Below are 57,671 nucleotides of genomic sequence, written 5' to 3'. Positions count from 1 at the left end.
CAGCGTTTTCGCCAGAACCATCAAAGACACGTGTGTATACCGCATCACCCTCTTTCAAATTCATGGTCGGAATTATCTGGCCTGCATTTCCCCAGCCCGGTAATTGAGAGTCATCGCCATCAAACACAACATCAATCGCGTTATAGAAAGCCTTATCTGTATCACCAACATCCCAAACCGCCAGAATCACATGATAGCCTTCTCTCTCCGGTACGTTACAAGTGTGAGTAGCCGTATCTTGTGTCATCTCTCCATGACCATCAACTTCACAGAAAGGTGCAAGGTTGAATGCAGCACGTGTCAGTGGTGAGTTTTGGTCCCATCCATCTTTCGTGATGTAATACTTGAAACCAGCTGCAACGTGGTTAGCCTTAAATGTCCACTCAAACTCTTGGGAACCCGCTTCTATTGGGCGTTTCTGCCAGCGCTCTGAAGTTTGTTCATCTAGATTTCTTGCAATTGATATCTCAGCACTAGCAATGTAACCATCATCAGGCCCGCCTTCAGGGAAACCGTCATCACCTTCCACACTTTGTGGTTCGTACTGTATGTTGCCGCAGTCCATGTTCTTAGGCTGACCTTCAGAATCTTCTAGGTGACACAGAGCGACACGACTTATTATGTTGCCTTCATCATTTAGTGACACAAAACCATGTGCCATAGCACCACCACAAACGGTAGACAACGCAATCGCTAGAGCCGTTTTCTGTATTCTTATTCTCATAACATTTCCATTTAAAGACTTCATTATTCCAATTAACAGACCTCAATAATTTGGCCCGTCGACCTATCCAATATTGTGGATTGATCTGATATTGCAATTCGCTATTAACGGGTTACTTGGCTTGAATATAGTTATTTAGCTCGAACATTAATAAAGAGAATGCATATCAGTCGATTTGAGCATGGTTTATGAAGACGGGATTATTTAATCAATAAGACTGATTGATACTCAGCAAAGCTGATAAGGTAAAAAAGCCAGTTCATACATCTGAAAAATATGAGGTTTATTCAAAATTTAATGAGACAGAGCATTAACTATTTGAATGGAAAAGGCATAGGCTGGTTTAGAAAAGATTGGATGAAAACGGAAAGAGTCGAGTTTCTCGTCAAAATAACGATTTTGACGAGTCATCATAAATAGCGGGTTCGATTAGATCAGGAGAGGAATAAAATTGCTTACTAGTTTATTGCCTCAGAAGCTTAATAACGGCTGTTCATACCAAAGCGATGTGACATGTCATCGTCCATACGACCGCCCTTCCAGCCGCCGCCACCCAAAAGATTGAGCACATCGCGCGCGGTGTAATTCTCGCCGCCGAAGAAGTCATTAGACACATCATTACGTAACAGCTGGATAATGGGAACCAATTCAACATCTAAATCTTGTGGATCAGCAAATAAAGCCAATGCGATTTGCTGTTGGCGTTTACTCAATTCACGAGAACTCGTTTCGACTTGACCGATCGAGAAAAAGTCACGGCTTCCGTAACTCTGTACCATCTTTGCAGACAGTAACTTAATCACCTTTTTGATTCTTCGTCGTTGAATATATCTAAACACTCTAGTTCCTCTTTCAATTTACAAATATCACATCAAATGTTGTTCAGATTTGAGCAACACTTAGAATGTCACTCTTTATGACGATGCTCAATATATAACGTCAGTAATATACTGATTAACAATGCAAAAAGGCAGTTTCGAGACAAATACTCTTTGCACCGCTTCTCATTGAAACGGATCAATAAGTAAATTTTTAGGTAAACCATGATTCAGAACACTAAGTACTTTCTGACGTAACCATAGCGTACCTTGATCACGTTGATGGCGCACATGCCAAGACATCGAAATGGGTCCCGGCTGCATGGTGAATGGCGTTTTCTTAATCACCAGTTCTCCCTTGCTCACGCTCTCCGATATTATCGGTAATGGAATCGTCGTGATCATGTCAGTATTGATTAACAACTTAGGTATGGAGTAACAGTGGTTCACCGTCATGGCGATGCGCCGCTTCATCCCCTTCTGTCCTAGTAGCATGTCTACCCCGCCCGTCGCTTCACCTGATAACGAGAGCAACAAATGATCAGCACTAGCAAACGCACTTAGCGATAGCTCTTCACTGGCTAACGGGTGATCGGCACGCATTGTGCACACAAAGTGATTATCAAACAGATGTTGAGTTTGAACTTGAGCTGAGTTGCCTTCGAAATAATCCAAAACCATATCGACATCGGCACTGAGCAATAACTTTTCTCCATTGACGTTGTAAGGTACGGCGTGAATATTAACGTCAGGCGCTTCTAACTCTATTCGTTGCTTTAACGGCAACCAAAACAGATCTGCCATCCAATCTGTGGTCGCGATTCTAAACGTGCGCTTTAACGTCGCAGGATTAAACTCATCACGCTCAGTTGCAATCCGTATTGATTCTAACGGCTCACCAATCGTTTTCCACAACTCGACGGCGTAAGGGGTTGGGCGAATCCCTCTTCCTTGTTTCACGAATAAAGGATCTTTCCAAGCGTGACGCATTCGAGAGACTGCGTTCGATACCGACGGTTGCGTCATCGACAATCGGTCTGCAGCCACAGTAATCGAGCTTTCCTGCATGATTGCATCAAAAATAACCATTAAATTCAGATCGACATTCGCCATCTTACTTGCCTAATTACACGAGGAGTTAGATGCATGAGTATCGACAAACTCATCATATTAATCAATGCATATTATACCAATCATCAATTAGACGATAAGTATCAAGTTGGGCAAAGTGAGTTCGACAAGCAGATTAAACCGCTGTTAGAAAAACAAATCAGATGACTCACTTATAAGGAAATACGATGAAAGCCGTGTATTTAGAAGAGTATGGGAGTGCGCAGAACTTAACCTTCGGCGATATAGCCAAGCCCAGCATCACACCAAATCAAGTGCTGATCAAAGTACAAGGCGCGGGGGTAAACCCTGTCGACTGGATGGTAAGAGAGGGATTCTTAGAGTCTACTGGTCAACATGAAATGCCACTCATTGTTGGCTGGGATGCAGCAGGACAAGTTGTCGAAAAAGGTAACAATGTAAGCAACCTTAAACTTGGGGAACAAGTCTATGTATATGCGCCCATTTCTGAACAAGGTGCCTACGCCGAATACCTTGCTGTCGATAGTGATTTAGTAGCAAGTGCGCCTAAGTCTCTCGACATGGTGACTGCTGCGGCTGTGCCATTGGCCGCAACAACAGCATGGCAAGCACTTGTTGAAGGCTGCCAACTCAAAGCAGGTCAACGTGTCCTTATTCACAATGCATCCGGAGGTGTTGGTAGCTTTGCAGTTCAAATAGCGAAATCACTCGGCGCTTATGTTATCGGAACAGCGTCAGCCAGCAACAAAGCCTACTTAACGGCTTTAGGGGTCGATCAATTCATTGATTATCAAACTCAACGCTTTGAAGATCTGGTTGATGAGTTAGATGCTGTACTCGTCGCTGTAGGAGGTGATGGCATCGTGGAACGCTCACTCGAAGTGGTACGAAAAGGTGGCAACGTAGTCTCACTGTTAGATGACATCGAAAGCGCATTACCATTGCAACTAGGCGTAAACTTTCAACGTTGGTGGGTTTCACCCAATGCCAGAGATCTACAACGTATTGCCGCTTTAATTGATGATGGCGTAGTTAAAGTGAACATCGATAAGGTGTTCCCACTATCTAAAGCCGCTCAAGCACACGAGTTAAGTCAGTCGAAACGTGCTCGTGGCAAAATCGTATTGGAAGTTTCGTTGTAAACACTATCAAGGAAAGAGGATATAAAATGGCCATTAAACAAGCTTTTCGTAATAAGAACCTACCCGATATGAGCAATGCGTTTAGTTGGGGACTAAAACTAAGTGAATTCAGCGAAGTATTCTTTGTCACAGGTCATGCTGACTGTAACCCGGATTTTATTACTCAATACCCTAATGATCCTGTTGCTCAAACACGATTAATTCTAGGCCAAATGAGGGCATTCTTAGAAGACGCTGGCTTTAGTGTTAACGACATTGTCAGGACGGATTGGACATTTACCAACGAAGTAAACTCTGCACAATTCGAAGGCATTGCTCATGTCTGGGAAGAGTTTTTAGGTGATGTTGAAGTAAAACCAGCGACAGGCACGTTGCGCTATGTTCAACGTTTAGGGATGCCAGATATGATGGTTGAATATGAGATGATGTTGGCCCGATAACTGGGAAGTTTTCCAATCCTAAGATTCAACCGTCTTACCCAAACGATAAAGGCTCAACCAAACAACAGATAGGTTTGATTATCGACTGAGATGCTTTTGACTTCAGTGTTGAACACGGACTCTAGCTGTTCAGGGGTGAGCACTTGTTCTGCACTACCTGATGCTTGAAGTACGCCTTTGTCGAGCAGCAACACTTGGTCTGCGTGTCTTAGGGTTCTGTTCAGGTCGTGGTTAGCCATAATAACCGCAATGCCCTTCTTTGCCACTCGTTCGATGAGCTTGTATAACAAGGCTTCTTGAGCAATATCCAACGGAGCTGCGGGTTCATCGAGGATCAGCAGCTTTGCGTAAGGATTAAGCGTCGGCCAAATTTGCAGGCACATTCCCGCCAAACGAACGCGTTGCCATTCACCACCAGACAAGGTTTGAATGGAACGATGAAGTTTGTCTGTGATGTCCAACATCTGGCTTATCTCTTCCAAGGCTGCGTTAATTTCAGTATCAAGGCCGTGTGAGGAGCTTGGTAGCGACAATGCAAGGTATTGAAACACGTCTAAGTTGAAGGCTGGCCTTGCGCTTTGACACAGATAAGCACGGTGTAATGATAAGTCTTGTAACGACAACACAGATAAGTCTTGTCCATTGAGCTTGATATCGCCTTTATAGCCATCACCAATACCAGATATCGCTTCGAGTAAGGTACTTTTACCGCTGCCATTGGGGCCGATAACGTGAGTCACCTGCCCTTGCTTGAGCTCAAATGATAGTGGTAATAAACGAGCGCCGACGCTCAGGCTCTTAATTTGAATCATGATTTTTAATTAACATCCAAATGAAGATAGGCGCACCGATACTGGTGGTCATCACACCCAAAGGTAATTCTGCAGAATCGAGTAATGTACGCGCGCAAATATCAGCAAACACCAGTAACGCGGCACCTGCAACGGCAGACAAAGGAAGAAGGTATCGGTTGTCGGTACCAATCGCTAAACGTAATAAGTGTGGCACAACCAAGCCAACAAAGCTGATCACGCCGCCCAATGCCACCGCGCAACCTACCAAAATAGACACAGCGAAGATTAGACGCCAACGTAATCTCGGAACGTTCACGCCTAACTGTGCTGCATGTGTCTCGCCAATCATTAACTTATCTAGCTTACTACCTTGCAGACACAACCAAATAATCACGGGGATCATCACTAACGTGAGCGAGTGTTGATACCAAGTCACGCCACCTAAGCTGCCCATCAGCCAATACATCAGTAAACGAAGACTAAGGTCATCACTAAAGTAGAAAGCCCACGTAACCATCGCGCCAGAAAGAATACCTAGCGCCACGCCCACCAACAATAATTTGGCCGTAGTCAGTCGCATCGTTTTGACCATGCTCACCAGAATAACGGTAAAACAGAGTGAACCTAAAACGGCAGCGACCATGAAGAGTTCTGGTGTAGGAGCAAACGGCAAGAAGAACAGCACGATCACCATCGCCAAGCTTGCACCGCCAGAAATACCAAGCACACCTGGCTCTGCCAATACGTTACCCAATAAGACTTGTAAGCTTGCGCCAGATACAGCTAAACCTGCCCCGATGGCAATAGCCGCCAATAATCGAGGTAAGCGTAAATCAATCAGTAGTTTTTGTTCTAACGTGGACAAGGTGCCCAGAGGGGAAATGAAAAGATCGCCAACCATTAGATAAATCGCACTCAGCGCAACAAGCAGTGCTGCCATCAGATAAATGGCTCGCGTCCATTTACGCTGTTTTTGGTGAAGAAGTTGTTGGAAATCCATATCAAGCTACTTTGAAATTGTTCGCGTAACCTTACCTGTATCCCCAAATAAACTCAAGGCTCACACCGTAATGTGAACCTTGATATTTCAACCAGTTGAGCGGTTGTTTCCGTCGCTTAAACCCAGCTAGTTATTAATCGTACACAAGCTGACCGTGGTCGAATCGTGTTTCAACTTCGCACACCATTAAGGCAGCTCGTTGACCAATGGCCACGTTGCGATTTGGGAATACCACGGCTTCGTTTTCATTCTTCGCCATCAATGGCTTATCGCCATCATGACCAAATACTTCACCGTGCTTGAACGCGGTAAAGTTCTCTACAGAATCAGAGAACATGAAATCAAAGTCATCGTGCAAGCGTACAATAGTGCGGCTCACACGATACATGATGGTTCGCTTAGGCAGATGCTCAGGCTCAGCTTCAGCAATCAAGTTACGCATTGCCAAATCAAAAGCAGTGAGCTTATCAAGTTGGTTCTCACCAATTCTTGCGACCTGACCCAATTCCATTGTCAGAGCTTGCGCTTCAAAGTTTTCAGCGCTGTACCAACTGAAGGTGCTCGTTGGTGCATTAGACAGCAAAACAGCTTCAACGTGGGCACTGTTAATGAAATCGAAAAGCTCCTTGTTGCGTACTTCGTGGCGAACCTTAGGGCTCACTGCGAACGAGTAATGCTTAGATAAACGGATTGCGCAGTGCAGATCTAGATGCCAACGAGTGGCAGGTTCCGTTTCTTTGTAAAACTCAGTAACCAAGAACTTCAAGTTCTTCGCGATATCCACTTCTCGATTGCTTTCATGCTGCTTTTCATCAAACAGACGATTCATATTCACATCGAGAAAACGCGTATGCGCATTGGTCGCTTCTGGATGAGCGATGATAAACAGGCAACGAGCATTTACTACTTGGAAGCCTGTCTCAATATCCTCAACTAATTTATCTACTAGCTCCATCGGTGAGGTTTCATCACCATGAACACCTGTTGAGAAGATGATGTTCTTAGTTTCAGAATTATAATCCGCGGGAATTACTTCCAATACACCACGTTGATGAAGCTTAATTTCAACACCGTTACTCAGTACGGTCTGTCCTGCAAACACTTCTTGCTCAAGATCTAGGCTGTCAAAAAGAAATGATTGGCGAAAGAGGGTCTTCGTCATGCGCTACTCCTTAATTGCACGGCCGTATGTTAATAAATTGTACATAGAAATTGTGTCGCTAGGATCGCACTTATCAACAGAAACTCCGTTATCAATCACAAATACTACCCATATATTTTTATATTACCTGCTGGCTTCACTAACCGACATCTGTTCCAAATAACTTTCTCTAATTAAAGTAACTTTGGGTCGTCTCAGCTTTTCTCAAGTCATGTCAGCAAGATAAGAGCCACGTAAGCTAACACAGCTCTGACCTGCTATGAACAGATTGAGATCAATTAATCTTCCTGATTCAGCAATCTTTCGAATTCATCGATTTGAACTTTGACCATGTCGATACTTTGTTGCCAAAAATCAGCTTGAGTCAGATCCATTCCGAGATGCTTTTGCACCACTTCTTCCGCCATCATGCTGCCTGTATCACGAAGCAATGAGACATAATCACCGTAGAATTGTTCGCCCTTAGCGTCACGTTGTGCGTAAACGCCTTTACTGAACAAGTAACCGAACAGGTATGGATAGTTGTAGAAGCTCACTTGAGAGATGCTGAAGTGCAACTTGCTCGCCCAGAAATAAGGGTCGGCTTCTGTCATTGCATCGCCGTACCAATCTTTCCAAGTGGTTTCCATCAAGTCGCACAGCTGTTTAGCCGTCAGTTCGCCTTTTTCACGCTGCTCGTAGAACGCTTTTTCAAACTCGAAACGTACTGGAATGTTTACCATCAAAGCGAGTGAAGAAGAAAGCTCTTCCCACAGCATTTCAAGTTTCTCATTGCGTGTTTGTGCTTGCTTTAACAAGTGGTCACGAACGATGTTCTCTGCAAAAATAGAAGCGGTTTCTGCCAGCGTCATTGGGTAACGAGTTTGACACAATGGCATGTCTTTCATTACCCAGTTGTGGAACGCGTGGCCCAGTTCGTGTGCCAGTGTCATTAAGTCAGAGCGGCTACCGCTCCACGTCATGAATACAAGCGGTGTGCGTGTCGCAGCAAACTTAGTGCAGTAAGCACCTAAACGTTTGTTGGCGGCAGGCGCGGCATCAATCCAACCGTTCTCAACCATTAAGGCGACAAAATCAGCCATCTCTGGGTTTACTTCAGCGAAGGCCGTTTTGATCACTTCGAGCGCTTCATCAAATGGATAAACCTTAGACTCACTGTCACCCAGCGGCGGCATAGCGGCTAAATGGTTCCATGGCTTCATTTCATCTAAGCCGTGAACTCTAGCCATCAACAGACCCGCCTTTTGGCCTACTGCTCGATTGGCTTTCGCTACCGACATCATAGTGTCTAGGGTTTCTGGAACAATTCGGCTGCCATGTAGGCTTGGATCTAAGAAATGTACGTCGCTTATTTTTGAGCGTTTTTTGTTTTCAGTCAGTCGCCATCCAGCCAATGCGTTTAGGATCGAAGCAAAAGACTCTTGATGCGTTTTCATCGCACCTTGAACCGCGCGCCATGCAGGCTCTTGTTTGTCGAATTCACTGCCGTACAACAAGCTCGCTGCTTGTGAAAAACCTAGGGCTTCGTCTTCACCGTCTAGCTTTAGCGATAGTTTCAAAGAACCGGTTAAGTTATCGTACAAACGTCCCCATCCATCACGCCCATCAACCTTCATCGCAGCTAATAACTGCTCTTCAGCAACACTAAGGCGGCTGCTCGATAGTTTGCGTGAGCTTTCAATAACAAAGCGTTGCCCTGCTACATCGGCACTATCATGCTCTAATACGGCATTCACAAATTCAGGTTCTGCGTGAATTAAGGTGTCTTCATAAGGGCTGAATGCTTGAGACATTTCAGAGTTCAGCTTAGCTACACGGCCAAGCAGTGCTTTTGCTTCTGTGTGTGTCGCGTCGACCGATGCGTGACAGTTAGCAAAGGTATTGATTGTGCTGAGTAACGTGCCTGCCGCTTCTGAGGTCTGGATTGCGTTTTGCATTGCCAGAATTATGTGACGCTTTTCAACATGCAGGTACAACAGTTCAATGCACTGTTGAATCAGTTCGATGTCTTGTTCGATTTTTGCATCATCAAGATCGCGATAAGCAATGCTTAAATCCCAACTTGGAGTTGTCATGACTAAATTCCTTTCACGTAGGTAGTAATACCAATCTGGTAGAGCGACTGTTAGCGCTGCTTTATACTTTTAATACTTCTAATATTTTTAGTAGATTGTTAGTTCTTAAACTGTGTTTTTGAACACTCAGAGAACAGGTAGCCCTATCGCTTTAACGCTGATAAAGCTCTGCGCAAACTGAGTGACTTGAATATGGGTTATCGACGCATTCTCAATCGACAGCTTCGAGTACAAGCTCGGGTTTTTCCAATCAATATCAAGGCAATGCGCTAATAACATTCGAATTACGCCACCATGAGTAACCAGCAATAGATTGTCACTTGGATCATTCAAAAGTTGCGACCAAGCTTGAGTTACTCTGTTATGGAAGCTCTGTAAACTTTCCGCGCCAGTCAGTTGATGGTTTGCGGGATCTTGCCAGAAGGTGTCTAACATCGCCCACTTGTCTTCAAGTTCATCAAATGCGATGCCGTCCACTTCACCAAAGTTCATTTCTTGGAAATCTGGTGCAACAGACAAAGGCACCGACATGCGTTGTGCATATAGGTTTGCCAAGTCACTGCATCGTCTTAATGGTGAGGTAATAACACCATCGAAAGCGACATCGCACTGAGCCAACGCATCACAAATCCGCTGTTGAAGATTTGGGTTAACCAACACGTCAGATAAACCATTCAGTGCCGCTTTACCTTCAACCTTGCCATGTCTCAGCAAATAGATGTTTTTGGTTGTTCCATTGACCATGTGCGCGACCTAACCCTGAGTATCAAGCGATTGATTAGATGGTTTTAAGTGCAGTGGCAATCCTGCGGCGATCAACGTAACTCGTTCGACAACGCGAGCCAATGCTTGGTTCATTCGCCCTGCATTGTCGACAAATAAGCGCGACACTTTACCCAGTGGCACCACGCCCAAACCGACTTCGTTAGACACCATGATAATTTGCGCAGGGCTTTGCTCAACGCTTTGCACTAAAGCCTCAACCACGGCTTCAACCTGTTCATTGTTTGCGTCATCACCCAGTTCAAAGATGATGTTGTTCAGCCACAAGGTTAGGCAATCAATCAACACCACATCTTCTTTCTCAAAAGACTGCAGTTTTTTGGCTAACTCGACGGGCACTTCATGCTCAATCCACTGCTCACCACGACGTTGTTGATGGTGCGCGATTCGTTCTCGCATTTCATCATCAAGATATGTCGCTGTCGCAATATAATTGAGGCGTCCATTTGAACATGCTTCAAGCGCACATAATGCTTGTCGCTCTGCAAAACTAGACTTACCAGAACGAGCTCCGCCCAATACCAGATGGCTATTTCGCTGACTTGCTTGATTAATTTGATTAGCTCGAAAAGTTTGATTCGTGTTTGTCATAGGACGCCGTTATAGAAAGCCATTGTAAAAAGCAGTTATGAATACAAGGTAAGTCAGCAACTCCATCAACTGTTGAGCCGCACCCAAGCAGTCACCAGTAAAGCCGCCAATTCGAGCCATTAACCACTTTTTGAAACCTGTTCTGAACAGATAGGCTACGACAGATAAAACCAAAGCGAACTCAAGGCCAAACCACAAGCTTGGCAACACACCAATAATTAGCAGAAAGACCAGCTCGCCCTTGGTTTGTTTGTTGGCCAATGGCTTACTTTTACTGGTGTCCAAATCGCTGACATAAGGCATGTCGTAGATAAGGGAAGCCGCAATCGCACGGCTAAAGGTATAACTCGCGACGATAACCATAAACAGTCCAGTCATGCTCACGAGTTCATTCAATAAAACCCACTTACCCAGCAGAGCCATAACCAGAGCAGACGCGCCATAAGTACCAATTCGGCTGTCTTTCATGATGGTTAATCGGCGTTCCAATGTCATACCGCCACCAATGCCATCGGCCATATCGGTTAAGCCGTCTTCATGGAAAGCACCCGTCAGCATTAAGCTGAAACTCATCATCAAAAAGATCGCAATCGTACTCGGCAATACCGCATCGAGCAGTAAGAACAGACCGCCACACAATACGCCAAGCAACAAACCGACCGTAGAGAAATAACGACCCGAACGGTTCATTCGCTCTGATGAATAGGGCGTGTTCTTCGGCATTGGTAAACGAGAAAAGAAGCCCATCGCCAGCGTAAACAGCTCCCACTGATAAGTGACTCGACCTTTCAATGATCCTTCTGGCACATCACTCATTAAACCGTGACTCCAGCACTTTCGAAGCTTGCCATGTTGTTATAGAACTCGGCTGCCGCACGAATAATTGGCATAGCGAGAGCTGCACCAGTGCCCTCGCCCAATCTCAATCCAAGATCGAGCAATGGCTCAGCGTCTAGCAGCTCTAATAGAATTTTGTGACCAGACTCTTCTGAGCGATGAGCGAAGATCATGTAGTCATGGCAACTCGGTTCAATTAAGGTTGCGACATAAGCCGCAACTGACACGATAAAACCATCGACCAATACAGGGGTTTTGTTTTGATAAGCGCCAAGGAAAGCACCGACCATTTGAACGATTTCATAGCCGCCGACTTGTGCTAGTACCTCTTTAATATCTTTAACTTCTTTCGCATCTATGCCTTTGCAGCGAGCTACACCTTGCTCAACCACAGCCACTTTACGTACAAACTGCTCGTTATTGATACCTGTGCCTAGGCCAACACACTCATCTGCAGACCGATTTGATAATGCACTTAAAATCGCTGATGCGCTGCTGGTATTACCGATACCCATTTCACCAAACATGATGATATTCGTGCCATTCGAAATGGTTCTAGATACAAGCTCTGTGCCTAATTCAATCCCACGTTCAACCGTTTCTAAACTCATTGCCGCTTCGTTGGCAAAGTTATTGGTTCGCTTACCTAAGCGCTGAGAAATCAACATGTCACTGTCAGATTCAACAGGCAACAAAATCCCAGTGTCCACGACTGTAATATCGACGTTGTTTACTGCACAAAAGCAATTAATCGCTGCGCCGCCGCTTAAGAAATTCAACACCATCTGCTGTGTGACGGCACTTGGGGCAATACTCACGCCTTCATCAGCAATACCATGATCACCTGCAAAAATGATGATGCTCGGCTTGTTCAATTCGATGTGTTCAACCGCAGCTTCTTTGCCTTGGCTCTGAATCAATGCCAGTTGATGTGCGACTTTTTCTAGTAGGCCAAGCGCACCGAGTGGCTTGGTTTTTTGGTCAATGCGATGTTGAATGGACTGCGAGTATTGGGTATCTAACATAGTTTTTAAAAACGCTTATTCTGGGTACGTTGATTTAGGGGCTGCTACTTAGGGCGTGCGACAGAGAACACATTGGAAAGCGTCGCGTATTCACCGCCACCAAGTCGAGACAAAGGGTTCAATGCCAGCGCATCAACCTTAAGACGCTCACTCTCTTTATCAATCACATCTTCGGAGATGTACACGGTTTCGACTTGAGCAAAGATGAGGCTTTGTGGCACCTCTCCAACTTCTTTTACTTCGTACAAGGTGCAGCCAAAAGCAACCGCGCACTCTTTTACTCTCGGTAAAGAAAAGCCCTCAAATTCAACCAGCTCAATATTATTAGCGGTTACTTCAGAATCACCGTGATCGAGTGTGGCTGCTGTCGCCGTCATTGTTTCTGCAGAACTTGAAGAAGCAATGTGAATCACCAGCTTACCCGTTTCAAGGGCATTGCGGGTGGTATCTTTGATTTCGCCTGATGGCTTCTTTCCGACCGATAACATCAGTAGCGGCGGATTGCTGGAAACAGGCGTGAAATAAGAGAAAGGCGCTAAGTTGTACTCTTGATCAGAAGATTCCGTCAATGCCCACGCAATAGGGCGAGGAACAACGGTTTGTGTCATCAGGTGATAAATCTGAGTGGGAGCAAGAGTATCAAGCTTGAGGTTCATAGCACGTCCTTGGTCTATGTGAATTACGACTCAGTTTACGTGTTAAGCAATGCCGTATCTATGCCTAATCAACAGAAACCATAGAGAGTGTTCTTAATTTAAACAGATCCCACTGGTTTTTTCTCAAATTGACATTCAAATTGACGAACCCTAAAACACCAACAATACTGATAATAGATTTATCAATAAGTTACATTTTGGCATCGTTTATGCTTTATATAAAACAACTTATTAAACCCTCTCCGTTGATAAGTTAAGTAAGCAACTTGTCGGTCTCTCTCCATCGAGAAGTTAGCAACAAAGCAAGTTCAGTAAGACGGTAATAAAAAGTGACTCCCCTCACTTAGTAACAAACAGTAGATTAGTAAAAAACAAAGATTTAGGAGGTGAAATGTTCGCAAACCAAAGCAAAAGGAAACCAATTAAATCGAGTAAAAAAGCAAGTAAGAAAGTGAAGAAAATCCCACTATCCTTCACATGATTATGACAAGCCCGTTGCCCAGCGGGCTTTGTTATATCTGACACTAATTAATATTGAACATTAGATTTTAGACCACCAGCCCCGTTTTAACTTATTGTTAGACTTCCATCCTATCAACCTATCAGCCACGCAACTGACCACTCGTTGTTCAAAAGTTTTATTCGCTTAAAATTCAAACACTGTTTATATTAAACAAGCACTTGCAAAGGGTTAAGGATAGCTATGAGTATTTCAGGAGACAAAGCATCGGTCATTGTTGCAGGAGCAACAGGCCTGATAGGTTCACACGTTTTGGATTTACTCATAGACGAACCCGCGGTCGAGCATATCTACGCTTTGTCCCGAAGAGCACTTGATTCTCAGTTTAACTCCAGCAAACTCCACACGCTCATTCATGGTGATCTACAAATAACAAGCTGGGACGATACCAAAGCGACGCCCAACTTAGGCATCATCTGCCTAGGCACGACCAAGAAAAAAGCGGGTTCCAAAGAAGCATTGCGTAAAGTCGATGTTGAATTGGTCAGCCAAGTGGCTCAGTCGATGAAGTTTATCGGAGTAGAAAGACTTGCTGTGGTTTCAAGCTATGGTGCATCACCAACATCCTATTCTCATTACCTAAAATGCAAAGGTCAGATGGAACAGAATTTGATGCGTATCGGCTTCAAACAGCTATTTATTGCTCGTCCTGGCCCTCTTGTTGGCGAAAGAGCTCAGCCACGAGCCGACGAAAAACTCCTACAAAGTATCTTCCCTTTGTTGTCACCATTTATGATTGGTAAATATAAAAACCTTCGCCCTATTCAGTCAAAAGACGTGGCACAAACCATGCTGTTCCGATTATTCGAAAATAATTTCCAAAATGTAGAAATTTACTCGTCAAGTGACATGCTCAATTTATTGGCAAAATATCGCTAAAAAGCTCATCTATTCACCAAAATGTTGGATATCCATTCATCCCATTGAGTGGATATTACTAATTGTTCTAATCAATTACTTTTCTTTATTTTACGTTTTGTAACAGAACGTTATCTTAGCTAACAGTACTTAAGCCTATATATCTAGGCCACCCATCAATCTGAAGTAATTCATAAGGACATTAAATGTCATTCCCAACTATCGCTGCCTTAGCGGTATTCATTGGTATTCTATTTTTTCTCTACGGACAGCAGAAAAAAGAAAACACACTTTCTCGCCTTGTTCTATTAGGTTTAGTTTTTGGTAGCGCATTCGGCCTAGGCTTACAGCTGCTATTTGGCGAAGGCAACCCGGTCATCAAAGAAACGTTGGATTGGGTAAATGTTGTTGGCAGTGGCTATGTTGGCCTACTAAAAATGGTGATCATGCCATTAGTATTGGTTTCAATGATTGCTGCCGTGGTGAAGCTTGAGAAAGGCGGTTCACTGGGCAAAATTTCTGGCATCACTATTTCAGTATTACTGGCAACAACGGCGATCTCTGCGATTGTTGGTATTGCAGTAGCTCAAGCATTCGGTCTTTCGGCAGAAGGCTTAACAGAAGGTGCTCGTGAAACGGCTCGTATCGCAACACTAGAAAGCCGCATGGGAAGCGTATCTGACCTAACAATTCCACAAATGCTGGTTAGCTTCATTCCAACTAACCCGTTTGCAGATCTAACCGGTGCTCGTTCTACTTCCATCATCGCGGTGGTTATCTTCGGTGTGCTTACAGGTATTGCTGCTCGTAAAGTAATGGCTGAAAAAGAAGAGCTAGAGTCACCAATTCGCACTTTCGTTGAAGCGGCTCAATCTATCGTAATGCGCTTAGTTAAGATGATTATGGCACTAACGCCATACGGCATCGCTGCGTTAATGGCGAAAGTTGTCGCAACATCAAGTGCATCAGACATCCTAAGTCTATTAGGTTTCATTGTTGCTTCTTACGTCGCAATCATCCTGATGTTTGTTGTTCACGGTGTGTTGGTCTCTTTTGTTGGCGTAAACCCAAAAGAATATTTCCAAAAAATCTGGCCTGTACTGACATTTGCTTTCACTTCACGCAGTTCTGCAGCAACGATTCCACTGAACGTCGAAGCTCAAATTACTAAGCTAAACGTGCCACCAGCGATTGCTAACCTGTCTGCAACTTTCGGTGCGACAATTGGCCAGAACGGCTGTGCGGGTATCTACCCTGCAATGCTAGCAGTCATGGTTGCGCCAACCGTGGGCATCGACCCAATGGACATCAACTTCATTCTGTCTTTGATTGCTATTATCACAGTGAGCTCATTCGGTATCGCGGGTGTGGGTGGCGGTGCAACTTTCGCAGCGCTTATCGTACTGCCAGCTATGGGTCTTCCAGTGACTATCGCAGCTCTGCTTATCTCTATCGAACCACTTATCGATATGGCACGTACTGCGCTTAACGTATCAGGTGCAATGACAGCCGGTACAATTACAAGTCGTATACTGGGTAAGAAAGAACAAAAAGAGTTGGAACAAGCGAACGCTTAGTTCGACTTCCGTATCCAAGAGCGATTAAAGCTCTTGGTATGAGTAAGCAAAAAAACCGATGCAAATGCATCGGTTTTTTATTATCTGTCTTTTATCAGAGTGACTTTGTAAACGGCAGAACTTAAAGCACCAGCTGAATTACTTTTTCAGCTAATACTTCATCGTCGTCTTCGCTCAACCCACTGATACCAATCGCCCCAATCACCTGCCCTTGATGTTGAATAGGTACACCACCTTTAAAACCGGTGATTTTCGGATCTGTCCAATAGCTTAAGTCTTTACCTGTCGCCCTCGCCCATACGCCCAAGTTACCACTCGGTTGTCTATCTCGTGCTGAGGTATAGGCTTTGTTTTGAGCTAACAAACCGGCTTGCACGCTGACGTTATCCATTCGTGAAAACGCAAGCAGTTCACCATGTGTATCACACACGCTCACCGCAATTGCTTGGTTGTTATGCCCTGCAATATCGAGCGCACTGTACACGAGTTGCTGTACTATTTTTTGATTCAACATATCCATCCCTTATGGCAATGCCTGACCACGTGAATACACGTATAAGTTGTACCACTCTTCGCGACTTAAGGTGATTTGCGTCGCAGCTGCAGAAGCTTTGATTCGATGTAGATTAGTCGTGCCAATAACAGGCTGAATACTTGCAGGGTGACGAAGTAAAAACGCCAGCACAATCGCTTCACTTTCAACACCATATTGACTTGCTAACTGAGCCACGTAGTGCGCGGTCTTTTTCACGTTTTCATGTTCTGAATACAAACCTTGCTCAGCAAACCGACCTTGCGCCAAGCAGCCCCACGCTTGCAGTTGGATCCCCTTCATTTGGCAATGCTCTAGTGTGCCTGCAGAAAAATCAGATTGATGGTGACCTTGTGAGTTAATCATCACCCCATCATTCAACCAATCAAGCTTTGCCAAGCTCATTTCAATTTGATTCGCGACAATAGGCTGACCTAACGCAGATTGCAGATACTGGATTTGCTGACTGTTCATATTCGACACACCAAAGAAATCGACCTTACCTTGTGCTTTCAGGTTCTCTAGCGTTCTTGCCAGTTCATCGAGCTCCATTAGCGGATCAGGACGGTGCAGAAGTAACACGTCGAGCTTTTCCGTATTCAAACGATTCAGAATGCCCTCTACCGATTGACCAACCCAATCTGCCGAGAAATCATAACGACCAACATTGCCCTCGCCTTCAAAACGAATCCCACACTTAGATTGAATGAACATCTGTTCACGCAACTCAGGCGCTTGTTGTAATGCTTGACCAAAGGCTTGCTCGGCTTTGCTGAAGGTATAAATGTCAGCATGGTCGAACAGATTGATTCCTGATTCTAGTGCAGTGTCAATTACGCTGCGTGTTTGCGCTACATCAGCCACCGTTACTGGATTGTCGTTCCAACCACCACCCAACCCCATACATCCATAGGCGACTTGCCCAACATTCTTTAGATAGGTTGATAATGGAATGTTCTTTTTATTATCTGCTTTGCTCGTTGAATCAATGCTGTTCGTCATATCTGATCTCGCTTAGAAGGTTTGATGCCAATAAATATGCCTCTATCATATTGTTCTTTTTAGAAAACAGAATATGCTAGTTACGAATTGATTGTTTGATATGGCGAACAATAGAATTAACCCGTTTTAAAGGAACACGCACATGAACGAGCACAAGAGAATAGAACGACTGATCCTATTTGTAGAGCTTGCTCAGCAACTTAACTTTACCAAGGCAGCAGAGAAACTTGGCATATCGAAGAGTTATCTTTCAGAGCAAATCAAACGACTAGAGAGCGATTTACAGTGCCCTCTTCTTGTAAGAACGACACGCAGCGTTCGATTAACCCAAGAAGGCGAACGAGCCTTACAACAAGGCTTAACCATTCGATCTCAAGTATTGCAACTTGAACGCAGTGTTTCAGAACAACACGACATCGTTAAAGGCACATTACGGCTGACAGCACCAAAGATGTTTACCGAGGTCTTCCTATTTGATATCTGCCAACAATTTAGAGAGCAATACCCAGAGGTTCGCTTCGAGATAAACAGCAGTTACACCAACTTCAATCTTAACCAAGATGATATTGATATCGCCTTTCGTGCCACTAACACTCCGCCTGAAAACATGATCGCCAAGCGTTTGATTACCTATCAGCACGACTTAGTCGCGACGCCGAGTTACCTTGATCGGTTCGGTCGCCCAAGCAATGCAAATGAGCTTAAACATCACCAATGCTTAGCGACGTTACATCAAACCGAATGGCCGTTACGATCAGCAAACATTGAGGTATCTGGCTGGCTCTCGAGTAATGATAACCACTTACTCAAACAGCAAGCGATGAAAGGCAATGGCATCATTCGAATCGCGAGTTATTACGTAGAAAAAGAGGTTGAACGTGGAGAGTTAGAACGAGTGCTTACCAATGAATGCTTGCAACAAGATAACTGTATTTATCTGTTCTACCCTCAAGTCATATATCCAGCAAAGAAACATCAGATGTTCATTAAGTTTGTTCAGGATTACTTTGATAACTTAAGTAAAGGTTCGAATGACTAGAATTTGATGAACAAAAATAGATTCAATAGCATTGAGTAAGGTTTAAATAACCCTCCTGATTTATATACCTATATTTTAAGAGGGATTAATCGAACAATAATAAAGCGTTTTAGTTACTACTATCGCGAGCATTAATAATTAATAGAAAGAAATCGTGCATTTGTTCAATAATACAATGAGTTAGCTATGAAGTATCAACATGATTGATATATGATGCAACGCTTCAACATGCGACACCACCTTGGCACCAGTTCGATAACGGGATCCTCATGAGCTTTATTATACTTTTACTTTTTCTGCTATTCGTTGGCATTACACGTTTACTTCAATGGCGAGCAACTTCTAATTTTTTATCTCTTCTTCTTATATCGTCATTTGTATTGATTGGTTCAGGTTTGATCCCTCGTTATTTATTAGACGACCTACAAGCGAATTATGAAAGTAAGCCTGATATTCAATGGTCTGACAATAACGCCATTGTTCTTCTGGGTGCGGGAACGCAGTTAATTGAAAGAACACAAGAGTTCGAGCCAGCTTTTTTCTCTTTTGGCCGAATCAGCGAAACCGCAAGCCAATATAAAGATTGTGCAAAAGCGCAAACCATATGCAAAGTGGTCATCAGTGGGGGTGATGCTCAGAATAACGGCGTCACAGAGGCTGAGATTTATGAACAGCAACTGCTTAGGCTTGGCGTTCCAATGGCCGACATCATCCAAGAACCAAATAGCGTGAACACTTGGAAAAATGCGCAATTGACGAGCGACCTAATGAAGCATCATCAATTCGACAACGTTGTTTTGGTGTCATCAGGCCTGCACATTCGCCGTAGCGAGCTCTACTTCAACCACTTCGGATTGAACGTAATTCCGGTAAGAGCAGATTATATGGCGGCTCAGATTTCATGGCTGCCACTGTGGTACAACTTTGCAGTGACAGACTTTGCCCTGCACGAGCAAATAGGTTTCGCTCGATACAATGTCTACAACTTCATGGGTTGGAACAGTAAGCGAGAAAAGCCAGGCGATGCTTAATCGCTTGCTTGGAAGCTCAGAAGATTATCAGCAGCTAAGTTAGCTCCAGTTTACAAACAAAATGCAGCAGCAATCGAACGGTTGTTTGTTGCATTTTTTAGTTCAAAGCAACCGCAAAATACTCCTATCTTACCCTCTCACCGCCCTTCATTTTTTATCTCCAACCGCTTATCTATTTAGGGTTTAAGTCAGCCTTTAAGCAGAATGACCACCTACATAGATATCCATCAATAAAATAATAAAACCATTACCGTAACTAGCTGATAATAAAAAGAAAATTATTTCAATTTAATTCAGTATTTTTGGCATTGTTTTATATGACAGAGTACACACCGCTAGGGGCCCTCGGCTTCAAAATAATATAAATATAATCTAACAATCGCTTCTAATAAAAATAGCCAGAAAATGGCATTTAGGAAATTATTCATGCTTAACGTCAGTAAAACAATACTATTCAGCGCTGCCCTCTCTTTAATAACTTTTACAGCTCATTCAAAGATTTACTCAGACCAGATCGTCTTAGATAAACTCGGTGATGATAGTTGTCGTTCAGACTATCGCCCACTTAATAAGTTTGAAGCTCAAGAACATAAAACGGCTCTTATCTCTCGCATGAACGTGTGGGACATTGTAGGCCTTCAGGACGATTGGGAGATTATGGGCTCGGGCTATCACGGACTCATCAAACAAGGGCAAGCAAACGACAACACTTGGTGCTATCCAAACTCGCCAGATGCGGGCCTCCCTTATTACGATGAACAAGCGATTCAAGAGAGCGACAACCTTGATGTTCAAAGCGCTTTAGTCAACGACAACGGAAACTTTATCAGACCACTAAGTTACTTGGCTCACAATCTTGGTTTTGCATGGGTGGGTGGTAACAATGCCCGCTATGTCGGTCAAGACATGTCAATCAAACAGCTCAACGATGGTTGGGAGATAAAAGGGAATAACGACGGGAGCTGCAGTGGCATGCGTTGTAATGAGAAGACGACAATCACAGTCGATAATTTCTCTTACACCTTAGACAGCGAAGCATTTTCGCACGGCACGATTTTAGAGCCAGCTCAGGAACTGATTAAAACCGTATCAGCCTACGCAATCAACGAAAGCAACGAGCCTAAGCAAATCATCGTTGACCTTCAATTTGAACAATCGACTCGTTGGCACAAAACCAATAGATTTGACCTTGCTGATTCGGTGATCATCTCTGATAACTTTAAATGGCCACAAGTTGGTAAAACGGACGTACGAGTACTTTTAGAGGAAGAACAGCGCTTTTCTGATACCAATAATGGATCTCGTTCTGAACTGAGCGAACTGCAAGCTATCATTACGGTTCCCGCAAATTCAGTACTGCCCTTTCAAGTCGAGTTCTTACGCTCTACCATCTCTTATCCTTACCGCATCAAGGCCAACATAAGTTACAACGTTAACTTTACTGGTTTCCTTCGTCATAGCGGAAACGCGCTCAGCAGTCATCCGACAAATCGTCCGACGATTTCTCACACCTTCACAATGGGAACCAACACTGAAGAACAAGCGAATATCCGTTACCAATGGGATCACCGTTATATTCCTGGAGAAATGAAATGGTGGGATTGGAGTTGGGCAATCAACACCAATGGTTTGAGCAGCATGCAATATGCCGCTGGCGCGAGTGTTCGCCCCTTCTACTCTTATGTTTCTGGTCAGTTTAGTGCCGAGTCACAATACTCCGGGATGATCGATATCGGTGCGGAGCAGTCTGTCGATTCATTTGATGTCGTGAACATATTAACCAACCACAAAACCTACCATGCGGGCGATATAACCGTCGTTACCGATTTCGACCCTAACGCGCTAAATCGACTCGGTTATCACGATGCTCAGCTAATGATTACTCCAACACAACACTAAAAATACAACTGTACTCCAACACTAAGCTCATCACTCCAGTGGTGAGCTTAGTGTTACTTCCATATCCACAAGTAAACCAAAACACTTAATCAACAACTGTTCTGGGCAGGTTCCCTCTGTCGTCCGTGAACACTGTTCGAGAAGTGCTTTTCCTCCCAACCACCAAAGAAAGCCACTACCTAAATATGACCAAGAAAATCCATTTATGGCGGTTCGCTGCCATTGTGTATAGCCCCTTATCCGTCGCATTTTGTCTTAGTGACGACGTCCAAGATATTCAATCATTAAACGCGATTAACCAGAATCGAATAACGTCATGGGCTCGAAACGAAGTTTATTCAGAGCCACAGTTTGGCATTGCACTAGGCGAACTTGAACACGATGCTCATACAAACTCTTTTTCGGCAGCTTGGCCACAAACAGAACAAGCACTCGCGAGCGTCCCGCAAACTTTTGAAAGCACACTAAGCGAACAAAGTCTATTCAACCGCCTCGGTAAAGTAGGCTCTTCTACGCTGGAAGTTTTAGGGCCAGTTGGAGATGCGGTCGCTGTGGGCTTTTGGCTAGACAACATGGTAAGTACATTTTCTCAGGAATCCTCTACCCGTCTTGATGAAGCCGCTTCTGTTTTTTCCATCATTCCTCTCGTTGGTGACGAGTTAAACCTATTGTCGAATGATATTAAGTACTTCGCAGCGAAAGAAAAAATTGAAGAGTTTGAAAGCCAATCACATTACGTGTTTAGTGACCACTCGCCAGATTTTTATCGCTTCCATCACAAAAAAGAGGACGCAATTACTCTACTTAACAGATACGACAATCACGTATTACAGAGTGCCGAAATGTATGTCGACCACTTACTTCTTGAAGCTGACACAGAATATCGCCGACTGACCGCTGCATACGATAGGCAACTTTCTAAGCAAATGGCACGCATTGATTTAGAAATGTTGAAATCTATCGCTCATGTATCGCCTGAATCAAATCTGCACCAACCTCTATGCCAAAACGTTCACTCCTCTTTAACAGAACTAGAACGCTGTATTCGCACTGAAGGGCCCTCACGCATTGACAATTTAGTTAATAACCTAAACGAAGATGACTACCACGCGCTCGCTTTAAAATTACATAGCAAGAAAAGAGAGCTCGTTGAAATCGCTTTACGCCGACTATCCACGCACAGAATGAACATAGTTAAAAGGCTAATAGAAAGGTCAAAACCTCACGTCGCATCGATCATAACACACAGCAAAATCAACCGAAGTACATTGGAATTTCAAGTCAGGCAAAGTGGACTGAGAGAGTATGCAAACGAAGTTTGGGGACTTGATTATCTCAGTGAAGAGCAACTTAAAACTGCTACCTTACTGATACGCCCAGCCAGAGAATGTTGGGGAGTTCCTGCCATTGTACCAGGAGGCATTAAAGCCTCTGTCGATGCGTGTAAAGACTCTGGTGCATTATACGATACTTACCACCCTAAAAAGGACCCAGAGTTATCAGAAGTGTTGCTAAAAAAGGTTGAACTTAATGTCGAAGAGCATATTGCATCAAGAGTTATTGATGGTTGGCCAGCTGGCTTATTTAAAACTCACTTAATCAATACTGCTAATGCCTACATATCTGGCCAGCTCTCTAATCAGGTGTTTGAGCAGCAATTATCCCTGCTAACTGACATAGAGATTCTTAGCTACCAAACGTCTTTAGTGGATTATCTAGAAAGCAAAGGAATCGACGGTTCAAACCCCGACAATCGTACAAATTGGTATCAGATTAGCCGTTGGTACGAGCTGCTGCTAACAGAACGACCAAGTGGTGGGGTATTAGATCAAATCAAACAATATGAAATTTTTAAATACTTTATTCAGCCGCAATTCAAACTGGCTATTTCAATGTCTTACATACGCTCTCTCAATTACTCGATACCGTTTCCTAGCGTTTACTCTGCAGCAAACCTTAGGTTTTATGCCCCTCAAATGGCAGACATACTCGATAACATGATGTCGCAACCTAGCGCTCACTTTGAGCGAAACTTTCAAAGCGCTATTGACAGCATAACGGAAAAGGCTATGAAGGCGACAAGTGCCAACCAACTTCAGTATTTATTGGGCGATCTTTCTCTCTATCTTCAAATCGCACAGCATCAGCAGTCAGAATCAAATATATCAACCAACAGTAAACATCAACTGTTCAACAGCACGCTATCACCTCTGCATTTGAGCTATCTATCACAAGACCATCAAGACACCATTGCGTTTCAAGTTGGCGAAATCTCAACCCACCAGATTTGGTCACACCTTGCTGATATCAAGAACACGTTAAGCCAAGGAGATATTCAAACAGCAGTAACGCAACTAGGAGCCATCGTTAAGGAGGATGACTTTACCATGCTTCCACACATCAACCATATGTTGCTTAGAGAGCTAGAAGATTGGATTGAAGTTCAATTGGCATTAGAGGAATAAGTCTATGACACACAACATTACACGAACCTTTTTGACCTTATTGCTGCTCATTAATTCAAGCCATACATTTGCTGGAAAAGGATCTGAATTTGGACTCTTTTATGATGTTCCAGACGGCGTAAAAGTCATCGAAGGATACAATTCCACGGCTTATGGAAACCTCTATCGCATGTCCAGAAATCTATACGTGCAAACCAAGAGTGACGCCTACCTTGCAGACATGAGCGTGTTAATTCGCAACCTGCAACTATCGCCAACAGGGCGTGAGATTTTGCGACAAATCGCGACCTACGAACCAGTAAATGCACCCGATGATGCTGTTGAACCGTTAGTTGAACATACGGTTGGAGTCGATCAATCAAAGGCCACTGTTGTCACTGTTATCAGGGAGCCTGAAGGCCCAGGCCGACTATTCGAGACAGTACCTTCGATATTCGAAGATCAACAAAAAGCTTCACTGGCATGGCAACGACAATTCAATGGTAAAGGTGTATCGAATACAATACTCTTCTCCACCACAGAAATGGTTAACATTCCAGGAAAGAACACACCATTTGATCAAACTGTCGCTTTAGGACATGAGCTCATCCACGCTCGAGACTTTGCTTCTGGCGCTGTTCCACAAGGCAGTACACCTTTGTCTCATCGACATCCCGACACCAACCAAATCACAGAATATGTCATTCCGAATTATGAGTACCAAACGACAGGAATTACACACTACAACAATGCTGAAAATGGGCGAGATCCTGTAACGGAAATCAGTAGTGCCAGACAATCAATGATCAACCTTCGCGAAGATATGTATTTCCATTGGAAAGCACTGGAACAAGAAAAGGCTAAGGCGTATTTAAAAAATGAAAAAGTAGTGAGCGAGTTTCATTTGGCTGATGATCTAGGAAAAGCGAAGCGCAATACTTATTGGCCAAAAGAGCACTACGACTATCAACCCTATGCCCTTGAAACTAGACCATCTGCAACACCTCAGCATGCCCCTAAATGGGATACCGTAGAAGGAAAGCAAGCTCATATAGAAGTTAAACAAGCACTCCAAAAGTCATTAAGTGAAGGGAACAAGCCAGCGATTGTTATCGTTGACGCTACCGAACAGCGTCTTTCTCAAAGCCTGCAAAACTCGCCAGCGCTTACACGAAGAGGCCTTAGTAACCAAAGTTCCATTTTAAAATACGCAGCTCAGAACGACATTAAAGTGGTCAACCTATACAGTGCCGCGAATGAAACGCCACTGGGCTCGCTAAAGAAACGGAAAAAGAACCTGCTGTATCGAGCAATTTCCGGTCAAAGAACAGGCGAGACACAAGGTTATCGAGATGTTCAGTACAACGAAGGCAACCAAACAGCCCTAACCTCGGCACTGGAAGACAATGACGAAGTGTTAGTGATGGCCTACTCTGACGGCAAAGTAACAACCAATATTATCGACAATCTTTCAGAAAACATGCAAAAACAAGTAGTGGTATCGCGATACGCTAACTTGGATTACCAACCATCAAACCTCAGCGCAGAAGAAAGCACGGCCTGGAAATCGCTAGGAAGAAAAGACAATGTAAGAATGCTTGGAGGTGGCAGTCGCTCTCGCTTCAATATATGTAGCATCCAATAAAAAAGGCTCAAAAAGCCAGTTTGCAATCAATAAACGTCGTATACAACTGGCCCTTTGTTAGTGATTAACCACAATAGCAAAGGGCTGGTTTATGACAAATAAACCCGTTGCGTAACTTAAAAATGAAATCACAACGAAACAAAAGTTTGAGTTAATGGGGCCGGTTATACACTGGGATTCCATCAGGAGGATCTATGAAACACTGCCCATCTTGTTCAACTGAACTGGTCGCAAGAGACGATGTACAAATTTGCCCACGCAATGAAATCGGCGACTGCTATTTTGATGGCTATGAGCAATATCAGCTCGAATATCATCAACTTAAAAACAACCAACAAGACTCAACGTTCGACATCGCAGACATTGTTGCCGATTAGCTGGCCAAAGCCTTAGTCGGTAACTTACTTGCTTGCTTACCTACTTACTTACCTATCAGTAAAGCGGTCGTAAGTGAGACACCGGCAATGAATTGTTTCTCAAATATAGAGACACGACCGGTTCAGATGAGCCCGTAAATAATTCTATGCAGTTGCCAACATTGAAAAAGCCCCGATGTAAGACACATCGGGGCTTTTAATACTTCTTCAACGCCACAAGTAATTGACGAATTAGATAGTGGTTTAGTCGAGGACTACCACATTAGATCATCTGGGATCACGAAGTCTTTGTACGGGTCATCTTCGTCTACTTCATCTGAGCTTGAAGCTTGAGTATCAACGATAGATTCTTCGTCACGCATCGCGATCTTGTTCGCTACCGCAGTAGGGATAACTACATAGCTTTCGCCTTGACGCGCGATACTTAGGATACCTTTACTGAGTTGCTTTTGAGTCAGATCTTCTACGTAAAGATATTTAACTAGCGTACCATCGGTGAAGTTGTATTTGATCTCACCATTCTTCTGTTCGATCTTATTCATCTCAATCAGTTGCTTCACTTGAGCTTTAATTTCTTTGCTCAACTGTTGTTCTTTCAACTGTTGGTTTAACTCTTTGTCTTTCGCTTGCTGCGCCAGTTTAGTTTCTTCTGCTGCCGCTTTTGCTTCACGAGACTGAACGCGAGACTTTTTAGAGCCCTTCTTCGCCTTCTTTAATTTTTTCTCATTTACCAAGCCAGCTTTAAGCATTTGCTCTTGGAGTGTTAACTTTGCCATGACTTTCCCAGTTCAGGATTAAAAACGACACTATCATACCTGTTTTTGAGGAATCTGTTTACTGAACAATGGCAAAATTTATGCTGATAGAGCAAGGCGGTTAGCGTTATCCCTTATCGTGATTCACAGCATCCATTTCTGGTTATTTCCCGACCTATGATTTCCACGAAAACACACCACTAGTGACTTAGCCTCAAATCCAAATCGTTCCTCTGTTTGTTAGCGTGCGCGCGTATCACTTATCATTCCGACAAAGCAATATGTTAATTATCAATGAGTAATCGAATTTATAAAACCATGGCGTATATCTAATATTTGGATAATTCTGATAGAGTTATAACTCCAATGTCATAACTCTTTACTACGTTATTCTTTAAACCAATCAGTAAGGATAACGTGAAAATGAAAACTCAATGGACTTGCCTGAGTGCATTACTTGCATCAGCTTCATTCATTTCAACCTCGGCTATTGCAGATACCGATGTGTATCTGACCAACAACACCAACCAAGTGATGACGATTCAAACCAATCATACCGGTACCGACTTACTGCAACTTGGCGATGAGTGGCAACAACATGTTGAACAAATTGGTCCGTGGGAAACGAAAAAACTGATCAGTTTCAACCGCTGGACAGGCGTGAAGTCCGGTAAGACATACGAGTTTGACACAGTAGTCTCAAATTCTATTGGGGAGAGCGTCACACTTAATCAAACCATGGAAGGACATTGGTACAACTCAACACTGCAACACGGTTTGAGCGCAGCAGACGTCGACTTAACACTGCATGATGATCGTAATATTCACCGTAGTTCAACCGATGCTTTTGATGTGAATACGGAACTTGCATTCAAAGCTGATAACACCGCTCGCTACGATGATATTTACTACACCATCACCCCACAAAAAGTGGATGAGCAACCAGAGCCAGATGCCAACACATTGAAAGTGATGACCTACAACATTTGGGCTCTACCCGCTATCGCTTCGCACATCGGTGATCGTTACGACCTCATCCCTCAATACGTTAAGGGCTACGACGTATTGGCGCTTCAAGAAGTGTTTGCCAACGGACGAGATGAGTTCTTGCGTGAACTAGCGAAAGAGTATCCTTACCAAACCAAGATGCTCGATAAAGATGGCTTCAACATCTATGACGGCGGCGTGATCATTGTGAGCCGTTACCCAATCGTCAACGAAGCACAGTACGTTTTTCCTGATTGCACCGGAACGGACTGCTTCGCAGACAAAGGCGTGAATTACGCTGAAGTCATCAAAAACGGCCAGGCTTACCACGTGTTTGGTACTCACACGGCATCATTTGATACCGATACCGCTCGTGACTACCGACAGCGCCAATTTAAACAGATGCGTCAGCTTGCTCAATCACTGGAAATACCAACCTCAGAGACGGTTATTTACAGCGGCGACTTCAACGTGAACAAGCTGAAGTTCCCAGACGACTACCAACAGATGTTCGCTAACCTGCAAGCCGCTGAGCCGGAGTATTCAGGTTATACCGCTTCCACCTTTGACCCACGCATCAACAACTTTGCGGGTGAACCTATGTCGGGTGGTGAGAACGTTGAGTATCTCGATTATGTGGTAGTGAGCTCGGAATATGCAGCTAAAGCTCATAACGACAATCGCGTGGATGTCCCAAGATCAACCAGCAGTGAGTTATGGAAACACTACAACCTTTCAGATCACTTCCCTGTTAGTGCTGTTATCAAGTAGCGCGGTGAACGGATAATGCATCGAGTTATATTAATCCTAATGCTCGTCGCGGTGACGAGCATTGTTGGCTATTCATGGTCATCAAAATCGATTGGAACACCGCAATCCTCTGTCCAACACACAGAAGCAAAAAAGCACGTTTCTAAAACGACTGATGACAATGGTCCCACATCAAAGACGGCAGGCTTTTCAGACAATCGCGTTTCGCAAGGTAAACAAGTCCAAACTGAAAACCTGCACGGAAAAGCGTATGCAGAAAACCTAACTGAACTTGAAGGTAAGACGCTGCTGGATGAACTCGATGAGTTTTGGACGCTTTGCCAACAGGTGGGTAATTGCACTGAACAACTCGCGCAGTTGAAAACTGAGTTACCAATAGAATGGTTTGAACTATTAAGTGATTACCCGAAGCTCTCTGCTGATTGGCAACTAAGGGAAAGCACAATTCCACTTGAGTCCGTTGACTCTTTGGAAGCGCGTGTTGAGCTGTTTAAGCAGTCTGCACAAGAGGTTTGGGGAGAGTTCGCCCACCAGCTATTTGCCGATCAATTTGCGCATCTGGACTTTACGCTCAGAGCAAAAACGCTTGAGGAAGTTGAGCCCACTGAGTTTGTCTTGCACTACCAAGATTTGATCTCGGAATGGGAAAGTAAAACAGGAACATTAAACGCAGAGACTCCGGCTCAAAAATACGAGCTTGCTGTTTCATTACTGCCAAACAGCTACAGCTCTGTTGAGTTAGCGACGATCAAGGCTGAACTTCAAGATGCATATTTAGATGCCGAACAGGCCGATAATATCGCTGTGCGTAAACAACAAGTGGCTCAACAGCAGCAGACGGTGATGACTTATCACGACCAACTTGATCAATTAAAATCAAGCTTAGATTCTCAACGCTCTGCAAGTCATGCCAATTGGGATACTCAGGAATGGAACAGTTACTATCAACAACAAGTAACTGAATTTCGTGAGCAGTTCTTCATGAAATAAAGAGAGACAATAGTTATAACCAGATTAAGTGAGACCGTCGCGAAACTGCGCCGGTGTTTTATTTAGCCAGCTTTTGAAGGCTCGTCTGAAATTGGCGGGGTCGCTATACCCTAGCCTTTCGCCAATGTCATCGATGCTCATTGCTGTGCCGAGTAACAACTCTTTGGCTAACTCGACGCGAACCTCGGTAAGTAATGTTTGATAACTCGAACCTTGAGTAGTTAGGTCTCGTCTTAATGTTCGAGAGCTACAGCCGAACTCGTAAGCAAGTTGTTCAATACTGGGGACACTAGCCGCGGTTTGATAGAAGATTGTTTTGATCTGATTTGTCAGTAGATGCTCAGAATCCAATGTCTCAACTATCGACTGACAAGAAGCAAGGTAGCGTTTTAACGTCGTCGCATCGTGAGTCAGCAAAGGTTGCGATAAAACGGAAGCATCAAAGCGCAGCTCACACATCCTTTGCTTGAAATGCACAGGGCAATCGAAACGGCTTTGATATCGCTCTGCGTAATTGGGTGGCGCATAAGGTAACGACAATTGGTTTATTGAAAGTGGCTCTCCGGTCAGTTCTTTAAACAGAGACACAACAGAGCTGAGAAAATACTCACTACAAAAAGGCAGCAAGTCGCCCACCTCTAACGTATTTTCAATTTGAATCGCCGCCAGATCCGAATCTACAAGCAACTTGACGGAAAATATCGGCCCATTTAAACGCAGATATTTGAAGCCTGATTTAATGGCCTCTGCTACATCTTGACTGGTCGACAGCGCATAGCCCAACACACCAAAGTGGCTCAAGCTTGCATACTCTCCGAGCCATAAGCCCAACCCGTCATCAGGAAAGTGTTGATTGGCAATGCTGAACAGTGAGAGTTTGTCAGCGTAGGTCAACTTTCCATTCGGATCTCGTAAGTCCAAACCTGATAAGCCCGCACCAATCAACAGTTGCTCAATACCAACACCTCTTCGTTCTAAGGTGTTCAACAACAGTGCGACATCCAAAGTACCCAATTGATGTCGATGCTCTGTTGGCATGTACTCAGCGAGAATGTCCACCCCACGCTCCCTATGTGACTTTCACTTTGTGTTCACTAATCATAACTAACCGACATGCACAAAACCGTGATGGAAGATTCACCTTTGTCCGGAAATGACCTCCCAATTAAATCGTTCTAACGACACAATAGCACCAATTGTTAACGTTATGTAAACGAGCGAGCCATGATACAGACTCAACCCGCCCCAGATAGCATTATTGAAACAAACGGTCAGCCCATTATTGGGCACTTTGACGGCATTCCTCACGCTCTTAACATTGAACATTTCGACTACCGAAACTCCATGGATGCCAAAGCCAACGCATGGCAAAGGCACTTCCACTATAAACAATTTCAGTTTGTCAGTATCGTTACACTTACTCATATCATTGGTGTCGCCATTGCAGATATTCGTTATCTAGGCTCAGCCTTTGTTTATCTATACGACATCGAAAACAACCAACTTGAAGAGTGTTCATGGCTACGCCCTTTGAGCCTAGATAAACAAGTGACCTCTTCACCGTTTCAAGGCATCACACACATCGCAGGGCAAAGCATTGTGTTTGAAATTCACGATGGCGAATGGCACCTGCGACTCAAAACAAAAGCCATCAATGCGGATGTCAGATTCACTCCGCCAGCTAACAGCCTTCCGATGGCAATGTGCAGCCCAACGGGATACTCAGGTTGGACGTTCACCCAAAAACACAATGCCTTAGCTGTATCTGGGCATATCGAAGCCAAAGGAAATATCATCGACCTAAACCAAGCACTTGCAGGGTATGATTTTTCCGCTGGATACATGAGGCGTGAAACCAGTTGGCGCTGGGCAAGCATCAATACACTTGCCGACCAGAAAAGTATTGGCTTAAACCTCGCGGCAGGCGTGAACGAAACCGGTACTTGCGAGAACGTATTGTGGGTTGATGGCTCTAGACACCTACTTAACCCCGTGCACTTTATGTTTAACCGAGATGATATCGACCGCCCTTGGACAATCACGTCGCAAGATGGGCGCATCAACCTGACGTTTACCCCTATTAACCAACGCAGTGAAAAGCTCAATTTATGGGTACTTAAAAGTAACTTCCGACAGTTCATCGGCCACTTTTCAGGTTCAATTCAAGACAACGATGGGATCATCCATCAGCTAGAGAATGTTCTTGGTCTTACTGAAGATCATTTCGCACGCTGGTAGCGCGCCTAGTCACGAAGAAAAAAGGAACAGGAAATGGATATCGACTCACTGATCAATCACCCAGAATGGCTACTGCTTGTGTTGGCTCCCTTGTTTCTGCTTTGTATGTTGGCCGAGTATTTTATTGGCCAGAAGCAAGGTCGATTACCCGACAATTCGAGTTATAAATTGTCTGAAGTGCTCTGTAACTTTACGTTGGCGGGTATGCACCAGCTCTCCGATTTGTTAACCGGATTACTGATTGTTCAACTGTATCTTTGGTTATTCGGCTGGCACTTAATGGATATCGAAATGGGTGTGCTGAGTTTTATTGTGTTGATGGTTCTACAGGACTTTTTCTATTACTGGTTTCACAGGGCAAGCCACCGCGTTCGCTGGATGTGGGCGGCACACGTGGCACACCATAGTTCAGAAAGCATGAACTTCAGTACGGCTTTCCGTCAGAGTTTAATGTACCCATTTGCAGGCATGTGGTTATTTTGGGTGCCTTTAGTCATCATAGGCTTTGACCCTAAATGGGTGATATTTGTGGTGCTTTTAAATCTCGGTTTACAGTTCTTTGTGCACACCCAATGGATAAGAAACCTAGGCCCATTCGAATACATTTTTAACACGCCCTCTCACCACCGTGTACATCACGGTAGAAACCCGCAATACATAGATAAAAACTACGCTGGTGTTCTTATCATCTGGGACAAGCTATTCGGTACCTTCGAACCTGAAATCGAAACAGTGCGTTACGGCGTCACCAAACCTGTAAACAGTTTTAACCCGATAACAGTGACCTTTCAAGAATGGAGAGGCTTGTTCAAAACGATGCAAAGCCAAGAACTGACGATCAAGCAAAAGCTGAGGTTTATCTTCTCGCCTCCCTCTGATTAAGTAGATTGATGAGTGCTAATACACCTTATGGAAATCGATGAGATTGAATGTAAGAGCGCTTACCCAAAAGTCCCCGTCCAAATCGGCGCCTTGCACATATCTTTTGTCGCCCATCTCTAAGGTGACAATGTACTTACCCGCGATGAGCCCTTCTACCATGTAGAATCCATCGCTTTCAATTTCACTCGAATATTCCGTGCCTTTTTGTATGTGTTTGAAGTGTAAATATGCGTTATCTTCCAGCGTTCCCTCTACTGTGCCGTCAACGCCAAATGACACCACCATTTCGATATGAGCATGGGTCGACCCGACTTGTTTAGTATTCACAAATACAGGGTTCTGAATCGGTGTTAAGTTAAGGTCAAGCGCACCTTCATCGATATAGATAGGCAGATTGACGCGCGCGGGAACACTTGAGAATTCGAAGCGCCCTTTTGAATCGCTCACCGCACGTTGGTCCAGTATTTGTAAGCTCACACCCGCGATAGGCTGCTTGTGGTGATCATAAACAATTCCCGTCAGCTTAGAATGATTGTATTTATTCCACTCAACGAACTCGCCTATGTTCTTATCAAAATAGGTTTTCGCGCCAAATTCAGTGGTCACCTCCACACCATAACGGTCTTCGTTTCCTTCCAATTTGAAGAGCAGATAAGGGTTCACACGCGCTTCTAGAGAAGCCGAAAATGACACCTCTTGCTTTTGATATCTTGCGGATACATTGGTCGTAAGTTCTTGAAAAGCATTAAGTGGGTCCAATATGCACTCTTTGCACGCGTTCCTTAACGAAAACTCGGTTCGTTCATGGTGTCCAGAACCATTCACTGTACCCGATACATTCCAAGAGGTGTCTGAAAAACCACTCTTGGCTAACCCTATTGTGTGTAGATAATCGTCTTTATGGGAGCTCTTGATATAACGATAGTCGCCAGCATAAGAGAGAAATAAGTTGGGAGATACCTTGGTGTTAAACTTGGGCTCGACACTCAATTCCTTCTCGTCATCTCTCACCGTCAAAAATGCGGTTAGGTTGGCTAGAGACAGGTTATATTTGAAGACGTGGTACTCCATCGACTCCCAATCTAATTCATCGGTTTTATTAAGCTCTATCGAAGCGGATTGATCACTTCCCAACAAGATATCAAACTCCATTGGAAAGCGGTCGAAATCAGGTAACCAACCGATGTGGCCTGCAAACCAATGAGTAGGCAAGTATCGTCCTTGAAAGCCAATCAGGTCCTTACCGTCTTGTCTCATAAAGGCGCTGCCTACGGTGAAGTAATCCGCGAGTCCGTACTCCAAAGATACGGCGCCCGCTCGATCTGCTCCTTCGTTCCCGACGACTTGAACGCCCCATTCGTTACTCGGAAGAAAGGCATCTTCTAAACCTGCAACCGTGATCTCCTCTTCTCTCCAAACCCCCTTTGATAGGTAGTAGCGAAACTTGATGGTGTCACCGGGTGAGATGTTGTCTTCTTCAACAACAAAACGGCCAAATTCATCGGAGCGATACGTGGTTTGATAGATGCCATTCACCAACACATCAATACTAATATTAGGCTGGGTGGTACGTTCTAATTGCAGGTTACCAAACTCAGGTTGTCGCTTTCGATTAGTGTAATAAAGGCCGTCTTCCAATGTTTGATTGACGGTAAAAACGCTACCATCCAATAACACATGACCTATTTCTAAAGAGCCTTCACCTTCATGAGCTTCTACCGCAATGTTGTAGTAAACGATGGGGTTATCTTCTCGTGAGTCTATAGACAATCGAGATACCGAGTTCTCGGTTGTTAGGATGGTATCGGAAATGGCGTAAACATCACCGCCAGTTTCACTATCATGATAAACAGAAGTAGCGATTCGAGTCGCCAAACCTACCGTAGCCTGCGGTTCAATCGCCGGGATATTGCCCGCACGCTTTAACGCTTCAGCTTTCTGCCGTGATTCATTTTTCATCTTAGAGATAACCGTCTCTAACTCTGTCAATGAGCTAAATTCAGGAGAGACGGTTAGCCGATAATCATCAATGTCCCAGCGCACTTTAGCTGGAATACAAGCTTGCAAGCTGTACCAATGAATGTAGGTTTCTGAGTCAATCACTTCATATTTAATCGACTGGATATTGTTTTCATCGCGATAGCAGATTGCTTGCTCAGTATCGACAATATACGGAGGGGATTCTCTGCCGACATCTTGCGGCAGATAGATTTCGCAGTACCCGCTTTCATCACATTGACCGTTCATTTCCAACAATGAAAATGCAGCGTTTGAGATGGAGATAAAGGGCTCTTCGTAGTCGTCCATCATGACACGGTAGAAGCTATCTCCAACCCGACCAACGCGCACTTCGATATGAGCAGGATACAGTTCGCTCGCCTCTGGGTTCACTTCTGAATGCGCCGCCAGAGACAGAGACAAAAAGAACAACAACAGGGCATGCCAAACCACACGTCTAAGCATTTTACTTTGCTTGAGTCGTCTGCACTCTCGCTACAAAACGCATTCGAACAACGAGTTTTCGTTTTGAACCAACGAGACCTTCGACCCTTTTGGCAAGGGTTTAGTCAGTTCAGCATTGCGGAGCAACACGACTTTTTCAATATGGTCGTCAACGTTCAGTTTGGCATTGAACTGGAAGTTACCGTCATTACGAATCGTAATGCTTTGTTCATCACAGTGATACTTAACATCTTGTACTGGCACCCCTTTCTGAACATAAACAGGTACATAGCTGTTGATGTGGAAGTTAAGTTCAAAAGCCGACCCATCATTCGATTTAGCCTTTACCGACAAGTCGACTTCCGATAAGTCTTTCGCTTTGGCGATAGGAGAAAACCACAAATACGCACGATATTCGCCGTCAGGCATATCTGCTGGCAATGCTGTCATTCGTAAACGAACCGTACGTCGTTGATTTGGCTTCAACTCACGAATAATTGGGGGCGATACTTTAATCCAGTTCGCGATGTTCTCTGACTGGGTCACACTCGTATCAGTGCGCACCAAGCCACTGGCCTTTACAGGACGGTAAATCGGCTTTATCTCCAAACGAATGGGTTGATCGGAGTTATTTTCGACAACAATCTTTTCCGTTACCGACGTATCAGCATCAAGAACAAAGCGAGTCGGAGCGATCAGGAGTTGAGCATAGGCTTGAGCGGTGAAAAGTAAGCCGAAAACGCATGAGATAAACAACTTCATTTATAATTAACCTCAAAGGGGATAGTACTGGTATAAACACCGGCAGGATGATTAGCGCCAATTTTCACTTTTGCACCAATACACAATAATTTGGTTCTGCCGTTGCCTTTTATTTTGGCTCGGCCTCGTTTTGATAACCCACAACCAAAATAGAACTTCCGAATACGAAGCCGCTTGGATTTACGAGAATGGTTGAGGTATTGCTTTGAAGGAAGAGAAACCACAATTTTTTTCCCTGGTTCACCTTCAACATAAAAACGCACGACATAAACCTGGCTATTCGCTGGGTTAGCATCGGCATTTTGTCCAGATCCAGAGATATACATACCTGGAAATTTTACTTCCATATTTTCTGGAATAATTTCTAATGCATATAATGAAAAAGAAAAAACCATGATGGCAGTAAAAAGGGAATGTTTTAAAAATAGTTTCATAGTAAAAGCGACTGATAAATAGCAGTCGCTATTATTAGACTTGTTTTATATCAATTACTGGTAAGTAACATCTACTGCAACGTTTGCAGTATAAGTACCAGCAACTAATGTTGCACTTGAAGTACGTGCTGTGCCACCAATATTAAGATCCGCACTACCACCAGTAAGAGTAATAGCGTTATTAAAGTCGAATTCTGCTGCAATCGTATTTACACCGTTAACTAAGTTAGTATCAGAAATACTTACTGTTACTGCATCACCAGACTCTCCAGAAAGAGTAAATGCCGCAGCTCCTGCATCACCTTGAGCGATAACAACATCTGTTGTGTTATCTGAAGTGATGATACCAAAGTCAAGATCACTTGTTTTTGTCATCGTAATTGCTTGTTTTACTTCTAGTGTTGCATCAAAAGTGTCACTCACAGCGAAAACATTCGCTGAAGAGATAGAAAGTGCAGAGACAGCAACAACCTTAAAAATTTTGTTCATTTCTTTAATCCTTTATATAAAATCGGCTTTATTATTAGGGTTACCTAATAGTTAATCAGAGTTAACAATTAAGTAACAGCAATCCTATTTAGAAAATATATACATTGACACTAATTTATAAAGAAATGAGGCGCAGTGAGAATAAGATCACGCAAATTGACACAAATAACACTAGCAAAAATAGTGGTATTTAAACAATTCCACCAAATAGATATAAAACTGGTTTTACATTTAATTCCTTTGTTTTTGTACGCCATTATTTTTCATGAAAGATAATTCCATTAAAATAACAAAAATATAAAGGAGAACAATAAACACTTATTTAATTAAGGTTAATTATTATATAGATCATCGTGTTGCAATATAGTCTCAAAAGTGAAACAGATCAGCATTGACCTCAAGCTGTAATAAAAGTGAAACATTACTACTATTTTTATTATCCAATTAAAACAACGCGTCTATAAAGTATTAAAAATGAGACAAGTAGAACTCACCAATTAAGTTAATTTCTTAACTCATAAATACCAGAAATTAATTAAGGCTAAAAAGATTGTATAGTAGATGAACGCCTTTCTGGGCGGAGCGCTCGACGGGTAGTTGCAGCAATTGAAACATCAGTACAGAGATAATCAGGGTGCCTCTAACCACTTCCGCTAAAGCAAACCGTAAACAAGATTGTTCGCGGTACCTTTAAACCCAATTCATAAAGACCAACAGATAAGGCGATCGAAAGAGGCAAACAGACAGAATCGTTACTAGAAAATAGCCACAATTGGACTCAAAAGGACACCTATCGACTCGATTGAATAGTAAAGCACCGTTTTACGGCAATTTATTTGTGATCTGGGTTGCACGCGTACCGCATACTATCAGATACTGAACAAAACTAACCTTCAGCCACAGTAAACGGCTCCCGCTTGCTGTTCAGGAAATTCAATGAGTTCAGATAATCAGTCGACCTACTTCTTTTTCGATTACGAAACATGGGGCGTTAGCCCAGCGAAAGATCGCCCGAGTCAGTTCGCCGGTGTTCGTACCGACCAAGATTTCAATATTATCGGAGAGCCTTTGGTTATCTACTGCCAACCTCCTGCTGATTATCTGCCTGGACCTGAAGCCGCATTAATAACCCGTATTACACCTCAAAAAGCCATGTCTCAAGGCCTACCTGAGCCTGAGTTTATCGCTAAGATTCATGCCGAGCTTGCTAAGCCAAATACGACGAGCCTTGGCTATAACAGCATCCGATTCGATGACGAAGTAACGCGATACACCTGTTACCGTAACTTTATCGACCCATATGCGTGGAGCTGGCAGAACGGCAATTCACGTTGGGATTTACTGGATGTGATGCGTGCAGTTCATGCACTGCGTCCTGAAGGTATTAACTGGCCAACGAACGATGAAGGTTTTCCAAGTTTCAAACTGGAACATCTATCGGTGGCAAACGGTATTGAACACGAAAACGCGCACGATGCGATGGCTGATGTGATTGCGACAATCGAATTAGCGAAGAAGCTAAAAGCTGCGCAACCTAAGATGTTTGATTACCTATACAACATGCGCCACAAGCGTAAGCTGAATGAGTTAGTCGACATCGTAAACATGACGCCTTTAATGCACGTATCTGGCATGTTCGGTCGTGATTGTAATTACACAAGCTGGGTGGTGCCTATGGCGTGGCATCCGACCAACCAAAACGCGGTTATTGTGGTCGACCTAGCGAAAGACCCAAGCCCTTTGCTGGAAATGGATTCGGATGAACTAAGAGAAAGGCTTTATACCAAGCGCAGTGAGCTTGCTGAAGACGAACTGCCAGTACCAATCAAACTGGTACAACTCAACAAGTGCCCTATTCTCGCACCAGCAAAAACGCTCACAGCTGAAAACGCAGAAACGATCGGTATAGACCGTCAACAGTGTTTGAAGAATCTAGCCCTATTACGTGAACATCCAGAGATCCGTGAAAAGCTGGTCGGTTTATATTCACAAGAGCGTGAATACGAGAAAAGCAATGACGTAGACACACACCTTTACGACGGCTTCTTTTCACCAGCCGACAAGACCGCGATGAACATCATTCGTGAAACTGACCCAAATAACTTGGCAGCATTAGACATCACTTTTGGTGACGAACGCATTAAGCCTTTGTTGTTCCGTTACCGCGCTCGCCATTTCCCATGGACGCTAGACGAAGCTGAACAACTGAAATGGGCTAACCACTGTCGTGAGTATTATGAGAGTCGTTTAGAGGATTATATGTTGAACCTCGAAAACCTCGCGCATGAACACGAAAGCGACGAGAAGAAAATGGCTATCTTAAAAGCGGTTTATCAGTACGTAGAAAAGTTAGCTAGTTAATTCATTATCAAGAGATGTGACACTTTGAAAGAAAGATTGATCAAACTCGTTTACTGCTTAATCTCCTTCACCTTAATCATAGGTGCTCTCACTGCAGGCAACGCGTTACAACAATATCTAGAGACCTCTATCCCAGGCAGTATCTTTGGCATGTTGATCCTATTTACTGCCATGGTGATAGGTATCGTCCCTTCACATTGGGTACAACCCGGAGCCAGTCTGATTATTCGTTTGATGATCTTATTGTTCGTCCCAATCAGTGTTGGATTAATGGATCACTTCGACATGCTTATCGCCAATGCACTACCAATTATGGCAAGTGCAGTTGGCGGAACGCTGATCGTATTGGTGTCTCTATCATGGTTCTTAGACCGCTTGCTTTCGAGAGGTAAATAATCATGTGGATTCTACTCACTATTGTAGTGTTCCTGTTTGCTCGCTGGGTAAGCCAGAAAGTGAACTCACCGCTGTGCAACCCTTTACTGATCAGCATTGGCATCATTATTCCTATTCTGTTGTTCTTCAAGGTTCCTTTCGAGACCTACTACGCAGACAACACTTGGATTACTTACATGCTTCAGCCTGCGGTTGTGGCGCTTGCTTATCCGCTATATGAACAGTTACCTCAAATTCGAGCGAACTGGCGCATCATCACCTTTGCTTGCACGCTGGGCAGTGTGATGTCGATGACAACAACAGCATTGATTGCGGTCGCCTTTAAAGCAGATCTGAGCCTAATTGCCAGCCTACTGGGTAAATCGGTCACTACACCTATAGCAATGGAAGTCTCAAGTCATTTAGGTGGTGAAGCGGCTATTGCTGCGATTCTGGTTTTGATTGTTGGTCTGTTTGGGGCAATTTTTGCTTACCCAATCTATAACCTGATTGGTATTAAGAGCCCAATCGCCAGAGGGTTAACCATGGGCACGGTATCTCACGCATTAGGCACTGCGACATGTGCTGAAAAGAACCAAGAAGATGCGGCATTCAGTTCTCTAGCGCTTGTTCTCTGTGGCGTCATTACCTCGATTATCGCACCGAGTATATTTTCGCTTGTAGTTTGGTTCTATTCTTAACCACTTTGATTACGGTTTATACGCGCTCTAATAGATAAGTGGGTAAATCGCTAGACTCACTGGTTCGCGACTTTTAAGCGTTACAGATATCAATAAGCCCAAGCATAACCTGATTATTTCAGTGATGGCTTGGGCTTTTTTCTCTCATTTATTCATCAATACGAGACAAACCAAACTCAATTTCAAGCAATAAGTGCGATATCAATGGTAGTTTTTGTCGTTGCAATCGATTTCATCTGTGACCTCACTCTAATTATGCAAACCAATGTAACAACAACAATACAATAGTGATAGTTGTCACAGAAAAATCCTGAGCATTGCATAGAATTAAAGCCTAAGGTCAATTAAGGATTCAACATGAACAGTCGTATTACCCTGGCGCTGGAAAGTGCTCCAACATCAATGAAAGCGCTTTTGAGTGACATCGTATTAGCAGACAACTTTGACGCCACTATCTCTAAAGAGCAGTTTCAATGCTTGTTGGACGCAAGCGGCCTTTCTGACAAAGAAGCTCGCCTAGCTTTACTGCCAATTGCAGCAGCATACTCTTATGCGCCGCTTTCTGAATTCTATGTTGGTGCCATCGTGCGTGGCCTATCTGGTCGCTTGTACTTCGGTGCAAACTTGGAAATTGCTGGTGCACAACTTGGTCAAACGGTTCATGCTGAACAATCAGCCATCAGCCATGCATGGATGAAGGGTGAAGAAGGCCTTTCTGATATCACGATCAACTTCAGCCCTTGTGGTCACTGTCGCCAGTTCATGAACGAACTGACGACGGCAAAAGAACTTAAAGTTCAACTACCACAACGTGATGAAATGTCATTGCAAGAATACCTACCTGACTCTTTCGGCCCTGCTGATTTGGGTATTACTACTGGCCTAATGACTAAGCTGGATCACCAGTACACGTCAGAAGAAACTAGCCCTGTTGTGGTAAGCGCACTAGCAGCATTAAACCGTAGCCATGCGCCATATACTAAAAATCTAAGCGGCGTTTCACTACAGCTAACAACTGGCGAAATCTTTACGGGTGCATACGCAGAAAACGCAGCATTCAACCCTAGCCTACCGCCACTACAAGTCGCACTTGTTCAACTGAAATTGGCTGGCTTCGATTTCGAACAGATTGAAAACGCAGCCTTGGTTGAAATCGCGGATGGCAGCATTAGCCATTTAGCGGATACTCAATCGACGTTGGAAGCGATTAACCCCGACATTCCAGTGACTTACTTAGCAATTTAAGTACATGTAGTTAACAATATTTTAAATAAGCAGCCCTATTTTACAGGGCTGCTTTTTTTATGCTTCTAATTCACGCCACAAGCCACGCAAACGTTTGCTTTTATTCTTCAAATAAGTATGATCACCCCGTTTTCAATCAATCGTTCAAAAGATCGGAAGGAATTTCTATGTTTGGTACCGCTACTCGTGAAAATGCTACTCGTGTACTTCTATTAGGTTCAGGTGAACTGGGTAAAGAAGTTGCTATTGAGTGCCAACGTTTAGGTTTAGAAGTTATTGCATGTGACCGCTATGCAGACGCACCAGCGATGCAAGTCGCACATCGTAGCCATGTACTAGACATGTTAGATGGTGATGCACTTCAAGCTATCATCGAACGAGAAAAACCTGATTACGTGGTTCCTGAAATCGAAGCTATTGCCACCAGCAAGTTAGTTGAGCTAGAAGCACAAGGTTTGAATGTCGTTCCAACTGCGAATGCAACCAAGCTAACCATGAACCGCGAAGGTATCCGTCGTCTAGCGGCAGAAGAGTTGAAACTGAGCACGTCCCCTTACCGCTTCGCAGACACCTTCGAAGATTTCTCATCCGCTGTTGAATTCGTAGGTATGCCTTGTGTTGTGAAACCAGTAATGAGTTCATCAGGTAAAGGTCAAAGTGTTATCAAAACACAAGAAGACATCCAAAAATCTTGGGACTACGCACAAGAAGGTGGTCGTACTGGCGCGGGCCGTGTGATCGTTGAAGGTTTCATCGACTTTGATTACGAAATCACGCTACTAACCGTTCGCGCAGTCGACGGTGTTCATTTCTGTGCACCAATCGGCCACCGCCAAGAAGACGGTGACTACCGTGAATCATGGCAGCCACAAGTCATGTCAGACAACGCTCTGAAAGCAGCGCAATACACGGCAGAGCAAGTGGTTAACGCGTTAGGTGGTCACGGTATCTTCGGTGTTGAGTTGTTCGTTAAAGGCGATCACGTAATCTTCAATGAAGTCTCCCCTCGCCCACACGATACAGGCTTGGTTACTTTGATGTCTCAAGATTCGTCGGAATTCGTACTACACGTTCGCGCCTTTACGGGTATGCCAATCAAATCAATTACTCAGTATGGCCCATGCGCATCAGCGGTTATCTTAGGTCAAGGCACATCGACGAACATCCGTTTTGAAGGTCTTGAAGAAGCGCTAGATGCACCACAAACGCAAGTTCGTCTGTTTGGTAAGCCTGATATTGATGGTCGCCGTCGTCTTGGTGTGGCGCTTACTCGCCGTAATAGCACAGAGACAGCAATCGAAGATGCGATTGAAAGCGCTGCAAAAGTAAAAGTGATTTACTAACCAGCTATTCAATTCTGAACAATCAAGAGTCAAATCTGAACAATAAAAAAGACGGGCCATTGAGCCCGTCTTTTTGTTGGTGTTATCTTTTTTATTGAAGCCGTCTTTTCGCTTGAAAGCTCACTGCGCTTAAGCTTCTGACTCAATCAAATACACTTCTTCACTGAATCGTGACAAGCCTTTCTTCGCAATCTTAGGGTGTTCATCGTCTGCGATATCTTGATTCAACAAAGTGATCTTATAACCAGTAAACAACTGATCGATCTCTAGCTTAGGTACGCTAAACGGAGGCCCTGCCATCTCGCTTTGGTCGTAATCCAGAGTTACCAGAAGGATCTTACCACCCGGTTTCAGCAGTTGTTTCAAACGCTCTACATACTGCACTCGCATCTCTTCAGGCAATGCGACTAAAGACGCGCGATCATAAATGGTGTCGACTGGTTGAATGGGCGCAGTGAAGTAGTCACCGGTGTAAACACTCAACTCATCGAATTGATAAAGCTCATGTTGACCACTGATTTGAGTCACTGTCGGCGTGTATAAGTGCTCAGAGAAAAATGCGCGAACCGCAATCTGACTTAACTCGACACCTTGAACCTCTTCATGCTTGGTCGCTAACCAAATCAAATCTTCACTCTTGCCACACAGAGGCACGAAGACACTCTTGTCGTAACTGGGGTTGGTCTTTTGCCAAAACTCGATAAGAAGTGGATTTACATCTTCAAGGTGGAAACCAATTTGATTGGCTGCCCATTTATTGTGCCAAAATTCAGGATTATTCATCTTTCGTTCATGTTAAACAGTCATAATGCAAGGGTACAGTATAGAGAAGTAAGAGCAACCTTCGCTTGATTCAAACTTGAAAACGACGCGAGTTAACAAAGAAGATTGCCGAGGTTCAAAGTTCTCAAAATTTGGGAACAAACGCTTAAATGATTTGTCTATATCTTCACATTTTAAAGCAATATTAAACGTTAGAGTTGGTTTCGGTCTTAACTAACCCCATCTAATATATAGCGAGATTGGTTAGTGTAGTTAAGCTGTTTTTACTCTTATGCGTTACTGGTTACCCCTTTTGATTACCCGTTTTTGTAACCTTGTATTTTGGAGTTTGAATGAGTGTATTTCTCCGTACGACGGCCCTAATGCTTCTAGTATTGAGCCGAGCGCCTGCATTCGCAGCAGCACCTGTTTCAACGAGTTCAACTGATCAATCGCGCACTCCTGCGCAAAACCAAGTTTCATCAAACGTATTCCGCCACAGCCTTAGCGGCTTATACGGCATCAAAGCATTCGACTCACGTCCGACTCAGCCTTATACCGACTTCGATATTCTGTACAGCAAAGCTCATCAAGCTCAGGCTGAACTAGAAACCATCTGTAAAAGTACCGCCCTACTGACTAACTCAGACGCACTCTTTGCTGGCGTTAAATCTCAAGCACGAGCAGAAGAAAAAATCGACCTTGAGTTAAATGGCGATGTATCAAGAATTACCGACTTAGCCCGTGCAACCATCATCGCTAACGATGTTGAAAGCTTGGTCGAAGTTTACGAAGCACTAAGCCGCGAAGCGGATGTGGTAAAAGTAAAAAACAAATTCAAATCACCGGCTGATTCTGGCTACCGTGATTTGAACCTTTTGGTTCGTTTACCTAAAACCAATGTTATTGCCGAAGTTCAGCTTCACTTGAGAGCTATCGCTGATGTGAAAAGTGGTCCTGAACACGAGCTTTACGAAATCATCCAAGGCATTGAGCGTCACGCGATTGCAGAAAAACGTCCGATTAACGACATCGAAGCGGCACAAATCAACAGCCTTAGACGCCAATCTCTAGAGCTTTACCAACAAGCATGGCAGCCATACATTACAACGCACATTAAAGCGGCATAACGCAAACCGCATAATACCGATAGACATCAAAAGGGCTGCACTCGCAGCCCTTTTTAATTCTTGTTTGATAAGTAAATCCTGACTTGTCTGGCACAACCTCTCAGTTCCAAACTATTGGTGATAATACTCTTTAGAGCGGTTATACAAATCCAAGGGTCTTAACGTATTGTAAAACGCAGCCGCGTCTTGTAAGTCTTCATTCGAAAGGTGTTTCACCACCGACTGCATGTACAAATCTTGGCGTTCATCACTTTTAAAATCACGCAGCTGCTTAAGAATATACCCAGCTTTCTGACCTTTGATGTTTGGATAAGATTGTACGAAGGGAATGATCTTGTCACCATGGCACTGACTACAAAGGTTCTGAGCAAGTTTCTCGCCCGCAACCAAACTTGGTATATAAGGCTCCGCTTTTTCTAGCTCAACGTCAATTTTGGGCACTACCCGAGTGTCAGATTCGGAATGTTCATCAGAGCATGCAGAAAGCAATAGAACGGCAATCGCAGGCGCCAGAAATATAGACACTAACGTCATTGAATTTGTCGTCATTTATGCGCTCCCGGCATTGGTGGCATCAAGGCACCATCAATAGGCTTACGACGATACTTGTTCATGTCGATGCCTTTGTCTTGGTAGTAAGTGCTCAGGTAATCCAGTACTGGATCCCACGTATCAGACAAGTCCCACAAGCCTTGAGTATCAACCATCCATTGAATCGTCTCTCGCCACTGCTCTCTAGTGCCGCTGTTTTGAGCCACGATTAGGCTGGTGTGACACGCATTACACTGGCCATTCACCACTTCCCAGCCTGGAGCCATAATTAGCCCAGATGTCTTGTCTACACCGTAATACTCTTTTGGATTTTCTGGAATCTCATCGGCATGTACGAGCATCGATGTTAACAAGCTGCACACCAGTGCCGCTCTCACTATGCCTTTGCGGTAAGAACGCTTGCTTACATCTGTAAACCGAGCGTGAGCAGAGTTGGCGTGCGTAGGGTTATCACAAAGAGGCTTATCGTTAATTTGCTTCATCACGACACTCGAACTGCAATACGGTGACAACCATTGAACAAATAGCCTTTCGGATTCCATTGCGGTTGCACAACGGGCTGACTGTGGCCTTCGCTGTCCGTCGCTTTTGCCCAAATCTCGTAATAGCCCGTCATTGGAAGTTCGAGATCGGCCTCCCATTGCTGCCATGCTCCTTTATTGACGGGTCTATTAAGCTTTGCATCGTGCCAAGTAGTACCGTAGTCGTAACTCACTTGCAGCTTCTCAACGGTTCTTAGTCCAGCCCAAGCATGACCGCTGACCGTGACTTTTTTACCAAGCGAAAACTCAGTCCCGCTCTTTGGTGAAGTAATTAACGATTTCACGATCATCTCTTCAATGATTCGGAAGTCTTTGTTATCGACTTTTTCGCCTGGTGCTATCGGATGTTTTGGCACTTGATAAGCAGGTGCTGCCATCTTATGACCGTCATGAATTTTGTTACGAATACTAATGCCTGTGGTGCACTTCTGAGAGACCGAGGCTGGACGCCCACCAAACACGGTTCGAAGTGGGAAGCCATGAAGGTATGGAATAGGCTCTCCATTCATTTCCCATGCAATCAATGCGTTATCATTCATTGCAGCCGCAATAGGTACACCGCGAGAGATGGCTTCGCCTTTACCACTTAAGTGCTTATCAAAGCCATGATTTCCTACGTAAACCGCATCGTCTTTAATACCACAATCTTTAAGAACATCACTGAGCAAGACACCGGTCCATTGCGAACAATAAACGCCTGCGTTACTCCATTGGTTCCCCTTGGTACTTGGATAGAAGTTATTGCGACTGTTACCACCACACTCCAACACAAGGCTCTGAGTATGATGTTTAAACTTGGATTTAAGCTCTGCAAGCGTGTAAGTTTTACTTTCTTTCACTGACTCGCCTTTCACTTCAAAAGTCCAAGTCTCAGGATCCATTTCTGCAAAATCTGGCATCAAGCCATTCCATCGAACAAAAGGAACATCTGCAGGTGTGATTGCTGGAGCAAGCATACTTTCTGGTGGGTAGGCATTCAGGGGGTTGGTATTCAAAACAGTGTAGTAATCAGGAAGATCTTCGGCTTTTGCCCACGTTAACGCGTTGATATCGAGTGCTGCCAAATCTTCAGGTCGATTAGCCGCAAATACCCAAGAAACCGGCAATGCAGAAACGGCAGTAGCGGAAAGCGCAGCTTTAAGAAATTGTCTTCTGTCTAAACTCATTGAGGTGACCCTTTTTGATTCAGTGTGTAAAAGTAGTTGGCTAGTTTCTCGATATCGTCTTCAGACAAAAGTTGAGCCACTTTAGACATGGTTTTGTCTTTGCGTTTACCACTCTTAAAGTTCGACAACTGTTCTGTAAGGTAAACCTTGTTTTGCCATTTCAAATTGGGAATCGAAGGATATGATGTATCTTCGTCGCTACCGTGACAGGCAATACACATATTCGCTATTTGCTGATACTCCGCTGCTGTGACTGCCACAGGCATAAGGAGCAATATCAAAGCTAGAAAGGCTTGTCGCAAGGTTTATCCTTAGTATTTGAACGGTTAAATAGGTTAAGTGATTGTTAATGTCGCGCATTAAATCAAATTGATTTGTTTATTTAAATTCAAACATATTTAACCTTCGTTTATTAAAACTAAACGATCACCGGCCCGGCTATGAGTGAGGCAACAAAGACACCGTTAGTGTGAGATTTAATGAAAGAAGTACGGCTTAGAAAAAGGTATGTAACGCAGAAATGATGGGGTTAACCTGAAAAGGGATCAGACAAAAAGCAAAGTATAAGAGATGAAATTCAGGGAGCGAACAAGATGTGTCGAAACGAGAGGATCTAATAGACTTAAGATACGCGCATAGGAAACGGTACTGTTCTTGTACCAAAGAGATGTTTGAAGTGAGACGATTACTGGAGGTTAAAATGAGCCAGATACAAAAAGACCACGCTAGGCGTGGTCTATTGCTTGGCTACTTCTCGATTTTAATATTCTCGACACGGGCCTTTAGTTTTTGTCCCGGTCTAAAAGTAACAACACGTCGAGCAGAAATTGGAATGTCTTCACCAGTTTTCGGGTTACGACCAGGTCGCTCGTTTTTCTCGCGAAGATCAAAATTACCAAAACCAGACAGTTTTACCTGTTCGCCATTTTCGAGTGCTTTACGAACTTCTTCGAAAAACACTTCAACCGTTTCCTTGGCATCCCGCTTGCTGTATCCGAGTGTCTCAAACAGGTTCTCAGCCAAATCGGCCTTCGTGAGTGCCATAAAACTTTCCTCAAAGCTATGTTAAACATTGCTACCATCGCCAGTAGCGCCAAAGCATTTACCCTATTCAATCAATGAGATAAGGTCATTTACAAGGAAAGTGTATGCCAAGCTTCTGATTTTCGCCAACTTTTTTATCTCAACTATTTAATTATTCTTTCAAATCAGAAAGATAACTCGCTTAAAATTTCACATATATAGCTAAAAACCATCTACTCAACAGCCATCAAATGGAGTTATATTTCATAAAAGTAAAGATATGCAGAATTTAAAACTTTAGCGACCTAAATAATAATTTTTGAGACTTTTCTCCGATACCCAATAAAATCAGCCACTTGATTTGATACGAGACTCAACAGAGGTTACTAAATAAGCGTTATTAAATATGAGATTTGTATCATTTCAGAATTTAATTCGAATTGGCCTGAATAAAACCTTACTGAATTACGCTTTCCCACGGAGTTACTTGTTTAGAAGTTAACCTAATAAAGCTCACCTATGCATAAACAACCTAACCAATACAGCTAGTATTGAACATGGCTGGTCGATGCTCCATCTACGTACCAGTTTGCTCCAGAAACAAAACTCGCAGCAGGACTAGAAATAAAGGTTACCACGTTGGCAACTTCATCAGGGTTTGCCAATCGGCCCATTGGGTTTCTTTCGAGAACTTTCTGGAAGGTCTCCGGATCTTCACGCTTACACCTCCCCCAAAGGCCATCAGCAATATAAGTATCTCCCGGTGAAACGGTATTAACCCTTACCTTACGGACGTAGGTCAAAGCCAGAGATTTCATGTAATGCGCAAGCGCGGCCTTTCCGGCCCCATAAGCATTAGCGTGACAAGCGGTATATCCGCTCGCTTTCGATCCAATATAGGTGATTGCGGCGTAATCCGATTCAAGCAATTTGGGTAAAACCAATGTAATGGCATGCTGCGTTGCACCAATGTCCTTTTGCAGTACATCTTCCCATTCATCAGAAAGTGCACTCACGTTAGGAACAAAAACATCGATACGAGGAATAGACGCAATCCAAGCTTTCATTTGAGCCGGATCATGGGCGTCAACTACCTTGCCAACAACTCGTTCCGCCTTGTTTCCGAGCAGCTCATACAACCTATCGATTCGATGTTGAGAACGACCACAAAACCAAATGTTCGCTCTTTCGTTGGCAAACCCTTCCACTATTTTCGCCCCAATTCCGCTCGAGCCCCCTGTAACAACAACATTGATATTATCTAATCCCAAATCCATCGTAATCTCTCAAAGTAGTATTAACCATCTAAACTAGTATCGTTAATAGCACCTTCCCATTCAAAACAAATAACAAAAGTGACACTATGTGATACATTGAGGGTATAAATAAGTAACAGGATAAAGTGATGGATACGCTCAACCGAGAAATTTGTAGCGTTGTAAAACGGCATTTAAAAAAGGCAGGCATCTCTTATAAAGAGGTTTCAGAGTTCACTGAAATGTCTGAAGTGAGTATCAAACGGCTTCTTAATGGCCATCAATCGCTTTCCATTCTCAAGTTACAAAAGATATGCGAATTAATTCAACGCCCTCTATCCGCAATTCTCTCTGAGGCAGAAGAATCATTGGCCTCGACCTCACTATTTACTGATGAACAAGATGCGGCCTTTTGTGAAGAGCCCGCGCTGTTTACGATTTTTCAAGAGATCGTTAATGAAGGGGCAAATGCTCAACAATTAATGGCTCGTTTTGACTTAAACAAACCTTCACTGCATATCTACCTAAGAAAGCTTGAACAGCTAAAACTGATTGCGATGTTATTCGACTTGAAGTTCCATGTCATTGTGCCTTCAAATACGGCTTTCTCTGAACACGCTCGATTTAGCGCAACCTTCAAGAATCAAGTCATCGATGCACTGAAACAAGCGGTGCAATATATTAATGCTGACAACAAACAAGCTTACTTTATTACGACCAAATTTAGGCTGACCGAAGAAGAATTTAAAGACTACAACCTTAAACTTGAAAAATTAATGTTAAAGACAGTAAAACTCAGCCAATCACGCAGTCGAATGACCGAAGGGTTAAACGACTATGCCATTGTCGATATGGGTGCCAAGGGTATTTTCCACCCAACACTCAAAAAGCCAATAAACTTGGTTTAGGAACAGTTCAGTACGCTCATTATCCCGTAGTAATTCCTTCGCTCTTATTGCGTGGCGAACCTCCTCGCTGCGTACCCAATCCAGAACATATATCGATCATCTCCCTGAGTAGTAACCCTAAACAATGACAACAAAGTTTGTTTCTCACAATAAAATGATATGTTATAACATATCTACATAATTTCTAGTTTTGTGGATTGAATGAGAGATATCGAAGAAATCATTGAGCATGTAAAACAAGGCTGCAAAGTCAGTGGCAAACAATTTACGGCAAAACGACAGCTGATACTGCGAGCCTTGATACACGCCAACAAAGCACTTTCTGCGTATGAAATCGTTGAATATTGTAAAGAGCACCTTGATCAGCATGTTCAAGCAATGTCGGTTTATCGGGTATTGGAGTTTCTTGAAGATCAACACTTAGCGCACAAACTTAAAGTCTCTAACAAATACATACTCTGCGACCATATCCTTTGCGAACATGAGCATGGTATTCCTCAATTTTTAATTTGCTCAAAGTGCGACAAAATCAGTGAGCAAACCATCGACCCTGCCACGATTAATGGACTTCAATCCCACGCTAAGAAGGAAGGATTCACTGTAGTCAGCCCTCAATTAGAGATTAACTGCGTATGTGATGAATGCGTCGATACATAAATGCCCAGCTCCATCAATGGTGGCAACCCAGTAGCATTACGAAAAAATAAAAGAGCTCAATATGTTAAGAAGAAACCCTAGTGGCCACATGCCGAATGTCTCGGAAACCGCCTTCATTGACCCAACGGCCATCATCTGTGGCAAAGTCATCATTGAAGATAACGTGTTTATTGGCCCCTACGCCGTCATTCGCGCCGACGAGGTCAACGAAAAAGGTGACATGGAAGCCATCGTGATTAAGCGTGATACCAATATCCAAGATGGCGTGGTTATTCATTCAAAAGCAGGTGCCGCGGTGACCATTGGTGAACGCTCGTCCATCGCCCACCGCTCGATTATTCATGGCCCTTGTAAGGTCTGTGACGACGTCTTTATTGGCTTCAACTCCGTAGTCTTTAATGCGGTGATTGGCAAAGGCTGCGTAATTCGCCACAACTGTGTGATAGACGGACACGACTTACCTGAAGGCTTCCATGTCCCACCAATGACTAACATCGGTTCAGGGTTCGATTTGAACAGTATCTCAAAGGTCCCACCTGAGTACTCTGCGTTTTCAGAATCGGTGGTTTCAGCAAACCATACCCTTGTTCAAGGTTACCGGAGAATTGCCAATGAGCTCTGATAAAACGCCTATCTTAGGTGTTCCGACCAACATCATTACTGGCTTTCTCGGCGTGGGGAAAACCTCGGCGATTCTCAACCTATTGAAAAACAAACCAGCAGATGAACGCTGGGCTGTCTTGGTGAACGAATTTGGAGAAATTGGCGTTGATGGCAGTTTGATCCAAGGGAACGACAGTAAAAAACAAGTATTTATTCGTGAAGTACCTGGCGGTTGTATGTGTTGCGCGGCGGGCTTACCGATGCAGATCGCACTGAACCAACTATTGTCAGAAGCAAAACCTGATCGCTTATTGATTGAGCCAACTGGGCTTGGTCACCCTAAAGAAGTGCTAGAAGTCTTGTCTTCAGAGCACTATCGTAAAGTGTTGTCACTGCAGAAGAACATTACTTTGGTTGATGCCCGCAAGCTTTCTGACACGCGCTATTCTGAACATGATACTTTCAATCAGCAAATCACCATTGCCGATACCGTTGTGGGTAATAAAGTCGATCTCTACAAAAGTGGCGATGCAGAAAAACTGGCTGAGTACGTCGCACAGGTTTGTCACCCGGACACTAAACTCATATTCGCTCATCAAGGTAAGATCCCTTCCTATGAGTTCGATGGAAACACCAACTTTTACCTCCATCAAGCTCATGAGCACCATCACCACCACGCTCATAAAAATGATAAGCCACTCGCTTCTGAATTGCCGATGCCAGAAAGCGGCATGATAAAGGCGAGTAACCAAGGTGAAGGGTTTGAAAGTATTGGTTGGCGATTCGCGGCTGACCAACTGTTCGACCGTCAGCAATTGCTTAATGTATTAGTTGGGCTCAAAGCCGAACGAATGAAAGCGGTGTTCATTACTCAAAGCGGTATCTTTGGTTACAACCTTACGGAAGATGGTCTAACAGAGTGTGAGTTGGATGAGTGCATTGAAACCAGAATTGAGGTGATTGGTCAGAGCATCGACAGTGACCTAGAAAACCACCTGATTCAATGCTTAGTCAGTTAATCAATGAGAGCAAATAAAATTATCTAAACTATCTCAGAAAACTAACCACTCTTTAAATCGAACCATTAACTCAACAAGGCGTACTTTTAAGTGTTGGACTCAATGGTCTATAGTTCATATGGCAAGCACTTAATGTTGAACGAAAAAGTTCGGTATATCATTGGTCTTTTTCTGATAGCTAAACGATATAGTCTCAATCACGTTCCTCCTATAGAGTGCGTACCGCATCCTTTTAATGAATCAGCTTAGGCGACCAAAATGTCAAAACACACAATCAAAGTACTATTACCTTTACTCCTTCTTCCATTGTCAACTTTCGCTTCTGACTGCTCACAAAAGATTGGTTGTGAGAAAAAAGCGTGTGAGATTGAAATGAAAATTGAGATCGCCAAAGCCAACGGATATGACAACAAGCTAGAAGGACTGACAGACGCTTTGGACCAAGTAAATACATACTGTACCAACGAAGAATTAAAATCAGAGTTAATCGATGACATTGAAGACGCGCAAGAAGAAATCGTAGAGTACAAAGAGGAACTTCAAGAAGCGCAAGACTTCAACGAAGACGACAAGGTCGCTAAGTACCAAAGAAAAATATCCGAAGAAAAAGCAAAGGTTGAGGAATACAAACAAGAGCTTTCGACATTAGATTAATGTTTGACTCAATGATTAGGAAACGTGATCAATCATCGCTAAACCATTACTTTACAAGGCCTCGCAGTTGCGGGGCCTTTGTATTTAAACTGGACTGTAATGCGATGACCTCTATGTGTATTGGCCATCAAACACATGTTTACGACTGCTTTACTACTTTTCCCACTAACTTGGCAGTACCAGATCCCGCCGGCTTCACAATCAAACCGATACCAACTAGAAACAGTACCGATGCAACCACTTGAGCAACTGACAGCACCTCGTCATACATAAAGTAGCCACTAATCAATGCGAAGATTGGCACTAGCAAGGTTAACGGCGCGGTCGTGCTTAACGGGTATTGGATTAGCAATTTATTCCACACCCAGTAACCAAATAGCGTGGTTGGGTAAGCTTGAAACAACACCGCAATCGTCGTGTTCCAATCCCACTGCTCAATCCCCTGCCAGATAATTTGGTCACCGTGTAACATCACGGCAAACAACACTAATGGAACTGGCGCAAACAGCATGCCCCACACGTTGAACGCAAAAGCCTGAGTGGTCTTAGACGCTTTAACAATCACGCCCATTAACGTCCAACTGCACGCTGCGATCATAATCAAGATAACGCCATTGAGTGTCACATTGCCCGTTGCTGCGGAAACCAACACAGCCAACGCGCACATCGCTAACATCGCACCCATTAACTTGCGTACCGACGCACTTTCTTTGAAAACCCATACTCCAACGGCCATACCAATTAGCACATTGGTTGAAAGCAACACCGATGAAAGCCCCGATGAGAGCCCAGCGGTGATTGACCATGAAGCCATGCCCCAAATGCCCACGCCAAATACAAAGCCATAACTCACTAAATAACGCCAAGCGACCTTAGGTCTCGCAACAAAAAATATCACTGGAATCACCGCTAGCGAGAAACGCGCGGCCGTTGCCAACAACGGATGAACATTGGTCACACCCATCTTTATCATCGAGAAATTGAATCCCCAAATTGCCATCACGAACACCGCTAACAACAAATCATTTCTTTTCATATTGACCCCTCCTTTGTTTTGAAAGAGTATCCCTTGATCAATAAAAACAGTACAGATACAATTTTTACAATAAAAACCAGTACAGTTAACAACGGTCGTGACCATGAGTATCTACAGAAAGCTTGCTAATCAATTTATTGATGAGATTGAAACGGGGAAAAGACCCGAAGGTGGGCGCATGCCTTCGCTGCGTCAATTAGCTAAACAACAAGCCATCAGCATGTCGACCGTAGTGAGCTGTTACCAAGAACTAGAGTCACAAGGTTGGATTCATTCTCGACCGCAAGCGGGCTATTTTGTCTCGCCTCACAAGCCTGTTCATTCAACACCTGAGTGGGTACAGTTTGAAAGTAAGGTCTCCAGAGTTAGACAAACTTCATCGACCCACAATTCTATCAATGGGCCTTTAGGGGTCTCTAGCACCACCAATGATGAACAATCGATTGTAGAACTAGAACGTAGTTTCCGTCGCTCTATCAAACGCATGGGTAACAGACTCAACCATTATCCAGATACACAGGGCGAGCCGATGTTAAGACAGGCTTTATCTACCCACTTCGCCAAGCTCGATGTGCACTTTTCACCTGAAGAAATGGTGATCACTGCTGGCTGCATGTCGGCAATTAAAGCTGCTCTTGAATCGTGTACCAAAGAAGGTGACACCATTGCCATCAGCTCACCTTGTTTTAACGGTATTCTGGAGTTGCTTGGCAAGATGTCACGCCAGATCATTGAGATCCCGTCTTTGGATGATGGTGTCGACCTACAACAACTGGAAACACACCTGAAAAATAAACGTGTGGATGCCGCTATCTTTTGTACCTCACATATGAATCCTCAGGGGATCAATATGTCTGCTAGTCAAAAACAAAAACTGGCTGAATTGGCGAATCACTATCGAGTACCAATCATTGAGGATGATGTGTATCTAGAGCTCTCATATTCTTCACACACACCACTGCCTGCAAAATACTATGACAAAGGTGGATACGTTCTGTGGTGTGGTTCGGTATCGAAAAGCCTGTCGCCAAGTTATCGTTTAGGCTGGTGCTTGCCGGGAAGATATTTAGACGAGTACAAGGCTCAATTTTCTGCCGCGAGCTACGGTGTTGCCCTACCCACTCAGCTTGCGGTTGCTGACTTCATCGAATCTGGCCAATACGCTAAACACGTTAGAAGAAGATGTACTCAGATCCTTTCGTTGCGCCAGCAATACCTCAGTTATCTAGCCCAACACCTTCCTCAAGACGTAAAAATAAGTAACCCACAAGGTGGCATGGTGCTCTGGTTGCAAATCCCAAATTTGAACCAGCAAACTTTTGCTCAAGCGGTGGCTAAACAGAATCTTGATATCAGGCTCGGACATCTGTTCAGCACGCTCGATCTCTACAGCAACTGCCTACGCATCAATTTTGGTTATTCGCTTGAGGGGGAAGCCAAGCAACAGTTGGATGACTTGATTAGGCTTATCCACCAATGCGTGAACGGTTAGCCTTACCCAATCTGATTTGCTCATCATTGGTGCGTATTAGTTGTTTGACTTCGACTTTATCATGGCCTTCTTTGATCGCTTTTATTGATAACTTTTTCATAGCTATTTGTCATAAAGGGAGAGGCTATTATTCCGATTAAACCTACGCTAAAGCCCCGTACCGTAAGGAAATTCAATCGCCTCAAAACCCATAAATACTGAGTTTGCAAGCACCCACAAAATTATGCAACTTAGCTAATGACACATCACTTTTTGTCGTCAATATACAACCGTCAGCGCTGGCGTTATCCTGTATTTGAAGAGAACTATTATGAGTGATAAAACCAAAAAAAAACCATTACCTTCCTTTATTGAAGAACGCTTGAACTTCTATATTCAAGACCTGATTACCCAGAACCAAAGCCAGAAACACTTGGTTTTAGGTAAACGTCCACCGCGCAACGCTGTTGTCATGCAGAGCAATGATTATCTAGCCCTGTCACACAACAAGCCGATCCAACAAGCTCACCGAGAAGCGATCAGTGAACACAATGACAACGTGGTGATGTCGGCTATTTTCCTGCAAGATGAAGAGTCTAAACCTGCGTTTGAAACCGAACTCGCAAGCTATGTGGGAATGGAAAGTTGCTTGCTTTCTCAATCTGGCTGGGCGGCCAATATTGGGTTACTTCAAACTATTTGTCCGCCAGATACGCCTGTGTATATCGACTTTTTTGCACACATGTCGCTATGGGAAGGCATTCGCGCTGCTGGTGCAATCGCCCATCCATTTATGCATAACAATACGAGTCACTTACGTAAGCAACTGGAACGTCATGGCTCTGGTGTGATTGTCGTCGACTCGGTCTACAGCACTATAGGCACCATTGCCCCACTCCGCGACATCTACGAAATGGCGCAAAAGTTTGATTGCGCCGTCATCGTTGATGAATCGCATTCACTGGGCACTCATGGAGAGAATGGTGCTGGCTTAGTGCAAGCTCTTGGGCTCACTAATCAAGTCGACTTTATCACCGTCAGCTTGGCCAAAGCCTTTGCTTATCGCGCAGGCGCAATCCTCGGGCCTAAACAGCTATCAGATACCTTGCCGTTTGTCGCATACCCAGCGATTTTTAGCTCAACTGTGTTGCCGCAAGAAGTGATTCGTTTAGAGAAAACCTTGGAGGTGATTAAAGGTGCAGAAGATAAACGAAAAGCATTATTTGAACGCTCTAAATCGCTCACCACAGGCCTCAAGCGGATTGGCTTTAACATCCGTAGCGAATCTCAAATCGTTGCGTTGGAGTGCGGTAATGAGAGGAATACAGAGCGAGTACGCGATTTCCTTGAAGAACGTGATGTGTTCGGTGCAGTGTTCTGCCGCCCCGCTACGGGCAAGAACAAGAACATCATCCGATTTTCAGTGAATGCCGACCTGACACCGCGAGACATTGACCATGTGCTCACGGTTTGTCACGAAGCGTACCATCACCCAGAGTTAGAGTTCGTATAACTCTATACACACCCATCCTATAAACAACAAACGGCAGGACTGAATGGACGCTATCATGTCGCTAAACAAAAAGAGCCCAGCAATTCGCTGAGCTCTTTCTTGTGTCTGTGTTCGCTGACAAAATGGCCGTGAGCTTCAGCTTATGGCATTCACTAAATCCAGTGAGCAATCTTATCGAACAGTCGGTTTTTATCTGCCGGTTTAACGATAAAATCTGACATACCTGACGATTCCATTTTCTCCAAAGTGACGGGGGAACTGTCACCTGTGTGAGCAATGATTGGCACCGAAGAGTACGCTTTATTAGCACCTCGAATTCGGCGAGAAGCTTCCACACCATCCATGATGGGCATTTCGATATCCATCAGTATCAAGTCGATCTCGTCGCTATCCAACGCGTCTAATGCTTGTTGGCCATCTTCTTTCTGCACAACATCAAAACCCTGCTTTTCCAGTAACATCGCAGTAAAACGGCGCAAAGATTCGTTGTCATCCACCACCATAATCGTTCGCTTATTCGCAGCCTCTAGCGGTTTTGTCG

General features: G+C 43.9%; 56 protein-coding genes (2 of these 56 only partly in view). 27 read left to right on the top strand and 29 right to left on the bottom strand.

Annotated features, from left to right (window positions below; genetic code table 11):
- The 3 genes from gbpA to OW495_RS01550 all read right to left on the bottom strand — a co-directional run.
- A protein-coding gene (gene gbpA / locus OW495_RS01560) for an N-acetylglucosamine-binding protein GbpA (RefSeq protein ID WP_099166876.1) crosses the window boundary here: on the bottom strand, positions 1-724 show its 5' portion. Its footprint begins 722 nt before the window's first position; 724 of the gene's 1,446 nt are visible here — the first part of the coding sequence; it begins with the start codon at positions 722-724; its stop codon lies beyond the left edge, outside the window.
- A gap of 479 nt (positions 725-1,203) precedes the next feature.
- Positions 1,204-1,563, bottom strand: coding sequence for a DUF6559 family protein (locus OW495_RS01555; RefSeq protein WP_099166875.1), 360 nt, complete (start codon positions 1,561-1,563; stop codon positions 1,204-1,206).
- Between the two features lie 165 nt (positions 1,564-1,728).
- Positions 1,729-2,655: a LysR family transcriptional regulator gene (locus OW495_RS01550; protein WP_076671719.1), complete on the bottom strand. Its 927-nt coding sequence runs from the start codon at positions 2,653-2,655 to the stop codon at positions 1,729-1,731.
- Between the two features lie 185 nt (positions 2,656-2,840).
- Here OW495_RS01550 and OW495_RS01545 point away from each other — a divergent pair, with 185 nt between their 5' ends.
- A complete protein-coding gene (locus OW495_RS01545) occupies positions 2,841-3,776 on the top strand; it encodes an NADP-dependent oxidoreductase (RefSeq protein WP_102535811.1) in 936 nt (311 codons plus the stop codon).
- A gap of 26 nt (positions 3,777-3,802) precedes the next feature.
- A complete protein-coding gene (locus OW495_RS01540) occupies positions 3,803-4,216 on the top strand; it encodes a RidA family protein (RefSeq protein ID WP_099166873.1) in 414 nt (137 codons plus the stop codon).
- Positions 4,217-4,269: 53 nt separating this feature from the next.
- Here OW495_RS01540 and btuD read toward each other — a convergent pair whose 3' ends face one another.
- The 9 genes from btuD to OW495_RS01495 form a co-directional block, all read right to left on the bottom strand.
- The gene (gene btuD, locus OW495_RS01535) at positions 4,270-5,028 is read right to left on the bottom strand and encodes a vitamin B12 ABC transporter ATP-binding protein BtuD (protein WP_102535812.1); all 759 of its coding nucleotides are present in this window, start codon (positions 5,026-5,028) and stop codon (positions 4,270-4,272) included.
- Complete coding sequence (gene btuC, locus OW495_RS01530) at positions 5,015-6,010, bottom strand: vitamin B12 ABC transporter permease BtuC (protein WP_017104468.1); 996 nt, start codon at positions 6,008-6,010, stop codon at positions 5,015-5,017. The genes btuD and btuC overlap by 14 nt, the downstream gene beginning before the upstream one ends.
- 133 nt (positions 6,011-6,143) lie before the next feature.
- Positions 6,144-7,172 (bottom strand): succinylglutamate desuccinylase, encoded by a 1,029-nt coding sequence (locus OW495_RS01525; protein ID WP_102307313.1) that lies wholly within the window; start codon positions 7,170-7,172, stop codon positions 6,144-6,146.
- A gap of 278 nt (positions 7,173-7,450) precedes the next feature.
- A complete protein-coding gene (locus OW495_RS01520; RefSeq protein WP_102535813.1) occupies positions 7,451-9,247 on the bottom strand; it encodes a M3 family oligoendopeptidase in 1,797 nt (598 codons plus the stop codon).
- 126 nt (positions 9,248-9,373) lie between these two features.
- Positions 9,374-9,991 carry an alpha-ribazole phosphatase family protein gene (gene cobC / locus OW495_RS01515; RefSeq protein WP_102535814.1) on the bottom strand — a complete coding sequence of 206 codons (618 nt, stop codon included), beginning with the start codon at positions 9,989-9,991 and terminating at the stop codon, positions 9,374-9,376.
- 9 nt (positions 9,992-10,000) lie between these two features.
- A complete protein-coding gene (gene cobU / locus OW495_RS01510; protein WP_102535815.1) occupies positions 10,001-10,621 on the bottom strand; it encodes a bifunctional adenosylcobinamide kinase/adenosylcobinamide-phosphate guanylyltransferase in 621 nt (206 codons plus the stop codon).
- A gap of 9 nt (positions 10,622-10,630) precedes the next feature.
- The gene (locus OW495_RS01505; RefSeq protein ID WP_102535816.1) at positions 10,631-11,437 is read right to left on the bottom strand and encodes an adenosylcobinamide-GDP ribazoletransferase; all 807 of its coding nucleotides are present in this window, start codon (positions 11,435-11,437) and stop codon (positions 10,631-10,633) included.
- Positions 11,437-12,483, bottom strand: a complete 1,047-nt coding sequence (cobT, locus tag OW495_RS01500; protein WP_102535817.1) for a nicotinate-nucleotide--dimethylbenzimidazole phosphoribosyltransferase — start codon at positions 12,481-12,483, stop codon at positions 11,437-11,439. The genes OW495_RS01505 and cobT overlap by 1 nt, the downstream gene beginning before the upstream one ends.
- A gap of 44 nt (positions 12,484-12,527) precedes the next feature.
- Positions 12,528-13,139, bottom strand: coding sequence for a flavin reductase family protein (locus OW495_RS01495; RefSeq protein ID WP_102535818.1), 612 nt, complete (start codon positions 13,137-13,139; stop codon positions 12,528-12,530).
- 703 nt (positions 13,140-13,842) lie between these two features.
- Here OW495_RS01495 and OW495_RS01490 point away from each other — a divergent pair.
- Together OW495_RS01490 and OW495_RS01485 are read left to right on the top strand one after the other, a co-directional pair.
- Positions 13,843-14,538, top strand: a complete 696-nt coding sequence (locus tag OW495_RS01490; protein WP_102535819.1) for an NAD-dependent epimerase/dehydratase family protein — start codon at positions 13,843-13,845, stop codon at positions 14,536-14,538.
- A 185-nt stretch (positions 14,539-14,723) separates the two neighbouring features.
- Positions 14,724-16,094: an L-cystine transporter gene (locus OW495_RS01485; protein WP_065103637.1), complete on the top strand. Its 1,371-nt coding sequence runs from the start codon at positions 14,724-14,726 to the stop codon at positions 16,092-16,094.
- A 121-nt stretch (positions 16,095-16,215) separates the two neighbouring features.
- On the opposite strand, the gene OW495_RS01480 is transcribed toward OW495_RS01485, so the two are convergent.
- The gene (locus tag OW495_RS01480) at positions 16,216-16,608 is read right to left on the bottom strand and encodes a heme-binding protein (protein ID WP_102535820.1); all 393 of its coding nucleotides are present in this window, start codon (positions 16,606-16,608) and stop codon (positions 16,216-16,218) included.
- A 9-nt stretch (positions 16,609-16,617) separates the two neighbouring features.
- The gene (locus OW495_RS01475; RefSeq protein ID WP_102535821.1) at positions 16,618-17,628 is read right to left on the bottom strand and encodes an aldo/keto reductase; all 1,011 of its coding nucleotides are present in this window, start codon (positions 17,626-17,628) and stop codon (positions 16,618-16,620) included.
- A gap of 142 nt (positions 17,629-17,770) precedes the next feature.
- Between OW495_RS01475 and OW495_RS01470 the strand changes: the two genes are divergently transcribed.
- The 6 genes from OW495_RS01470 (at position 17,771) to OW495_RS01445 (ending at position 26,063) form a co-directional block, all read left to right on the top strand.
- Positions 17,771-18,667, top strand: a complete 897-nt coding sequence (locus OW495_RS01470) for a LysR family transcriptional regulator (RefSeq protein ID WP_102535822.1) — start codon at positions 17,771-17,773, stop codon at positions 18,665-18,667.
- Positions 18,668-18,936: 269 nt separating this feature from the next.
- Complete coding sequence (locus OW495_RS01465) at positions 18,937-19,698, top strand: YdcF family protein (protein ID WP_102535823.1); 762 nt, start codon at positions 18,937-18,939, stop codon at positions 19,696-19,698.
- Between the two features lie 426 nt (positions 19,699-20,124).
- On the top strand, positions 20,125-21,597 hold the full coding sequence (locus tag OW495_RS01460) for an aerolysin family beta-barrel pore-forming toxin (RefSeq protein WP_099166859.1): 1,473 nt from the start codon (positions 20,125-20,127) through the stop codon (positions 21,595-21,597).
- Between the two features lie 185 nt (positions 21,598-21,782).
- Entirely contained in the window at positions 21,783-24,062 is a 2,280-nt protein-coding gene (locus tag OW495_RS01455; RefSeq protein WP_289884560.1) for a hypothetical protein, read from the top strand.
- Between the two features lie 4 nt (positions 24,063-24,066).
- On the top strand, positions 24,067-25,686 hold the full coding sequence (locus OW495_RS01450) for a M91 family zinc metallopeptidase (RefSeq protein WP_102513863.1): 1,620 nt from the start codon (positions 24,067-24,069) through the stop codon (positions 25,684-25,686).
- Between the two features lie 194 nt (positions 25,687-25,880).
- On the top strand, positions 25,881-26,063 hold the full coding sequence (locus OW495_RS01445) for a hypothetical protein (protein WP_017077989.1): 183 nt from the start codon (positions 25,881-25,883) through the stop codon (positions 26,061-26,063).
- Between the two features lie 254 nt (positions 26,064-26,317).
- On the opposite strand, the gene OW495_RS01440 is transcribed toward OW495_RS01445, so the two are convergent.
- On the bottom strand, positions 26,318-26,839 hold the full coding sequence (locus tag OW495_RS01440; RefSeq protein WP_004734880.1) for a DUF2058 domain-containing protein: 522 nt from the start codon (positions 26,837-26,839) through the stop codon (positions 26,318-26,320).
- Between the two features lie 402 nt (positions 26,840-27,241).
- On the opposite strand from OW495_RS01440, the gene OW495_RS01435 reads away from it, so the two are divergent.
- Both OW495_RS01435 and OW495_RS01430 read left to right on the top strand, forming a co-directional pair.
- A complete protein-coding gene (locus OW495_RS01435) occupies positions 27,242-28,576 on the top strand; it encodes a sphingomyelin phosphodiesterase (protein WP_102513862.1) in 1,335 nt (444 codons plus the stop codon).
- Positions 28,577-28,615: 39 nt separating this feature from the next.
- The gene (locus tag OW495_RS01430) at positions 28,616-29,566 is read left to right on the top strand and encodes a chromosome partitioning protein ParA (protein ID WP_289884772.1); all 951 of its coding nucleotides are present in this window, start codon (positions 28,616-28,618) and stop codon (positions 29,564-29,566) included.
- Between the two features lie 24 nt (positions 29,567-29,590).
- On the opposite strand, the gene OW495_RS01425 is transcribed toward OW495_RS01430, so the two are convergent.
- On the bottom strand, positions 29,591-30,625 hold the full coding sequence (locus tag OW495_RS01425; protein ID WP_102513860.1) for an AraC family transcriptional regulator: 1,035 nt from the start codon (positions 30,623-30,625) through the stop codon (positions 29,591-29,593).
- Positions 30,626-30,790: 165 nt separating this feature from the next.
- On the opposite strand from OW495_RS01425, the gene OW495_RS01420 reads away from it, so the two are divergent.
- Positions 30,791-31,804 carry a DUF2804 domain-containing protein gene (locus OW495_RS01420; protein ID WP_102513859.1) on the top strand — a complete coding sequence of 338 codons (1,014 nt, stop codon included), beginning with the start codon at positions 30,791-30,793 and terminating at the stop codon, positions 31,802-31,804.
- A 33-nt stretch (positions 31,805-31,837) separates the two neighbouring features.
- On the top strand, positions 31,838-32,686 hold the full coding sequence (locus OW495_RS01415) for a sterol desaturase family protein (RefSeq protein ID WP_102513858.1): 849 nt from the start codon (positions 31,838-31,840) through the stop codon (positions 32,684-32,686).
- 15 nt (positions 32,687-32,701) lie between these two features.
- Here OW495_RS01415 and OW495_RS01410 read toward each other — a convergent pair whose 3' ends face one another.
- From OW495_RS01410 to OW495_RS01395, 4 genes are read right to left on the bottom strand one after another with little or no spacing between them, the layout of a single operon-like run.
- Positions 32,702-35,149: a carboxypeptidase-like regulatory domain-containing protein gene (locus OW495_RS01410; RefSeq protein ID WP_102513857.1), complete on the bottom strand. Its 2,448-nt coding sequence runs from the start codon at positions 35,147-35,149 to the stop codon at positions 32,702-32,704.
- 30 nt (positions 35,150-35,179) lie between these two features.
- A complete protein-coding gene (locus OW495_RS01405; protein WP_289884559.1) occupies positions 35,180-35,890 on the bottom strand; it encodes a molecular chaperone in 711 nt (236 codons plus the stop codon).
- Positions 35,887-36,324, bottom strand: coding sequence for a DUF4402 domain-containing protein (locus OW495_RS01400; protein WP_198594273.1), 438 nt, complete (start codon positions 36,322-36,324; stop codon positions 35,887-35,889). The genes OW495_RS01405 and OW495_RS01400 overlap by 4 nt, the downstream gene beginning before the upstream one ends.
- Positions 36,325-36,378: 54 nt before the next feature.
- The gene (locus OW495_RS01395) at positions 36,379-36,813 is read right to left on the bottom strand and encodes a DUF4402 domain-containing protein (protein WP_017104493.1); all 435 of its coding nucleotides are present in this window, start codon (positions 36,811-36,813) and stop codon (positions 36,379-36,381) included.
- 936 nt (positions 36,814-37,749) lie between these two features.
- Here OW495_RS01395 and sbcB point away from each other — a divergent pair.
- The 5 genes from sbcB (at position 37,750) to purT (ending at position 42,838) form a co-directional block, all read left to right on the top strand.
- Positions 37,750-39,174, top strand: a complete 1,425-nt coding sequence (sbcB, locus tag OW495_RS01390; protein WP_102513856.1) for an exodeoxyribonuclease I — start codon at positions 37,750-37,752, stop codon at positions 39,172-39,174.
- Positions 39,175-39,198: 24 nt separating this feature from the next.
- Positions 39,199-39,570, top strand: a complete 372-nt coding sequence (locus OW495_RS01385; RefSeq protein ID WP_017080643.1) for a CidA/LrgA family protein — start codon at positions 39,199-39,201, stop codon at positions 39,568-39,570.
- 2 nt (positions 39,571-39,572) lie between these two features.
- Complete coding sequence (locus tag OW495_RS01380) at positions 39,573-40,250, top strand: LrgB family protein (RefSeq protein ID WP_017104495.1); 678 nt, start codon at positions 39,573-39,575, stop codon at positions 40,248-40,250.
- Positions 40,251-40,607: 357 nt separating this feature from the next.
- Entirely contained in the window at positions 40,608-41,495 is an 888-nt protein-coding gene (cdd, locus tag OW495_RS01375; RefSeq protein ID WP_017104496.1) for a cytidine deaminase, read from the top strand.
- Positions 41,496-41,662: 167 nt separating this feature from the next.
- Positions 41,663-42,838 carry a formate-dependent phosphoribosylglycinamide formyltransferase gene (gene purT / locus OW495_RS01370; protein ID WP_102513855.1) on the top strand — a complete coding sequence of 392 codons (1,176 nt, stop codon included), beginning with the start codon at positions 41,663-41,665 and terminating at the stop codon, positions 42,836-42,838.
- 129 nt (positions 42,839-42,967) lie between these two features.
- Here the strand turns inward: purT and OW495_RS01365 are convergent, their stop codons facing one another.
- Positions 42,968-43,621 (bottom strand): thiopurine S-methyltransferase, encoded by a 654-nt coding sequence (locus OW495_RS01365; RefSeq protein ID WP_102513854.1) that lies wholly within the window; start codon positions 43,619-43,621, stop codon positions 42,968-42,970.
- A gap of 332 nt (positions 43,622-43,953) precedes the next feature.
- Between OW495_RS01365 and OW495_RS01360 the strand changes: the two genes are divergently transcribed.
- Positions 43,954-44,730, top strand: coding sequence for a RelA/SpoT domain-containing protein (locus OW495_RS01360; protein WP_076671666.1), 777 nt, complete (start codon positions 43,954-43,956; stop codon positions 44,728-44,730).
- Positions 44,731-44,841: 111 nt separating this feature from the next.
- On the opposite strand, the gene OW495_RS01355 is transcribed toward OW495_RS01360, so the two are convergent.
- From OW495_RS01355 to OW495_RS01330, 6 genes are all read right to left on the bottom strand, one after another.
- Positions 44,842-45,279 (bottom strand): c-type cytochrome, encoded by a 438-nt coding sequence (locus OW495_RS01355; protein WP_102513853.1) that lies wholly within the window; start codon positions 45,277-45,279, stop codon positions 44,842-44,844.
- A complete protein-coding gene (locus OW495_RS01350; protein ID WP_102513852.1) occupies positions 45,276-45,764 on the bottom strand; it encodes a cytochrome C in 489 nt (162 codons plus the stop codon). The genes OW495_RS01355 and OW495_RS01350 overlap by 4 nt, the downstream gene beginning before the upstream one ends.
- Positions 45,764-46,990 (bottom strand): molybdopterin-dependent oxidoreductase, encoded by a 1,227-nt coding sequence (locus OW495_RS01345; RefSeq protein WP_102513851.1) that lies wholly within the window; start codon positions 46,988-46,990, stop codon positions 45,764-45,766. Before OW495_RS01345 ends, OW495_RS01350 begins: the two co-directional genes overlap by 1 nt.
- Positions 46,987-47,292 carry a c-type cytochrome gene (locus OW495_RS01340; RefSeq protein WP_102513850.1) on the bottom strand — a complete coding sequence of 102 codons (306 nt, stop codon included), beginning with the start codon at positions 47,290-47,292 and terminating at the stop codon, positions 46,987-46,989. Before OW495_RS01340 ends, OW495_RS01345 begins: the two co-directional genes overlap by 4 nt.
- Positions 47,293-47,737: 445 nt before the next feature.
- Positions 47,738-48,034 carry an integration host factor subunit alpha gene (gene ihfA, locus OW495_RS01335; RefSeq protein ID WP_004734853.1) on the bottom strand — a complete coding sequence of 99 codons (297 nt, stop codon included), beginning with the start codon at positions 48,032-48,034 and terminating at the stop codon, positions 47,738-47,740.
- A 524-nt stretch (positions 48,035-48,558) separates the two neighbouring features.
- Entirely contained in the window at positions 48,559-49,290 is a 732-nt protein-coding gene (locus tag OW495_RS01330; protein ID WP_289884548.1) for an SDR family oxidoreductase, read from the bottom strand.
- 128 nt (positions 49,291-49,418) lie between these two features.
- On the opposite strand from OW495_RS01330, the gene OW495_RS01325 reads away from it, so the two are divergent.
- The 5 genes from OW495_RS01325 to OW495_RS01305 all read left to right on the top strand — a co-directional run bounded on the left by OW495_RS01325 (position 49,419) and on the right by OW495_RS01305 (position 53,110).
- On the top strand, positions 49,419-50,177 hold the full coding sequence (locus OW495_RS01325) for a helix-turn-helix transcriptional regulator (protein WP_289884546.1): 759 nt from the start codon (positions 49,419-49,421) through the stop codon (positions 50,175-50,177).
- A 201-nt stretch (positions 50,178-50,378) separates the two neighbouring features.
- Positions 50,379-50,834 (top strand): transcriptional repressor, encoded by a 456-nt coding sequence (locus tag OW495_RS01320; protein WP_102307346.1) that lies wholly within the window; start codon positions 50,379-50,381, stop codon positions 50,832-50,834.
- Positions 50,835-50,895: 61 nt separating this feature from the next.
- Positions 50,896-51,456 (top strand): carbonate dehydratase, encoded by a 561-nt coding sequence (locus OW495_RS01315; RefSeq protein WP_289884545.1) that lies wholly within the window; start codon positions 50,896-50,898, stop codon positions 51,454-51,456.
- Positions 51,446-52,456 (top strand): GTP-binding protein, encoded by a 1,011-nt coding sequence (locus tag OW495_RS01310; RefSeq protein WP_289884544.1) that lies wholly within the window; start codon positions 51,446-51,448, stop codon positions 52,454-52,456. Before OW495_RS01315 ends, OW495_RS01310 begins: the two co-directional genes overlap by 11 nt.
- A 258-nt stretch (positions 52,457-52,714) precedes the next feature.
- A complete protein-coding gene (locus OW495_RS01305; protein WP_102278525.1) occupies positions 52,715-53,110 on the top strand; it encodes a DUF1090 domain-containing protein in 396 nt (131 codons plus the stop codon).
- A 139-nt stretch (positions 53,111-53,249) separates the two neighbouring features.
- On the opposite strand, the gene OW495_RS01300 is transcribed toward OW495_RS01305, so the two are convergent.
- Positions 53,250-54,146, bottom strand: a complete 897-nt coding sequence (locus tag OW495_RS01300; RefSeq protein ID WP_102513845.1) for an EamA family transporter — start codon at positions 54,144-54,146, stop codon at positions 53,250-53,252.
- Positions 54,147-54,249: 103 nt separating this feature from the next.
- Here OW495_RS01300 and OW495_RS01295 point away from each other — a divergent pair, with 103 nt between their 5' ends.
- Both OW495_RS01295 and cqsA read left to right on the top strand, forming a co-directional pair.
- On the top strand, positions 54,250-55,638 hold the full coding sequence (locus tag OW495_RS01295; protein ID WP_102513844.1) for a PLP-dependent aminotransferase family protein: 1,389 nt from the start codon (positions 54,250-54,252) through the stop codon (positions 55,636-55,638).
- A gap of 310 nt (positions 55,639-55,948) precedes the next feature.
- Positions 55,949-57,130 (top strand): alpha-hydroxyketone-type quorum-sensing autoinducer synthase, encoded by a 1,182-nt coding sequence (gene cqsA, locus OW495_RS01290; protein WP_102513843.1) that lies wholly within the window; start codon positions 55,949-55,951, stop codon positions 57,128-57,130.
- Between the two features lie 152 nt (positions 57,131-57,282).
- On the opposite strand, the gene OW495_RS01285 is transcribed toward cqsA, so the two are convergent.
- On the bottom strand, positions 57,283-57,671 hold the final stretch of the coding sequence (locus OW495_RS01285) for a hybrid sensor histidine kinase/response regulator (RefSeq protein ID WP_102513842.1). The gene runs 1,660 nt beyond the window's last position; only the last 389 of its 2,049 coding nucleotides appear in the window; its start codon lies beyond the right edge, outside the window; the stop codon is at positions 57,283-57,285.

Origin of the sequence: Vibrio sp. 14N.309.X.WAT.E.F5 (assembly GCF_030397615.1) — a bacterium.
In the GTDB taxonomy this organism is placed as follows: domain Bacteria; phylum Pseudomonadota; class Gammaproteobacteria; order Enterobacterales; family Vibrionaceae; genus Vibrio; species Vibrio lentus.
This window is presented reverse-complemented; position numbering and strand designations above follow the sequence as displayed.

Excerpts from the sequence above, each read along its gene's own strand:
- OW495_RS01365 (WP_102513854.1), bottom strand. The coding sequence starts at position 43,621 with ATGAATAATCCTGAATTTTGGCACAATAAATGGGCAGCCAATCAAATT.
- ihfA (WP_004734853.1), bottom strand. The coding sequence starts at position 48,034 with ATGGCACTCACGAAGGCCGATTTGGCTGAGAACCTGTTTGAGACACTC.
- OW495_RS01475 (WP_102535821.1), bottom strand. The coding sequence starts at position 17,628 with ATGACGAACAGCATTGATTCAACGAGCAAAGCAGATAATAAAAAGAAC.
- OW495_RS01330 (WP_289884548.1), bottom strand. The coding sequence starts at position 49,290 with ATGGATTTGGGATTAGATAATATCAATGTTGTTGTTACAGGGGGCTCG.
- OW495_RS01540 (WP_099166873.1), top strand. The coding sequence starts at position 3,803 with ATGGCCATTAAACAAGCTTTTCGTAATAAGAACCTACCCGATATGAGC.
- OW495_RS01345 (WP_102513851.1), bottom strand. The coding sequence starts at position 46,990 with ATGAGTTTAGACAGAAGACAATTTCTTAAAGCTGCGCTTTCCGCTACT.
- OW495_RS01430 (WP_289884772.1), top strand. The coding sequence starts at position 28,616 with ATGCTCGTCGCGGTGACGAGCATTGTTGGCTATTCATGGTCATCAAAA.
- btuC (WP_017104468.1), bottom strand. The coding sequence starts at position 6,010 with ATGGATTTCCAACAACTTCTTCACCAAAAACAGCGTAAATGGACGCGA.
- OW495_RS01450 (WP_102513863.1), top strand. The coding sequence starts at position 24,067 with ATGACACACAACATTACACGAACCTTTTTGACCTTATTGCTGCTCATT.
- OW495_RS01445 (WP_017077989.1), top strand. The coding sequence starts at position 25,881 with ATGAAACACTGCCCATCTTGTTCAACTGAACTGGTCGCAAGAGACGAT.
- sbcB (WP_102513856.1), top strand. The coding sequence starts at position 37,750 with ATGAGTTCAGATAATCAGTCGACCTACTTCTTTTTCGATTACGAAACA.
- OW495_RS01460 (WP_099166859.1), top strand. The coding sequence starts at position 20,125 with ATGCTTAACGTCAGTAAAACAATACTATTCAGCGCTGCCCTCTCTTTA.
- OW495_RS01315 (WP_289884545.1), top strand. The coding sequence starts at position 50,896 with ATGTTAAGAAGAAACCCTAGTGGCCACATGCCGAATGTCTCGGAAACC.
- OW495_RS01465 (WP_102535823.1), top strand. The coding sequence starts at position 18,937 with ATGAGCTTTATTATACTTTTACTTTTTCTGCTATTCGTTGGCATTACA.
- OW495_RS01485 (WP_065103637.1), top strand. The coding sequence starts at position 14,724 with ATGTCATTCCCAACTATCGCTGCCTTAGCGGTATTCATTGGTATTCTA.
- OW495_RS01350 (WP_102513852.1), bottom strand. The coding sequence starts at position 45,764 with ATGAAGCAAATTAACGATAAGCCTCTTTGTGATAACCCTACGCACGCC.
- cobC (WP_102535814.1), bottom strand. The coding sequence starts at position 9,991 with ATGGTCAATGGAACAACCAAAAACATCTATTTGCTGAGACATGGCAAG.
- OW495_RS01380 (WP_017104495.1), top strand. The coding sequence starts at position 39,573 with ATGTGGATTCTACTCACTATTGTAGTGTTCCTGTTTGCTCGCTGGGTA.
- OW495_RS01320 (WP_102307346.1), top strand. The coding sequence starts at position 50,379 with ATGAGAGATATCGAAGAAATCATTGAGCATGTAAAACAAGGCTGCAAA.
- OW495_RS01520 (WP_102535813.1), bottom strand. The coding sequence starts at position 9,247 with ATGACAACTCCAAGTTGGGATTTAAGCATTGCTTATCGCGATCTTGAT.
- OW495_RS01355 (WP_102513853.1), bottom strand. The coding sequence starts at position 45,279 with ATGACGACAAATTCAATGACGTTAGTGTCTATATTTCTGGCGCCTGCG.
- OW495_RS01480 (WP_102535820.1), bottom strand. The coding sequence starts at position 16,608 with ATGTTGAATCAAAAAATAGTACAGCAACTCGTGTACAGTGCGCTCGAT.
- OW495_RS01300 (WP_102513845.1), bottom strand. The coding sequence starts at position 54,146 with ATGAAAAGAAATGATTTGTTGTTAGCGGTGTTCGTGATGGCAATTTGG.
- OW495_RS01550 (WP_076671719.1), bottom strand. The coding sequence starts at position 2,655 with ATGGCGAATGTCGATCTGAATTTAATGGTTATTTTTGATGCAATCATG.
- OW495_RS01310 (WP_289884544.1), top strand. The coding sequence starts at position 51,446 with ATGAGCTCTGATAAAACGCCTATCTTAGGTGTTCCGACCAACATCATT.
- OW495_RS01305 (WP_102278525.1), top strand. The coding sequence starts at position 52,715 with ATGTCAAAACACACAATCAAAGTACTATTACCTTTACTCCTTCTTCCA.
- OW495_RS01325 (WP_289884546.1), top strand. The coding sequence starts at position 49,419 with ATGGATACGCTCAACCGAGAAATTTGTAGCGTTGTAAAACGGCATTTA.
- OW495_RS01505 (WP_102535816.1), bottom strand. The coding sequence starts at position 11,437 with ATGAGTGATGTGCCAGAAGGATCATTGAAAGGTCGAGTCACTTATCAG.
- OW495_RS01415 (WP_102513858.1), top strand. The coding sequence starts at position 31,838 with ATGGATATCGACTCACTGATCAATCACCCAGAATGGCTACTGCTTGTG.
- cdd (WP_017104496.1), top strand. The coding sequence starts at position 40,608 with ATGAACAGTCGTATTACCCTGGCGCTGGAAAGTGCTCCAACATCAATG.
- OW495_RS01490 (WP_102535819.1), top strand. The coding sequence starts at position 13,843 with ATGAGTATTTCAGGAGACAAAGCATCGGTCATTGTTGCAGGAGCAACA.
- cobU (WP_102535815.1), bottom strand. The coding sequence starts at position 10,621 with ATGACAAACACGAATCAAACTTTTCGAGCTAATCAAATTAATCAAGCA.
- OW495_RS01495 (WP_102535818.1), bottom strand. The coding sequence starts at position 13,139 with ATGAACCTCAAGCTTGATACTCTTGCTCCCACTCAGATTTATCACCTG.
- cobT (WP_102535817.1), bottom strand. The coding sequence starts at position 12,483 with ATGTTAGATACCCAATACTCGCAGTCCATTCAACATCGCATTGACCAA.
- OW495_RS01420 (WP_102513859.1), top strand. The coding sequence starts at position 30,791 with ATGATACAGACTCAACCCGCCCCAGATAGCATTATTGAAACAAACGGT.
- OW495_RS01455 (WP_289884560.1), top strand. The coding sequence starts at position 21,783 with ATGACCAAGAAAATCCATTTATGGCGGTTCGCTGCCATTGTGTATAGC.
- OW495_RS01545 (WP_102535811.1), top strand. The coding sequence starts at position 2,841 with ATGAAAGCCGTGTATTTAGAAGAGTATGGGAGTGCGCAGAACTTAACC.
- OW495_RS01395 (WP_017104493.1), bottom strand. The coding sequence starts at position 36,813 with ATGAACAAAATTTTTAAGGTTGTTGCTGTCTCTGCACTTTCTATCTCT.
- purT (WP_102513855.1), top strand. The coding sequence starts at position 41,663 with ATGTTTGGTACCGCTACTCGTGAAAATGCTACTCGTGTACTTCTATTA.
- OW495_RS01295 (WP_102513844.1), top strand. The coding sequence starts at position 54,250 with ATGAGTATCTACAGAAAGCTTGCTAATCAATTTATTGATGAGATTGAA.
- OW495_RS01410 (WP_102513857.1), bottom strand. The coding sequence starts at position 35,149 with ATGCTTAGACGTGTGGTTTGGCATGCCCTGTTGTTGTTCTTTTTGTCT.
- OW495_RS01400 (WP_198594273.1), bottom strand. The coding sequence starts at position 36,324 with ATGAAACTATTTTTAAAACATTCCCTTTTTACTGCCATCATGGTTTTT.
- OW495_RS01405 (WP_289884559.1), bottom strand. The coding sequence starts at position 35,890 with ATGAAGTTGTTTATCTCATGCGTTTTCGGCTTACTTTTCACCGCTCAA.
- OW495_RS01470 (WP_102535822.1), top strand. The coding sequence starts at position 17,771 with ATGAACGAGCACAAGAGAATAGAACGACTGATCCTATTTGTAGAGCTT.
- OW495_RS01440 (WP_004734880.1), bottom strand. The coding sequence starts at position 26,839 with ATGGCAAAGTTAACACTCCAAGAGCAAATGCTTAAAGCTGGCTTGGTA.
- OW495_RS01435 (WP_102513862.1), top strand. The coding sequence starts at position 27,242 with ATGAAAACTCAATGGACTTGCCTGAGTGCATTACTTGCATCAGCTTCA.
- OW495_RS01525 (WP_102307313.1), bottom strand. The coding sequence starts at position 7,172 with ATGACGAAGACCCTCTTTCGCCAATCATTTCTTTTTGACAGCCTAGAT.
- cqsA (WP_102513843.1), top strand. The coding sequence starts at position 55,949 with ATGAGTGATAAAACCAAAAAAAAACCATTACCTTCCTTTATTGAAGAA.
- OW495_RS01360 (WP_076671666.1), top strand. The coding sequence starts at position 43,954 with ATGAGTGTATTTCTCCGTACGACGGCCCTAATGCTTCTAGTATTGAGC.
- btuD (WP_102535812.1), bottom strand. The coding sequence starts at position 5,028 with ATGATTCAAATTAAGAGCCTGAGCGTCGGCGCTCGTTTATTACCACTA.